57 protein-coding genes (2 of these 57 cut by a window edge) are annotated in these 55396 nt (G+C 67.9%); 17 read left to right on the forward strand and 40 right to left on the reverse strand.

Translation table 11 applies throughout. From position 1 onward, the window contains the following. Positions 1 to 59, reverse strand: partial view of a hypothetical protein gene (locus Q0833_RS02900; RefSeq protein ID WP_298434937.1) — the start only. Its footprint begins 574 nt before the window's first position; 59 of the gene's 633 nt are visible here — the first part of the coding sequence; the start codon lies at positions 57 to 59; the stop codon falls past the left edge of the window. Positions 60 to 212: 153 nt separating this feature from the next. Between Q0833_RS02900 and Q0833_RS02905 the strand changes: the two genes are divergently transcribed. Then, positions 213 to 1100 carry a 50S ribosomal protein L11 methyltransferase gene (locus Q0833_RS02905; RefSeq protein WP_298430061.1) on the forward strand — a complete coding sequence of 296 codons (888 nt, stop codon included), beginning with the start codon at positions 213 to 215 and terminating at the stop codon, positions 1098 to 1100. A gap of 14 nt (positions 1101 to 1114) precedes the next feature. Here Q0833_RS02905 and Q0833_RS02910 read toward each other — a convergent pair whose 3' ends face one another. The 3 genes from Q0833_RS02910 to Q0833_RS02920 form a co-directional block, all read right to left on the reverse strand. Beyond that, positions 1115 to 1582 (reverse strand): protein-tyrosine phosphatase family protein, encoded by a 468-nt coding sequence (locus Q0833_RS02910; RefSeq protein WP_298430062.1) that lies wholly within the window; start codon positions 1580 to 1582, stop codon positions 1115 to 1117. A 67-nt stretch (positions 1583 to 1649) separates the two neighbouring features. Then, positions 1650 to 1793, reverse strand: a complete 144-nt coding sequence (locus tag Q0833_RS02915) for a DUF1127 domain-containing protein (protein ID WP_298430064.1) — start codon at positions 1791 to 1793, stop codon at positions 1650 to 1652. A 34-nt stretch (positions 1794 to 1827) separates the two neighbouring features. Beyond that, positions 1828 to 2016, reverse strand: coding sequence for a DUF1127 domain-containing protein (locus Q0833_RS02920; RefSeq protein WP_298430065.1), 189 nt, complete (start codon positions 2014 to 2016; stop codon positions 1828 to 1830). A gap of 204 nt (positions 2017 to 2220) precedes the next feature. On the opposite strand from Q0833_RS02920, the gene ruvC reads away from it, so the two are divergent. The 4 genes from ruvC (at position 2221) to Q0833_RS02940 (ending at position 5910) form a co-directional block, all read left to right on the forward strand. Continuing rightward, positions 2221 to 2715 (forward strand): crossover junction endodeoxyribonuclease RuvC, encoded by a 495-nt coding sequence (gene ruvC / locus Q0833_RS02925; RefSeq protein ID WP_298430067.1) that lies wholly within the window; start codon positions 2221 to 2223, stop codon positions 2713 to 2715. Further along, entirely contained in the window at positions 2712 to 3347 is a 636-nt protein-coding gene (ruvA, locus tag Q0833_RS02930; RefSeq protein ID WP_298430069.1) for a Holliday junction branch migration protein RuvA, read from the forward strand. The genes ruvC and ruvA overlap by 4 nt, the downstream gene beginning before the upstream one ends. Positions 3348 to 3399: 52 nt before the next feature. Further along, positions 3400 to 4419: a Holliday junction branch migration DNA helicase RuvB gene (ruvB, locus tag Q0833_RS02935; protein WP_298430071.1), complete on the forward strand. Its 1020-nt coding sequence runs from the start codon at positions 3400 to 3402 to the stop codon at positions 4417 to 4419. Between the two features lie 81 nt (positions 4420 to 4500). Continuing rightward, positions 4501 to 5910, forward strand: coding sequence for a class I adenylate-forming enzyme family protein (locus Q0833_RS02940; protein ID WP_298430073.1), 1410 nt, complete (start codon positions 4501 to 4503; stop codon positions 5908 to 5910). Positions 5911 to 5914: 4 nt separating this feature from the next. On the opposite strand, the gene Q0833_RS02945 is transcribed toward Q0833_RS02940, so the two are convergent. Next, positions 5915 to 6994, reverse strand: coding sequence for an HWE histidine kinase domain-containing protein (locus Q0833_RS02945; RefSeq protein WP_298430075.1), 1080 nt, complete (start codon positions 6992 to 6994; stop codon positions 5915 to 5917). A gap of 124 nt (positions 6995 to 7118) precedes the next feature. Here Q0833_RS02945 and Q0833_RS02950 point away from each other — a divergent pair, with 124 nt between their 5' ends. Then, positions 7119 to 7787 carry a DsbA family oxidoreductase gene (locus tag Q0833_RS02950; protein WP_298430077.1) on the forward strand — a complete coding sequence of 223 codons (669 nt, stop codon included), beginning with the start codon at positions 7119 to 7121 and terminating at the stop codon, positions 7785 to 7787. Continuing rightward, positions 7784 to 9055: a multidrug effflux MFS transporter gene (locus Q0833_RS02955; RefSeq protein ID WP_367274933.1), complete on the forward strand. Its 1272-nt coding sequence runs from the start codon at positions 7784 to 7786 to the stop codon at positions 9053 to 9055. Before Q0833_RS02950 ends, Q0833_RS02955 begins: the two co-directional genes overlap by 4 nt. 10 nt (positions 9056 to 9065) lie before the next feature. On the opposite strand, the gene Q0833_RS02960 is transcribed toward Q0833_RS02955, so the two are convergent. The 3 genes from Q0833_RS02960 to Q0833_RS02970 all read right to left on the reverse strand — a co-directional run bounded on the left by Q0833_RS02960 (position 9066) and on the right by Q0833_RS02970 (position 14575). Next, positions 9066 to 10376, reverse strand: a complete 1311-nt coding sequence (locus tag Q0833_RS02960) for a cation:proton antiporter (RefSeq protein WP_298430079.1) — start codon at positions 10374 to 10376, stop codon at positions 9066 to 9068. 60 nt (positions 10377 to 10436) lie between these two features. Further along, positions 10437 to 13934 carry a transcription-repair coupling factor gene (mfd, locus tag Q0833_RS02965; protein ID WP_298430081.1) on the reverse strand — a complete coding sequence of 1166 codons (3498 nt, stop codon included), beginning with the start codon at positions 13932 to 13934 and terminating at the stop codon, positions 10437 to 10439. 80 nt (positions 13935 to 14014) lie between these two features. Continuing rightward, positions 14015 to 14575: a component of SufBCD complex gene (locus Q0833_RS02970; protein WP_298430083.1), complete on the reverse strand. Its 561-nt coding sequence runs from the start codon at positions 14573 to 14575 to the stop codon at positions 14015 to 14017. Positions 14576 to 14672: 97 nt separating this feature from the next. Between Q0833_RS02970 and hemB the strand changes: the two genes are divergently transcribed. Together hemB and Q0833_RS02980 are read left to right on the forward strand one after the other, a co-directional pair. Then, complete coding sequence (gene hemB / locus Q0833_RS02975) at positions 14673 to 15680, forward strand: porphobilinogen synthase (protein WP_298430085.1); 1008 nt, start codon at positions 14673 to 14675, stop codon at positions 15678 to 15680. A 189-nt stretch (positions 15681 to 15869) separates the two neighbouring features. Then, on the forward strand, positions 15870 to 16076 hold the full coding sequence (locus tag Q0833_RS02980; RefSeq protein WP_298430087.1) for a cold-shock protein: 207 nt from the start codon (positions 15870 to 15872) through the stop codon (positions 16074 to 16076). A 67-nt stretch (positions 16077 to 16143) separates the two neighbouring features. Here Q0833_RS02980 and Q0833_RS02985 read toward each other — a convergent pair whose 3' ends face one another. The 3 genes from Q0833_RS02985 to Q0833_RS02995 form a co-directional block, all read right to left on the reverse strand. Further along, complete coding sequence (locus Q0833_RS02985) at positions 16144 to 16806, reverse strand: DUF2726 domain-containing protein (protein WP_298430089.1); 663 nt, start codon at positions 16804 to 16806, stop codon at positions 16144 to 16146. An 83-nt stretch (positions 16807 to 16889) separates the two neighbouring features. Continuing rightward, positions 16890 to 17540, reverse strand: coding sequence for a peptide-methionine (S)-S-oxide reductase MsrA (gene msrA, locus Q0833_RS02990; protein WP_298430091.1), 651 nt, complete (start codon positions 17538 to 17540; stop codon positions 16890 to 16892). Between the two features lie 39 nt (positions 17541 to 17579). Then, complete coding sequence (locus Q0833_RS02995) at positions 17580 to 18797, reverse strand: MFS transporter (protein WP_298430126.1); 1218 nt, start codon at positions 18795 to 18797, stop codon at positions 17580 to 17582. A 151-nt stretch (positions 18798 to 18948) separates the two neighbouring features. On the opposite strand from Q0833_RS02995, the gene Q0833_RS03000 reads away from it, so the two are divergent. From Q0833_RS03000 to Q0833_RS03010, 3 genes are all read left to right on the forward strand, one after another. Further along, positions 18949 to 20220 carry a hypothetical protein gene (locus Q0833_RS03000; RefSeq protein WP_298430128.1) on the forward strand — a complete coding sequence of 424 codons (1272 nt, stop codon included), beginning with the start codon at positions 18949 to 18951 and terminating at the stop codon, positions 20218 to 20220. Next, complete coding sequence (locus Q0833_RS03005) at positions 20217 to 20969, forward strand: hypothetical protein (protein WP_298430130.1); 753 nt, start codon at positions 20217 to 20219, stop codon at positions 20967 to 20969. The genes Q0833_RS03000 and Q0833_RS03005 overlap by 4 nt, the downstream gene beginning before the upstream one ends. A 125-nt stretch (positions 20970 to 21094) precedes the next feature. Next, positions 21095 to 21568, forward strand: a complete 474-nt coding sequence (locus tag Q0833_RS03010; protein WP_298430132.1) for a GNAT family N-acetyltransferase — start codon at positions 21095 to 21097, stop codon at positions 21566 to 21568. A gap of 24 nt (positions 21569 to 21592) precedes the next feature. Here Q0833_RS03010 and Q0833_RS03015 read toward each other — a convergent pair whose 3' ends face one another. The 23 genes from Q0833_RS03015 to Q0833_RS03125 form a co-directional block, all read right to left on the reverse strand. Further along, positions 21593 to 23014: a saccharopine dehydrogenase C-terminal domain-containing protein gene (locus tag Q0833_RS03015; protein WP_298430133.1), complete on the reverse strand. Its 1422-nt coding sequence runs from the start codon at positions 23012 to 23014 to the stop codon at positions 21593 to 21595. Between the two features lie 393 nt (positions 23015 to 23407). Continuing rightward, on the reverse strand, positions 23408 to 23794 hold the full coding sequence (locus Q0833_RS03020) for a hypothetical protein (RefSeq protein WP_298430135.1): 387 nt from the start codon (positions 23792 to 23794) through the stop codon (positions 23408 to 23410). 96 nt (positions 23795 to 23890) lie between these two features. Next, positions 23891 to 24631 (reverse strand): helix-turn-helix transcriptional regulator, encoded by a 741-nt coding sequence (locus tag Q0833_RS03025; protein WP_298430137.1) that lies wholly within the window; start codon positions 24629 to 24631, stop codon positions 23891 to 23893. A gap of 133 nt (positions 24632 to 24764) precedes the next feature. Then, a complete protein-coding gene (gene rpsD, locus Q0833_RS03030) occupies positions 24765 to 25385 on the reverse strand; it encodes a 30S ribosomal protein S4 (RefSeq protein WP_298430139.1) in 621 nt (206 codons plus the stop codon). A 139-nt stretch (positions 25386 to 25524) separates the two neighbouring features. Then, a complete protein-coding gene (locus Q0833_RS03035) occupies positions 25525 to 26511 on the reverse strand; it encodes a Hint domain-containing protein (protein WP_298430141.1) in 987 nt (328 codons plus the stop codon). A 189-nt stretch (positions 26512 to 26700) separates the two neighbouring features. Next, on the reverse strand, positions 26701 to 27243 hold the full coding sequence (locus Q0833_RS03040) for a lipocalin family protein (protein WP_298430143.1): 543 nt from the start codon (positions 27241 to 27243) through the stop codon (positions 26701 to 26703). Between the two features lie 9 nt (positions 27244 to 27252). Beyond that, complete coding sequence (pdeM, locus tag Q0833_RS03045; protein WP_298430145.1) at positions 27253 to 27918, reverse strand: ligase-associated DNA damage response endonuclease PdeM; 666 nt, start codon at positions 27916 to 27918, stop codon at positions 27253 to 27255. 52 nt (positions 27919 to 27970) lie between these two features. Further along, complete coding sequence (locus Q0833_RS03050; RefSeq protein WP_298430147.1) at positions 27971 to 30373, reverse strand: ligase-associated DNA damage response DEXH box helicase; 2403 nt, start codon at positions 30371 to 30373, stop codon at positions 27971 to 27973. 78 nt (positions 30374 to 30451) lie between these two features. Beyond that, the gene (locus Q0833_RS03055; RefSeq protein WP_298435117.1) at positions 30452 to 31042 is read right to left on the reverse strand and encodes a hypothetical protein; all 591 of its coding nucleotides are present in this window, start codon (positions 31040 to 31042) and stop codon (positions 30452 to 30454) included. Between the two features lie 206 nt (positions 31043 to 31248). Beyond that, positions 31249 to 31692, reverse strand: a complete 444-nt coding sequence (locus Q0833_RS03060) for a hypothetical protein (RefSeq protein WP_298430149.1) — start codon at positions 31690 to 31692, stop codon at positions 31249 to 31251. A gap of 144 nt (positions 31693 to 31836) precedes the next feature. Next, positions 31837 to 33156: an ATPase gene (locus Q0833_RS03065; protein ID WP_298430152.1), complete on the reverse strand. Its 1320-nt coding sequence runs from the start codon at positions 33154 to 33156 to the stop codon at positions 31837 to 31839. 60 nt (positions 33157 to 33216) lie between these two features. Beyond that, entirely contained in the window at positions 33217 to 33735 is a 519-nt protein-coding gene (locus tag Q0833_RS03070; RefSeq protein ID WP_298430154.1) for a prepilin peptidase, read from the reverse strand. Between the two features lie 4 nt (positions 33736 to 33739). Beyond that, positions 33740 to 34579, reverse strand: a complete 840-nt coding sequence (locus tag Q0833_RS03075) for a tetratricopeptide repeat protein (RefSeq protein WP_298430156.1) — start codon at positions 34577 to 34579, stop codon at positions 33740 to 33742. Positions 34580 to 34616: 37 nt separating this feature from the next. Continuing rightward, positions 34617 to 35186, reverse strand: a complete 570-nt coding sequence (locus Q0833_RS03080) for a tetratricopeptide repeat protein (RefSeq protein ID WP_298430157.1) — start codon at positions 35184 to 35186, stop codon at positions 34617 to 34619. Further along, entirely contained in the window at positions 35186 to 36154 is a 969-nt protein-coding gene (locus tag Q0833_RS03085) for a type II secretion system F family protein (protein WP_367274934.1), read from the reverse strand. Before Q0833_RS03085 ends, Q0833_RS03080 begins: the two co-directional genes overlap by 1 nt. A gap of 16 nt (positions 36155 to 36170) precedes the next feature. Continuing rightward, positions 36171 to 37139 carry a type II secretion system F family protein gene (locus Q0833_RS03090; protein WP_298430161.1) on the reverse strand — a complete coding sequence of 323 codons (969 nt, stop codon included), beginning with the start codon at positions 37137 to 37139 and terminating at the stop codon, positions 36171 to 36173. 1 nt (position 37140) lies between these two features. After that, the gene (locus Q0833_RS03095) at positions 37141 to 38592 is read right to left on the reverse strand and encodes a CpaF family protein (protein WP_298430163.1); all 1452 of its coding nucleotides are present in this window, start codon (positions 38590 to 38592) and stop codon (positions 37141 to 37143) included. Between the two features lie 22 nt (positions 38593 to 38614). Next, positions 38615 to 39973, reverse strand: coding sequence for an AAA family ATPase (locus Q0833_RS03100; RefSeq protein ID WP_298430165.1), 1359 nt, complete (start codon positions 39971 to 39973; stop codon positions 38615 to 38617). Between the two features lie 250 nt (positions 39974 to 40223). After that, positions 40224 to 40841, reverse strand: coding sequence for an OmpA family protein (locus tag Q0833_RS03105; protein ID WP_298430167.1), 618 nt, complete (start codon positions 40839 to 40841; stop codon positions 40224 to 40226). Position 40842: 1 nt separating this feature from the next. Beyond that, positions 40843 to 42231, reverse strand: coding sequence for a type II and III secretion system protein family protein (locus Q0833_RS03110; protein ID WP_298430169.1), 1389 nt, complete (start codon positions 42229 to 42231; stop codon positions 40843 to 40845). Between the two features lie 223 nt (positions 42232 to 42454). Next, entirely contained in the window at positions 42455 to 43273 is an 819-nt protein-coding gene (gene cpaB / locus Q0833_RS03115) for a Flp pilus assembly protein CpaB (protein WP_298430171.1), read from the reverse strand. 199 nt (positions 43274 to 43472) lie between these two features. After that, positions 43473 to 43694: a pilus assembly protein gene (locus tag Q0833_RS03120; protein WP_298430173.1), complete on the reverse strand. Its 222-nt coding sequence runs from the start codon at positions 43692 to 43694 to the stop codon at positions 43473 to 43475. Between the two features lie 260 nt (positions 43695 to 43954). Then, the gene (locus tag Q0833_RS03125) at positions 43955 to 44176 is read right to left on the reverse strand and encodes a pilus assembly protein (RefSeq protein WP_298430175.1); all 222 of its coding nucleotides are present in this window, start codon (positions 44174 to 44176) and stop codon (positions 43955 to 43957) included. Positions 44177 to 44814: 638 nt separating this feature from the next. Between Q0833_RS03125 and Q0833_RS03130 the strand changes: the two genes are divergently transcribed. Continuing rightward, positions 44815 to 45648, forward strand: coding sequence for a lytic transglycosylase domain-containing protein (locus Q0833_RS03130; RefSeq protein ID WP_298430177.1), 834 nt, complete (start codon positions 44815 to 44817; stop codon positions 45646 to 45648). A 19-nt stretch (positions 45649 to 45667) separates the two neighbouring features. Here Q0833_RS03130 and Q0833_RS03135 read toward each other — a convergent pair whose 3' ends face one another. The 6 genes from Q0833_RS03135 to glyA form a co-directional block, all read right to left on the reverse strand. Continuing rightward, positions 45668 to 45955: a GNAT family N-acetyltransferase gene (locus Q0833_RS03135; RefSeq protein WP_298430179.1), complete on the reverse strand. Its 288-nt coding sequence runs from the start codon at positions 45953 to 45955 to the stop codon at positions 45668 to 45670. 4 nt (positions 45956 to 45959) lie between these two features. Continuing rightward, positions 45960 to 46589, reverse strand: coding sequence for a CoA transferase subunit B (locus Q0833_RS03140; protein ID WP_298430181.1), 630 nt, complete (start codon positions 46587 to 46589; stop codon positions 45960 to 45962). A gap of 9 nt (positions 46590 to 46598) precedes the next feature. Continuing rightward, on the reverse strand, positions 46599 to 47693 hold the full coding sequence (locus Q0833_RS03145; protein ID WP_298430183.1) for a PAS domain-containing protein: 1095 nt from the start codon (positions 47691 to 47693) through the stop codon (positions 46599 to 46601). Continuing rightward, positions 47683 to 48396: a CoA transferase subunit A gene (locus Q0833_RS03150; RefSeq protein WP_298430185.1), complete on the reverse strand. Its 714-nt coding sequence runs from the start codon at positions 48394 to 48396 to the stop codon at positions 47683 to 47685. Before Q0833_RS03150 ends, Q0833_RS03145 begins: the two co-directional genes overlap by 11 nt. A gap of 90 nt (positions 48397 to 48486) precedes the next feature. After that, entirely contained in the window at positions 48487 to 49590 is a 1104-nt protein-coding gene (locus Q0833_RS03155; protein ID WP_298430187.1) for a class II histone deacetylase, read from the reverse strand. Between the two features lie 85 nt (positions 49591 to 49675). Next, entirely contained in the window at positions 49676 to 50971 is a 1296-nt protein-coding gene (gene glyA, locus Q0833_RS03160) for a serine hydroxymethyltransferase (protein WP_298430189.1), read from the reverse strand. Between the two features lie 144 nt (positions 50972 to 51115). Here glyA and Q0833_RS03165 point away from each other — a divergent pair, with 144 nt between their 5' ends. The 4 genes from Q0833_RS03165 to Q0833_RS03180 form a co-directional block, all read left to right on the forward strand. Then, positions 51116 to 51886: an NAD kinase gene (locus tag Q0833_RS03165; RefSeq protein WP_298430192.1), complete on the forward strand. Its 771-nt coding sequence runs from the start codon at positions 51116 to 51118 to the stop codon at positions 51884 to 51886. A 130-nt stretch (positions 51887 to 52016) separates the two neighbouring features. Further along, complete coding sequence (gene metG, locus Q0833_RS03170) at positions 52017 to 53732, forward strand: methionine--tRNA ligase (RefSeq protein ID WP_298430194.1); 1716 nt, start codon at positions 52017 to 52019, stop codon at positions 53730 to 53732. Further along, the gene (locus tag Q0833_RS03175) at positions 53729 to 54100 is read left to right on the forward strand and encodes a VOC family protein (RefSeq protein ID WP_298434943.1); all 372 of its coding nucleotides are present in this window, start codon (positions 53729 to 53731) and stop codon (positions 54098 to 54100) included. Before metG ends, Q0833_RS03175 begins: the two co-directional genes overlap by 4 nt. Before the next feature lie 143 nt (positions 54101 to 54243). Continuing rightward, a protein-coding gene (locus Q0833_RS03180) for a calcium-binding protein (RefSeq protein WP_298430196.1) crosses the window boundary here: on the forward strand, positions 54244 to 55396 show its 5' portion. Its footprint extends 407 nt past the window's final position; 1153 of the gene's 1560 nt are visible here — the first part of the coding sequence; the start codon lies at positions 54244 to 54246; the stop codon falls past the right edge of the window.

Raw genomic sequence — 55396 nt, forward strand, 5'->3', positions numbered from 1 at the left:
AATTGGCCGTCGGCGCGGGTGAAAAGCGCGGCGACGGCGTCGGGCGTGAGCGTCGTCATGGCGCCGAAATGCCACGGGTCGGCGGGTTTCGAAAGGGCGAAGCGGTCGCGTTCGGGGCGGGGCGGCAGCAGCCGGCACGACGCGACGGGCTTGACCGGCGCGGGCGCGGGCATCATGGCCCTCGCGACCCCCGATGGACCGGAGTGCCCGCCATGACCGACCCCCATATCACGCCCGCGTCCTGGACCGCGCTGACCACGCTGTCCGACAAGACCTCCGCCGAGGCGCTGGGCGCGGCGATGGATGAGATGGATCCCGCGCCCGACGGGATCGGCGTCTTCGAGATGGAGGACGGCTCGGGCCTCTGGGAGGTGGGCGGCTATTTCTCGGCCGCGCCCGACACGGTGGCACTGGCGCTGCTCGCGGCGGCCTTTGGTGCTCAGCCCTTCGCCGTCTCGGAGCTGCCGCCGACCGACTGGGTGGCCCATGTCCGGCGCGAATTGCAGCCCGTCGAGGCGGGCCGGTTCTTCGTCTATGGCAGCCACGATGCGGACCGCGTGCCCGAGGATCGCGTGGCCCTTCTGATCGAGGCGGCGATGGCCTTCGGGACCGGGCATCACGGCACCACGAAAGGCTGCCTTCTGGCCTTCGAGGCATTGCTCGAGGATGGCCTGACCCCCGGCCCGGTGGCCGATATCGGCGCGGGCACGGCGGTTCTGGCGATGGCGGCGGCGAAGGTCTGGCCGGACGCCCCGGTCGTGGCCTCGGATATCGACGCGGTCGCCGTCGAGGTGGCCGAGGCCAATCTCGAGGTGAACGACATGGCGGGCCGGGTCGCCTGCGTCGAGGCAGCCGGGTTCGATCATCCCGCGCTGGCCGGGCCATTCGATCTGATTTTCGCGAACATTCTCAAGGGCCCGCTGATCGAGCTTGGGCCCGATATGGCACGGGCCTCGGCGCCCGGCGGTGCCGCGATCCTGTCTGGCATTCTGAACCAGCAGGCCGAGGACGTCGTGGCGGCCTATGGCGATGCGGGGTTCGATCTTGTCCGGCGCGAGGTGCTGGGCGACTGGACGACGCTGACCCTGCGCCGCAGCTGAGGACGGATCGCGGCTCAGCCGACGGCCCAGCGGTACTGCGCGTCGGTTTCGACCGCGCCGGGTCGGATGGCGCGCAGCCGGGCGAGGGCGGCCTCGGGCAGCTCGCCCGCCCGGATCATCAGCCGCAGGGCGATCATGCCCGAGCGGCCCCGCCCGGCCTGGCAGTGGATCAGGAGGCCACCACCCCGGCCGAGCAGCTCCGTCAGCCCCGGCTCGAGCGTGGCCCAGTGCCCGGAGGCGGCGCGGTCCGGGGTGCAGAAGTCGACGATCGGGACGTGATTCCAGCCGATGCCGCGCGCGTCACAGCCGTCGCGGATCGCGCCCAAATCCGCCTCGGGCCCGGCGGTGAGCGTCAGCACGCGCTCCGCGCCCCATTCCGCGATCCGGTCGAGATCGTCGCGGACGGGCCCCGCACGGCCGGGACGCGGCGCGAGGCCGATGCGGCCGGGTCCGATCTCGAGGGACGCGATGGCGAAGGTCATGGCCTGCGGTAGCGCGCGGCGCGGCAAAGAAAAAGGCCCGCCGGGTCGGGCGGGCCTTTGGTGCGGGTCAGTGGAAGCGGATGTCCACGTCGGCGCGGTTCATTCCGATATCCTCGAGCGCGCGTTCGTCGAGGCGGTAGAGGTCGCGGCGGATGGCCCGGCGGGTGCGCCAATCGGCCAGGGTCTGGGAGAACTGGGTGATCGTCGTCATGTCATGGCTCCTTGGTCTTTGGTGTGGCGGGAGGTCAGCGGCGGGCGATGGCGTCGATGTCGCCGCGATCGAGGCCGATGTCGTTCAGCTCGCGGTCGGTCAGGTGCGACAGCGCCTTGGTCGTGACGCGGCGGTCGTTCCAGGCGACGATGCGGCCGAGGACGTTGGCGAACAGGCCCGATGCGGGGGCGGCGGCGGGGCGGAAGGTGTCGAAGGTGGCCATGAACGGCTCCTGTGGTCAAAGATGGTCATTGGGGTGGGCGACCCTCTTTGGCCGTCCTCGGATGAGGGGCAGATAGGACCGGTTTTCACTCCGCACAAATATCATGCGAACATGCCCGTCATGCGCGCATTGCATGGCGGCGCTGGTCTTGCGGTGGACCCCGTGCTAGGCCGAAACGAAGGAAGAACATCCGGGGCAGGGCAGATGCGCGTGATGGGGATCGATCCGGGGCTGAGGGCCTGCGGCTGGGGCGTGATCGACGTCGACGGCCCGCGCCTGCGCCACGTGGCCAACGGGACGGTGCGCCCGAGCGGTCAGGGGATGGGCGAGCGGCTGCTGTCGCTGCACCTGATGCTGAGTGCCGTGCTGGCCGAACACGCCCCCGACGCCGCCGCGGTCGAGGAGACGTTCGTGAACGCGGGCGGGCAATCGACACTGAAGCTGGGCCAGGCGCGCGGGATCGCGGTGCTGGTGCCCGCGCAGGCCGGAATCGCGGTCGGCGAATACGCCGCAAACGCGGTCAAGAAGGCCGTGGTCGGCGTCGGCCACGCGCAGAAGGACCAGGTCCTCCACATGGTGAAGATGCAGCTTCCGGGCTGCGCGCCGGATTCGGCCGACGCCGCCGACGCGCTGGCGATCGCGCTCTGCCACGCGGCGCATCTCCAGACACGGGGTCGGCTGGCGGAGGCGCTGCGGTGATCGGACGGCTCCGGGGCGAGGTGGCGTGGCGGGCGGCCGATCACGTCATGTTGGATGTGGGCGGCGTGGGATATGTCGTCTTCTGCTCGGATCGGACCTTGGCCGCGATGCCGCAGGTCGGCGCGATGGCCTCGCTCTGGACCGAGATGGTCGTTCGCGAGGATCTGATGCAGCTCTTCGGGTTCCTCACCGTGCAGGAAAGGGAATGGCACCGCCTCCTCACCAGCGTGCAGGGCGTCGGCGCGAAGGTGTCGCTCGCCATCCTCGGTGTGCTGGGCCCCGACGGGGTCGGACGCGCGATCGCACTTTCGGATGCGGCGGCTGTCAAGGCCGCGCCGGGCGTCGGGCCGAAGCTCGCGACGCGCGTGGTGAACGAACTGCAGGGAAAGGCGCCCGCGCTGATGGCAATGGGCGGCGGAGGGGACGACCCGCTGATCGAGGGCGCGGCGGCCCCCACGCTACAGGTTGCGACCCCGACGGGCGGCGCGCAGGCCGACGCGCTCTCGGCGCTGACGAATCTCGGCTACGCGCCCGTCGACGCGGCGCGCGCCGTGGCTGAAGTCGCCGACGACGCCGAGGATGCGGGCGAGCTGATCCGGCGGGCCCTCAAGCGCCTCGCGCCGGGGGGCTGATGATCGTGACCATCCGAACGCCATCGCGTGACGGGCCGGGGGGCGCAGGCCCATGACCGAGCGCGATCCCCTGCTCGACCCCGCCCAGCGCGACGAGGGCGACCGGGCGCTGCGGCCGCAGGTGCTCGACGAATTCATCGGCCAGGCCGAGGCACGGTCGAACCTGCGGATCTTCATCGAAAGCGCAAAGCGGCGCGGCGAGGCGATGGACCACGTGCTGTTCCACGGGCCGCCGGGCCTGGGCAAGACGACGCTGGCGCAGATCATGGCGCGCGAGCTGGGCGTCGGATTTCGGATGACCTCGGGGCCGGTGCTGGCCAAGGCGGGCGACCTCGCCGCGATCCTGACCAATCTGGAGCCGCGCGACGTGCTCTTCATCGACGAGATCCACCGCCTGAACCCGGCGGTCGAGGAGGTGCTCTACCCCGCGCTCGAGGATTTCGCGCTGGACCTCGTGATCGGCGAGGGGCCGGCGGCGCGGACCGTGCGGATCGACCTTCAGCCCTTCACGCTGGTCGGCGCGACGACCCGGCTGGGCCTGCTGACCACGCCGCTGCGCGACCGCTTCGGCATCCCCACGCGGCTGGTCTTCTACACCGAGGACGAACTCCATGAGATCGTCACCCGCGGCGCCCGCCTGATGGGCGCGCCCGCCACCGATGACGGCGCCCGCGAGATCGCCAAGCGCGCGCGCGGCACGCCCCGGATCGCGGGCCGGCTGCTGCGCCGCGTGGTCGACTTCGCGGTGGTCGAAGGCGACGGGCGGGTGACGCAGGACGTGGCCGACGGGGCGCTGACGCGGCTCGGGGTGGACCATCTCGGGCTCGACGGCGCGGACCGGCGCTACCTGTCGCTCATCGCCGAGAATTACGGCGGCGGGCCGGTGGGGATCGAGACGATCGCCGCGGCCCTTTCGGAGAGCCGCGACGCGCTCGAGGAGGTGATCGAGCCGTTCCTTCTGCAACAGGGACTGATCGCGCGCACGCCGCGCGGACGGATGCTGGCCCACAAGGGCTGGAGCCATCTGGGCCTGCCCGCGCCCGGCGGGCCGAATGGCGATCTCTTCGGCTGAGGGCGGGGCGAGGGGTTCCACCCCTCGCGCACCCCGGCATATTTGACGAACATCGAAGGGATTGGCATCGGGGGCCGGGTGATGGGCGAGGAAACGGATCGGGCGGTGTTCAACCTCGCCGCCTACGTCCTGGCGGCAGGACGGACGCGGGCGGATCGGCCCGCGCTGATCGTGCCGGGCGTGCAGCGATGGACCCACGGCGCGCTGGCCGATGCGGTCGAGCGGCGGGCGGGGGGTCTGGCGGCGCGGGGCCTGAAGTCGGGCGACCGGGTGCTGCTTCGGCTGGGAAATTCGGGCGACTTCCCGGTGACCTTCCTCGCCTGCGCGCTGGCGGGGCTGGTACCGGTGCCGACGGCGGCGGGCCTGACGGAACGGGAGATCACCAGGATGGCCGCGTTGGTCGATCCCGCGCTGGTGGTCGCCGAAGCGGGCATCTCGCGACCCGCCGGGGCCGGCGCGGTCGCGCCCGAGGCGCTGGACGCCGTCCCCCTGCCGCCCGCGGACTGGTCGCGCGGGTCCGCCGACCGCCTCGGCTATATCGTGTTCACCAGCGGATCGGGCGGCACGCCCAAGGCAGTGGCTCACGCGCATCGCGCGGTGCTGGCGCGGCGGGCGATGTGGGACGGCTGGTATGGCCTGCGTGCCGATGACCGGATGATGCATGCGGGGGCCTTCAACTGGACCTACACGCTGGGCACCGGGCTGCTCGACCCCTGGGCGATCGGCGCGACGGCGATCGTGCCACCTCCCGGTGCGGCGGACCTCGCGGGGCTGATCCGCGCCGAGGCAGCGACGATTTTCGCGGCGGCGCCGGGGATCTACCGGCGGCTCCTGCGCGGTGACCTGTCGGGGCTGGGTGCGCTGCGGCACGGGCTCTCGGCGGGCGAGCGTCTGCCCGAGGCGACCCGGACGGCCTGGTACGCGGCGACGGGTACCGATCTGCACGAGGCGCTGGGGATGTCGGAATGCTCGACCTTCGTATCGGGCTGCCCCGACCGCCCGGCGCCGTCTGGGACATCGGGCTACGCGCAGCCGGGCCGACGGGTCCGCGTGGTCGATGGCCGCCTGCAGGTCGCGACCGACGATCCGGGGCTGATGCTCGGCTACTGGGTGGATGGCGCGCCGGTGCCGGTGGAGGGCGACTGGTTCGACACCGGCGACCGGGTGACGACGCGCGCGGACGGCGCGATCCGGCACGAGGGCCGCGCGGACGACCTGCTCAACCCCGGCGGCTTCCGCGTCTCGCCGCAGGAGGTCGAGGCCGCGCTGGCCGATCTGCCAGTGCATGAGATCGCGGTCGGCTGCACGCGGGTGGCCGGCGGCGCGGAAGTGCTGGCGGCCTATTATGTCGGCCCGTTGCTGGACGAAGGCATGGCGGACGCACACGCGACGGCCCGGTTGGCGGCCTACAAGCGCCCGCGGCTTTGGCTCCGGCGGGAGGCGCTGCCGCGAAACGCGAACGGCAAGCTGCGGCGGCGCGACCTGGCCTGAGAGCTCAGCTGCCGCGGCTCTGCGCGGCGCGTACGGCCTGTTCGACGACCTGGTCGGCGTAGCGGTTGCCCTCGGAATAGGACATCTCGGCCGCCTTCCAGGTGCAGCGGAAGGTCAGGCCCGTCGGCGCCCAGTCGAATTCCGGGACGCCGTCGAAGGTGGCGACCGTCATCGACCGCAGCACCCGCATGCCGAACCCGGTGAGCTTCGCGGGCGGCGCGATCTCGTGCGGGGCGGTCTCGCGCCAGGTCAGCACGAAATCGCCGTCGGAGACGAGGATCGACAGCGCCACGCGCCCCTTGGGATCCGATAGCGCGCCGTGCTTGATCGCGTTGGTCAGAAGCTCGTTCAACGACAGCACGACGGTCTGCGCCGCCGTGCCGTTGAGCGCGAAATCATCCGTCAAATCGACGTCGATCTGGCCTGCCTCGACCAGCGCGCCCAGCGTCGTGTCCACCAGCGCCCGCAGTCGCACGAGGAGCCGGTTGCCGGAAAACGTCAGGCTGTTGACGTCCGAGAGGGCGCGCAGGCGGCCCTGGAAGCTCTCGATCAAGGCTTCGCGCGTGTCCGAGCTGCGCGCGGCCATGTTGAACATGCCCCCGACCAGCGCGAAGATGTTCTTGATGCGGTGCGCCATCTCGCCCGCCATCAGCTCGGCCCGCTCCTGCGCCTGGCGGAACTCGGTGACGTCGTGATTGATCCCGATCAGCAGCTTGCGCCCGTCGGCGGTGGTCATCGGGCGGCCGGCCCCGTCGATCCACATGATCTTGCCGCTGGGATGCGCGACCCGGTACTCGACCGAGAAGGCGGCACCGGACGCGCGGCTCTCCTCGACGGCGGTCGCGACATGCGACCGATCCTCGGGCATGATGAATTCGAAGAAATCGACCATCGGGAACGCGGCCTCGATGTCGGGCAGGTCCATCATCCGTCGCCACGTCAGGTCGACGACGCAGAGCCCGCTGTCGAGATCGGCGACCCAGCGCCCGATCCCGCCCGCCGCGGGCGCGAGCGATTGCCAGTCGGTATCGATCTGCAACTGCGCCGACAGCATGGCCGTCTCGGTAGGGTTGCCGTCGCGCATCTGGTCTGTCCGGGGTGGAAATCGAATGGCGGAGGCATTGTCATGAGACGTAGGTGATTGCAAGACGGGGGTTTCTTCGCCGCCGCGTCGCGCCTAGGGTCCGCTGGTTTCGTAGAGGTTCGGCATGACGGTCAAACTCGATATTCTCTCCGACCCGATCTGTCCGTGGTGCCATATCGGCCGCGCCAACCTGTTCCGCGCGCTCGAGCGCCATCCCGATCATCCGTTCACGCTCGAATGGCATCCGTTCCAGCTCAACCCCGATATGCCCGCCGAGGGCATGGACCGCCGCGCCTATCTCGAAGCCAAGTTCGGCGGGCGCGACGGCGCCGTCCGGGCCTATGCGCCGGTGGTCGAGGCGGCCGAGGCGGCAGGCCTGTCGATCGATTTCGAGGCCATCGCGCGGACGCCCAACACGCTCGACGCGCATCGCCTGATCCATTGGGCCGGGCTTGAGGGGCGGCAGACGCCGGTCGCGACGGCGCTCTTCCAGGCGTATTTCGAGAAGGGACAGGATATCGGCGACGTGCCGACCCTGGTCGCCCTCGGCGCCGAGGCAGGGATGGATGCGGGCATGCTGGAGCGGCTCTTTGCCGGCGATGCCGATGCCGACGATATCCGCGCCCGCGACGCCCATGCACGCGAGCGTGGGGTGACCGGCGTGCCCACCTTCGTGCTCGCCAACCAGCATGTGCTGCGTGGCGCGCAGCCGCCCGAGCTTTGGGCGCAGGTCATCGAGGAGGTCGCGGGGCAACTTCGGGCCGAGCCCGCCGCGACCGATACGCGCGCGTGACCGACGCGGCGTCGTCCGAGGCCGCTCCGATCACGAAGCCTGCGCTGTCCATGGTGGAGTTCGTGGCGCTGATGGCGATGCTGTCGGCGACCATCGCGTTCTCGATCGACGCGATGCTGCCGGCGCTTCCTGATATCGGCGCGGCCCTGTCGCCGCTGAACCCCAACGCGGCCCAGCTTGTGATCGTGGCCTTCGTCTTCGGGATGGGCGCGGGGACGATCTTCGCAGGGCCGATGTCGGACGCCTTCGGCCGCAAGCGCGTGATGCTGTCGGGCGCGGTGCTCTATTGCGCCGGCGCCGTCGGGGCCGCTTTTGCGCCCACGCTCGAGACGATCATCGTGGCGCGTGTGATCCAGGGCCTCGGCGCCGCGGGACCACGGGTCGCGGCACAGGCGATGATCCGCGACCTCTACATGGGGCGCGGCATGGCCAAGGTCGCCAGCTTCGTGATGATGACCTTCACATTGGTCCCCGCGATGGCGCCGCTGATCGGTTCGCTCATCATCGCGGGCTTCGGCTGGCGCGCGGTCTTCTGGGCCTTCGTCGTGTTCTCGGTGATCTCGGGGGGCTGGCTCGCGCTGCGGCAGCCCGAAACGCTGCCGCTCGCCCGTCGCCGCCCGCTGCGGCTCCGACCGCTGGCCGCTGCCTTCCGCGAGGTGCTCGGCCATCGCAACGTGCGACTGGCGATCTTCATTCAAACCATGGTGTTCGGCCTTCTCTTCTCGACGATCACTAGCGTGCAGCCGATCTACCAGGACGTGTTCGACCGGGCCGAAAGCTTTCCGCTCTGGTTCGGCCTCGTCGCCCTCCTATCGGGCGGCGCGAGCTTCCTGAACGCGCGGGTCGTCGGACGGGTCGGGATGCTCTGGATGCTGCGCCGGGCGCTGGCGGGGCATCTGGTGCTGTCGCTGATGCTGGCGTTGGTCTGGGTGGCGGGACTCCTGTCGGGCGAGTCGGCGTTCTGGGCCTTCTTCGGCTTTCAGGTGTCGAGCTTCGCGCTCGCGGGTCTCACCATCGGTAACCTGCAGGCCATCGCCATGCAGCCGATGGGCCATATCGCGGGCATGGCGTCCTCGGTGATCTCGTCGATGTCGACGATCCTGGCCGTGGCGGTGGCCGTGCCGATCGGCCTCGCCTTCGACGGCACGCCCGTGCCGCTGATCGTGGGGTCGGGGCTCTGCGCAGGCGTCGCTTTCCTGATGGCGCTGGCGCTGCGGGACGGCTCCGGCGCGCTGGAGGAGCCCTTCGCGGGCCAGAAGCTCCGCTAGGCGCGCGCTGTCACTCGGCGGGCTTGCGCGTCGCCTCCTCCGAGTCCTCGGCATAGGGATGCACGTCGCCGATCTCGGGGTCTTGGGACAGGAAGAAATTGGCGGCGTAGCCGTGCACCACGATCGATACGACGATGGTGACCACGGCCACCCGCCAGACGCCTTCGATGTCGGCGAACTCGGCGTGGTTCTGGGCATAGGCGATGTAGAAGACCGACCCCATGCCGCGAATGCCGAAGAAGGCCACGTTGCGACGGGACATCTGATCGCAGGGATGGCCGATCATCGCCAGCAGGCCCGCGATCGGGCGGATCAGGAAGACGAGGGCGAGCGCGAAAGCCACCTCCTGCCAACGAAGCCCGGACAGGGCCCCGCCGACAAGGAAGGTGCCCAGCCAGAGCAGCAGGATCGCGAGCAGGATCGCCTCGAGCTGTTCGGCACCGTGATGGACGTATTTCTCGTAACCCTCGTTCTCGGTGCCGCGCGTGTTCGACCGGCCCGCGCGGACCGCGACGAAGACCGCGAGGAAGCCGTAGCCATCCACTGCTTCGGTCACGCCGTAGGAGATCATCGTCGCCGAGAGGATCACAAGCACCGCATTCCACGCGCCCTGCGCGCCGTCGCCCCAGGGCGAGAAGACGACGCGGCTGATCGCCCAGCCGGTCGCGTAGCCGACGACGATGCCCATCGCGACCCGGTAGGCGAAATCGAAGGTCAGCCAGTCCCAGAGCCAGGCCTCGCCCGAGGTGGCTTCTGCCACGCCGAGCGTGGCGGCATGGATCGCGAGATAGACGAAGGGAAAGGCGAGCCCGTCATTGAGGCCCGCCTCGGCCGTCAGCGCGACCTCCATCGGTTCCTCGTCCTGACCGGGCGGCGAGACCTGCACCGACCGCGCCAGCACCGGATCCGTGGGCGCGAGCGAGGCGGCCAGCAGGAGGGCCGCGGGCAGCGACAGTCCAAGCCAGCCATGACCGAGGAGCGCGACCGCCCCGATGGTCAGCGGCATCGCCACGATCAACAGCCGCCAGGTCGGGTTCCAGCTGCGCCAGGACATCGGCGTGTCGATGGCAAGCCCGGCGCCCGCCAGCGAGATGATGACGATCAGCTCGGAGGCGTGTTCGATCACCATCGACTGCCACCCGCCCTCGAGCGGGTCGATCAGCGCCATGCCGACCCCGGCGAAGAGCGCCCCGAAGACGAGATAGAAGGCCGGAAGGTTGAAGAGCTTGTAGCGCGCGAGCGCCGGTTGCAGCGTTAGCCCGAACAGCGCGAGCCCGAGCACCGTGTAGATCAGGTCGCGTGGATCGATCGTGCCCCACATCCGCGACGCCCCTCCGTTTCAGCCCCAACACGGGGCGCGGTCGCCCGGTTCCCCGAAGGCTCAGCCGCCCCTGACCTTCACGGCCCCTGCATGGACCGCGAGGTCGCGCGCGACCGAGAAGGCGCCCTTGATGCGATCGGCCTCGGCGGGGAACTCCTGCGCGAGGACGAGCTTGTCGCCCTTGATCTTCGCGGCACCGTTCTTCGACTTGATATAGTCCACCAGCCCCTCGGGGCGAGCGAAGCGGTTGCCGTGGAATTCGACCGTCGCGCCCCTGGCGCCGACGTTCAGTTTCTCGATCCCGGCCGACTTGCAGAGCGACTTGATGCGGACGACGCGCAGAAGGACGTTCACCTCGCGGGGGAGGGGGCCGAACCGGTCGATCAACTCGGCCGCGAACCCCTCCAGCTCCACCTTGCGGTCGAGCCCCGAGAGGCGACGATAAAGGCCCAGCCGGGTGTCGAGGTCGGGCACGTAGTCCTCGGGGATGAGAACCGGCACACCCAGCGCAATCTGAGGCGACCAGTCATCGGAGAGCGCGTCGGGCAAGTCCGCCTTGCCCGATTTCAGCGACTCGATCGTCTCCTGCAGCATCGACTGGTACAATTCGAACCCCACCTCCTTCATGTGGCCCGATTGTTCCTCGCCGATGATGTTGCCTCCGCCCCTGAGATCAAGGTCTTGGCTGGCGATGTTGAAGCCCGCGCCCAGCGCGTCGATGCTGCCAAGCGCCTTCAGGCGTCGCGTGGCCGCCGTGGTCAGCTTCGATTTGGGCTTGGTTGTCAGATAAGCATAAGCACGGGTCTTGGATCGGCCAACGCGGCCCCTGATCTGGTAGAGCTGAGACAAGCCGAACATGTCCGCGCGCCAGATGACCATCGTGTTCGCGGTCGGGATGTCGATGCCGGATTCGATGATGGTTGTTGAGAGAAGGACATCGTACTTGCCGTCGTAGAACGCGTTCATGCGCTCGTCGAGGTCACCGGCCGCGAGTTGTCCATGTGCGATCACATAGGTCAATTCCGGCAGCTGTTCGCGCAGGAACTGCTCCATTTCCGACAAATCGCTGATCCGGGGCACAACCATGAAGGACTGTCCGCCACGGTAATGCTCGCGCAGAAGCGCCTCGCGGACGGTCACGGCATCGAACTCCGAGACGTAGGTCCGGATCGCGAGGCGGTCGACCGGCGGCGTGCCGATGATCGACAGGTCCCGCACCCCCGTCAGCGACATCTGGAGTGTCCGCGGGATAGGCGTCGCGGAGAGCGTCAGCACATGAACGTCGGTCCGCATCTCCTTGAGACGCTCCTTATGTGTGACGCCGAAATGCTGTTCCTCGTCGATGACGAGAAGCCCGAGATCGCGGAACTTCACCTGCTTGGCCAGCAGCGCATGGGTGCCGATGGCGATGTCGACGGTGCCGTCGGCGATGCCCGCGCGGGTTTCGGCCGCGACCTTGGGCGTCACGAAGCGCGACAGTTGCCGGACCTTGACGGGAAATCCGCGGAACCGGTCCATGAAAGACTTGGCGTGCTGGCGCGCCAAAAGGGTCGTGGGCGCGATGACCGCGACCTGTTTGCCCGAGGTTGCGGCGATGAAGGCGGCGCGCATCGCGACCTCAGTCTTGCCGAAGCCGACGTCACCGACCACGAGCCGGTCCATCGGATTGCCCGACGCGAGGTCGGCCGCGACGTCCTCGATGGCCTGCATCTGGTCGTCCGTTTCCTCGTAGGGGAACCGGGCGGCGAAGGCTTCGGCCATGTCGCCAGGCGGCGTCAGGATCGGGGCCTGGCGCAGCGCGCGTTCGGCCGCGATCCGCATCAGGCGTTCGGCGATCTGGCGGATGCGCTCCTTCAGACGGGCCTTGCGGGTCTGCCACGCGCCGCCCCCAAGCTTGTCGAGGAGGCCTTCTTCCGAACCATAGCGGCTGAGGAGCTCGATATTCTCGACGGGCAGGAACAGCCGGTCGCCGCCCGCATATTCCAGCGCCAGGCATTCGTGGGGCGCACCCGCGGCGGTGACGGTCTCCATCCCGATGAAACGCCCGACGCCGTGATCCACATGCACCACCAGATCCCCGACCGAAAGCGCCTGCGCCTCGGTCAGGAAGTTCTCGGCGCGGCGCTTCTTCTTCTTGCCCCGGATCAGCCGTTCGCCGAGCACGTCCTGCTCGGAGATGACGGTCAGTCGATGCTGACCGAAGGGCCCATCGAAGCCGCGATCAAGGGCCCAGATCGCCAGGCCGACGTCGCCGCGCGCGACCTCCTCGAGGCGCTTCACGGATTTCAACCGCTCCACACCATGATCCTCGAGCAGGCCCTCCAGACGCTCGCGCGCGCCGCCGGAATAGGAGGCGATGACCACTCCACCTTCGGTCCGCTTCTCGGCAATGTACGCGGCCAGCGTCTCAAAGAGATTGACGTCCTCGAGCTGCCGCTCCGGCGCGAAGCTGCGCCCGATGCGCCCGCCCGCGTCGATCACGTTCGGCCCGGGTGCCGCAGGGAAGGGTGACAGGTGCAACGTGCGGCGGCCCGCCATGACGGTCTCGAACGCGTCCGGCGCGAGATAGAGCCCGTCGGGCTGCGCGGGCTTGTAGACGCTGTCGACGCGGCCCTTGGCGGTCATCGCCTCGCGCCGATTGTCATACATGTCGGTGATCTGGGTCCAGCGCTCCGCGTGCTGCGCGGGTAGTCCGTCATCGAGAACGAAGCTCGCCTCGGGCAGGTAGTCTGGCAGCGTCTCCAGCGTCTCGTGGAAAAACGGGAGCCAGTGTTCGGCGCCCTGCGCCTTCTTGCCCGCCGTGACGGCCTCGTAAAGCGGGTCATCGGTGCCCGCTGCGCCGAACTCGATTCGGTAGGTTTGGCGAAAGCGGGTGATCGCCGGGCCGTCGAGGATGACCTCCGAGACGGGCGCAAGCTCGATCAGCTCCAATGTATCGGTCGTGCGCTGGGAAACGGGATCGAACCGGCGCAGCCCGTCCAGCGTGTCGCCGAAGAGGTCGAGGCGGATCGGCGCGGGCTGACCGGGCGGCCAGATGTCGATGATGCCGCCGCGGGGCGACCAGTCGCCCGGCTCCATCACGGTGGGCGTCTGGGTGAAGCCCATGCGGACGAGGAAGTTGCGCATCGCCTTCTCGTCGATGCGCTGGTCGACGCGGGCCGCGAAACCCGCACCCTTGAGCGTGTCGCGGGCCGGGATGCGCTGGGTGATGGCCGCGAGCGTCGTCAGGAGGACGAACCTGCCCGTGAAGCCGTGCGCCAGCGCGGTCAGCGTCGCCATGCGCGTGGCCGAGATCTCGGCGGCGGGCGAGATGCGGTCGTAGGGCAGCACGTCCCAGGCCGGGAACCGCAGCACCGTGACGCCCGCGCGGTGGGCGCGAAGCGCGGCGGCCATCGCCTCCATCCGCTTGTCGTCGCGGGCAACATGGACGACGGGATGGCCTTGCTCCAGCTCGCGCAGCAGGACCGCGGCGTCGAACCCCTCGGGCGCGCCGCCGACGCGGATATGCCCGTCGGGCAGGGGGCGGGTCTGGTGGTCGGAGGTGGCGCTGTCGGGCATCGGGGTCAGGTAACCGGTGGCGGGTCGGTGTCAACCGGCGGCTGGCATGGGCCGATGCCTGTCCGCCCTGCGATGCGCCGTCAGCCGCCGAGGACGGATTGGTTCAGGTTCGTCCACATGCCCCACATCGACGTCACGAAGATCGAGATGATGCCCACGAACTGCACCTTGCGACGATGCGCCGCGAGGAGGTTCCCGAGGTCGATCGCGTCGAGCCCCGCGACCTTTCGCGCGGTCATCAGCGACAGCCAGCCGACGATCATCATCGGCAGGAACAGGAGCAGGAGCGCCTGCGCGAACTCGATCCGGTAGAGAAAGCCCAGCAGAGCCAGCGAAGAGATCGCGAAGAAGGTGAAGCCCGTCGAGATGAGGCCGGTGGCATCGGCGATGAACAGCAGGCGGCGTGACTGGATATTGGCGAGCGCGTGCATGTCGCGCAGCGACGCCTCGTGGCCTCGCGCGGCCCGTCGCACCATGTCGAAGGGCACGCCGACGACCCAGTGGGACGCGGTCGACCAGAGCACGGCCAGCGCGATCCAGAACCAGAGGTTCGAGAACGAGCGGAAGTCGATGACCTCCAACGCCGTCTGAAGGAAGTAGAAATTCACCTGCGTCGCCGTCCCGGTCCGTTCGGCGCCCATGTCGCCCGCGCGCCCCCCCGATTGCAAGCGCGCCCGCAGCGGCTTGATGGCGGTGGTGCGGTCGTGCCACCCATGCGGCGGTGAGGGAGATGCGACGATGACAAGACGGTTTGCCGATTACCCCGCGACGCGGACCCGCCGGACCCGGCGGACGCCGGCGCTGCGCGCGCTGACCCGCGAAGAGCGACTGTCCTGCGACGACCTGATCTGGCCGGTCTTCGTGTGCGACGGGACGGGTGTCACGCAGGAGGTGGCGTCGATGCCCGGCGTGATCCGGCGCTCGGTCGATCTGACGGTGGAGGCGGCGGCCGAGGCCTGGGACGCGGGCATCCCGGCGATCTGCCTCTTTCCCTATACCGATCCGGCGTTGAAGACCGACCTCTGCGAAGAGGCGTGGAACCCCGAGAACCTGTCGAACCGTGCGATCCGCGCGATCAAGGCCGAGGTGCCGGATATCGCCGTGATGACGGATGTGGCGCTCGATCCCTATAACGCGCAGGGCCATGACGGGATCGTCAGGGGCGGCGTGATCGTCAACGACGAGAGCGTCGCGGCGCTCGTGCGCATGGCGCTGGCGCAGGCCGAGGCGGGGGCGGACATCCTCGGGCCGTCGGACATGATGGACGGCCGGATCGGCGCGATGCGGTCGGCGCTCGAGGAGGCGGGCCATGTCGACGTGTCGATCATGTCCTACGCCGCGAAATACGCGAGCGCGTTCTACGGCCCGTTTCGCGACGCGGTGGGCGCGTCGGGGGCGCTGAAGGGCGACAAGAAGACCTATCAGCTGGATCCGGCCAATGCGCGCGAGGGCTTGCTCGGGGTCGAGATGGACCTCGCCGAGGGCGCGGACATGGTGATGGTGAAGCCGGGCATGCCGTATCTCGACATGGTGCGGCGCGTGAAGGACCGCTTCGATGTGCCGACCTATGCCTACCAGGTATCGGGCGAATACGCGATGATCCGGGCGGCGGCGGGCAATGGCTGGATCGACGGCGAACGGGTGATGATGGAGAGCCTGATGGCCTTCCGCCGGGCGGGCTGTGACGGCGTCCTGACCTATTTTGCGCCGGAGGCCGCACGGCTGATCCGCGCCGGATGGTCCTGACGCGGGGGAATCCCGCCGATCCGGCCCGCTTCGAACACAGCCCTTGCATTATGCGCGGCGGAGGCCCACATGGGGATCGCGACGTTGTGACTGTCGATGGCTCTCCCTTTGTGGCTCAGTGTCTCGATCCTGCACTGTACTAGCCGACCTGCCGCATCCCGCGGGCAGACGAACTAAAGGAGACCGACGATGGCAACTGGCACCGTCAAATGGTTCAATTCCACCAAAGGCTTCGGCTTTATCGCGCCCGATGGCGGCAGCAAGGACGTGTTCGTGCACATCTCTGCCGTCGAGCGCGCGGGTCTGACCGACCTCGCCGACAACCAGAAGGTGACGTTCGACATCGAGCCCGGCCGTGACGGCCGCGAAAGCGCGACGAACATCCAGCTCGCCTGAGGCGACGCTGACCCGCGACACGGAAGGGCGCCCCTCGGGGCGCCCTTTTGCGTTGGGTTGGGTGCTACTACTCGGCCGCGACCCCTACGCTGTCCGGATATCCTGTCGCTGACCTCCGACGGGAGGCGGGACGGCCATGTCTTGTCCCCACGGCGATATCGATCTGGCGACCAAGGTCATTGGCGTCGAAGCCTTTAGACACCACGATCAGCGGCAGGCCAGCTTGCGAAAACGCCTCCGCTTTCGCTGCATCGCGACGCGCAGCGTTGCCGGAGTTGTGGCCCGAGCCGTGATACTCCACACCGCAAATGGGCCGGTGGTCCGCGTCGGTGATGAGGAAATCCACGTACTTCTGACGGATCGACGCGAAAGCGCGGTATGCGTCTTTCGGATTTCCAGGGTTCGTCACGCGGAAGACCGCGGACAGGCTGACTTCGGGGTTCACATGCAGTCCTCGCCCCGACAGGTGGCACCGGATCACGCGGTCGACTCCGAGCTGCTCGCGGCTCATTATCTGTACTGCCTTGACCTCGCTGTCGCGAAGTGCCTGCCGTGCGCCGTCTTGCGATGCGGATCGCTCAGACGTTCGCGCGGCGCGCGTCCGCTTGCCCGTCGTCAGACCGACCAGTAGGATGACCAACGCAAGAAACGCCACTGCAAGCGTGAGACTCGTCGCCGCCATCGCAGGGAGGCCGCTAAGGAGCGCGGCGGTGGCAAGAAGCGTCGTCATTCCAATCTCCGCACATCTGACAAGACCTCAATCGGGGGTCCTTGCGGCGAATGAATGACCGAAGCGCGGCGACCGCGGTCCCCCTACACCCCCGTGCCGATCGGGCAGGTCACGCCCGTACCGCCGATGCCGCAATAGCCGTTCGGGTTTTTCGAGAGGTATTGCTGATGGTACTCCTCGGCGGCGTAGAAGAGGGGGGCGTCGACGATCTCGGTGGTGATCGCGCCGTAGCCCGCGTCGCGCAGGCGGGGCGCCATGGCCTCGGCCGAGGCGGTCGCGGCAGCGCGCTGGGCGTCCGAATAGGTGTAGATGCCCGAGCGGTACTGCGTGCCGCGGTCATTGCCCTGCCGCATGCCCTGGGTCGGGTCGTGACCCTCCCAGAAGACGCGGAGGAGGTCGTCATACGTGACCTTGGCGGGGTCGTAGATGACGCGCACGACCTCGTTGTGGCCGGTGCGGCCCGAGCACACCTCCTCGTAGGTGGCGTTGGGCGTGAAGCCGCCCGCATAGCCGACGAGCGTCATGTGAACGCCCGGCAGTTGCCAGAACATTCGCTCGACCCCCCAGAAGCAGCCCATCCCGAACATCGCCTCCGCCATACCGTCCGGCACCTCGTTCGAAAGCGGGGTGCCGAAGACGTGATGCGTGCCTGTCAGCGGGATGGGCGTGCCGCGACCGGGCAGGGCGGCATCTTCGGAGATCATTTCGGCCTTGGGGCGCAGCAGGTTGAACATCAAAGGGCTCCTTCGTCGGTTGGCCCTTATGTAGGTGCGCTACTCGGCCGCGGCGAGGGGGCGGGCGAAGCGGGTCTCGTGGCCGGGCACCGGATGGCGGGGCACGAGCGTCGAGAGCGCGAAGGACAGCCCCGCCATCCCGGCCGCCAGGAGGTAGACCGAGACCGGCGAGGTCAGCCAGAGATAGCCCAGCGCCGCAGGCAGGAAGACCGCCGCGATATGGTTGATCGTGAAGGCCACGGCCGCCGTGGGGGCGATGTCGCCGGGGGCCGCGATCTTCTGGAAGTAGGTCTTGATGGCCAGCGCCAGCGAGAAGAACACGTTGTTGACCATGAAGAGCGCGGCGGCCATCCAAACGCCCCAGTCGAACACGTAGAGCCCGGCATAGAGCAGGAAGACGAGGAAGAGACCCGCGTATTCGATCATCAGCGCGACCCGCTCGCCGAAATGGCCGACGGCCCGGCCGACAAGCGGGGCCGAGACCATGTTGACGACCAGCGTCGACATGAAGAGCGCCGTGATCTGATGGACGTCGAGGCCGAAGCGCTCGACCATCATGAAGCCCGCGAAGACGATGAAGATCTGGCGACGGGCGCCCGACATGAACTGCAGCAGGTAGTAGAGCCAGTAGCGGCGGCGCAGGATCATGCGCTTGGTCTGCGGGTGCGGGGCCTCGAATTGCGGAAAGAGGAGGAAGCACGCGGCGGCGACAGTCGCGGTCAGGCCGCCCGCGAGCCAGTAGACGAGGTCGTAGCTGAGGTCGAAGGCGCGCCAGGTCAGGACGATGCAGGCATAGGCGAGAAAGGTCGCGCCGGACCCGACGGCCAGCAGGGTGCCGAGCATGCGGGGCGCTTCGGCCTTCGACAGCCATTGGAGCTGAAGACTCTGGTTGACCGTTTCGTAGTAATGATAGCCGATCGAGCTGAGCATCGTGATCGTGAGGATGCCCGCGAGGCTGGGGAATTGCGCGGTGAGCGCGGTGGCGACGCCCAGCAGGATGAGCGAGACGAGCGCGAGAGTCTGTTCGCGCACGAAGATGATGATCGCGATGACGCCGACGGCGAAGAAGCCCGGGATCTCGCGCACCGTGTGCAGCCAGCCGATATCGGCGCCATCGAAGCCCGCAACCTCGATCGTGAAGTTGTTCAGGAGCGCCGACCACGTCGCGAAGGCCACCGGCATGATCGCCGCCATCAGCATCAACAGCGCCTTGGGGCGGCGCCAGACGGGCAGGCTGGTTGTGTCGGCGAGGCGCATGGGTTCGGGCTACGCCTCGGGGGCAGGTGTGTCCAGCGGGGGCGGGGTGCGCGCTGGCGGACCGGGGCTGTGCGCGGACGGTAACACAGGCGGTGCGCTTGTCATCCCGGCCCGCCGCGCCCATCCTTTGAGGCTGACAGGGGGACCGCGAATGACACGGGATACCAAGGGCCTGCGCCACGCGCGGGAGGTCGAGGGCCATCTCGACTGGCTGGGCAGCTTCACCTCCGCGGCGCTGGGCGTGCTCGCCGTGGCCTCGGGGATCTACACCTATCTCGGGGTGCGGGGTCTCCTCGACGATGGCGGCGCGCTCTCGCTCTTTGCCGCGATGGCCTATTCGGCGGCGGTCTCGACGGGGATCTTCGTCTTCTGGTCCTACATGCTGCGGCTGCTGCCCGCGATGCGGACGGCGGCGACGCGGCTCTGGCTGGTGGCCGCGATGGTCCTCGGCTCGGCGGCGATCGTCGCGATGTCATCCTGGCTGAACGCGGCGGCGCTGGCGGGCTCCGCGGCGGTCGAGCAGCATCTGGCGCGGACCGTTCAGGACTACCAGGCCGCGCTGGAGCGGACCCACGAGGTGACGTTGCAGGCGCAGGCGCTGGGCCTCGATGTCGGGCGCACACGGCAAGGCTTCGAGGACCTCTCCGAGCAGGAGGCCGATGGCGATCTCTCGGGGCTGGCCGGGCGCGGCGCGGTGTTCCGGGTGCTGGTCCAGAAGTCCGACGAGCTCGCCGTGCTCGACGCCCAGATCGCCGCGCAGGACCCGCTGGTCGAAGCCGCCTTCATCGAGGGCAACGCGATCCTGTCGCGGATGCGCGCGCTGACCGTGGCTCCCGGCGCGGTCGAGGACCGGTCGGTCGAGTTCTCGGAGGAGGCCGTGCGGCTGGCTGGCGTCATCACCACGCTGCGGCAGCTCTCGGTGGCCCCGCTGGTGGACCGCGCGGCGCGGGACTTGGCGCAATCGGTTGTCCTGCCGCGCCTCGATGCGGGCGACGCGGGCGGGCAGGCGGCGCAGGCCGCGACGATCACGTCCCTGCTCGAGGTGCTGGGCCGCCGGGCCGAGACGTTGCAGGCGGCGGCCGCCGAGGTGCTGGCGCTCGAACCCGCGCCCGAGGTGGTCTACACGCCGATCTCGACCGCGGACGCGGTGATCCTCTACGCGCGCAACTTCGCGCCGTCTTGGGCGGGTGCCATCGCGATCGACCTCTTGCCGGCGGTGCTCGTCCTGATCGTCGCCGTCGCGCAGGCCGCGATCCGCGCGGGTCGCGAACCCGCAAGCGCCGAAGACGCGATGACCGTGGCCGAACTGCGCGCCGCCGTCCTCGCCTTGCGCGAGGTCGAGGCCGCCGAAGGGCTGGGCGGACCCGCGGCGCGCGTGCTGTCGGACGGGCCCGCGCCCGTGCCCCGAGAGGCCGCCGAATGACCGAGGAGGCTGCCCCCGCCGCCAAGACCCATCCCGAGCGCCGGACGCTGCGCTGGCTGCTGGGGGGGCAGATCGCCATCGCGGCGGTGCTGGTCCTGATCGACCTCGCGCCCGCGGTGCCGGGGCTGATGTCGCCCTCGGACGCGCCCGCGCTCGACCGGCCGACCCGGCCCGGCGATCAGACCCGGCGCTATCGCCCGCGCGATCCCGCGCATCCGGGGCCGGGGGTCGATCCCGACATGCCCCGTCGCCTGATCCTGAGCACGGTCGAGGGCGATCGCCCGACGGTCCTGCTGCGCGGCGCGGTCGAGCCGGGCGACGGCGAGCGCATCGTCCGCGCGCTCGAGGCCGAAGCGGCCGAACTGGTCCAGCTGGACAGCCCCGGCGGCAGCGTGTCCGACGCGCTGGATATCGGGCGCACCATCCGCGCGCTGGGCCTCGACACTGCGCTGGCTCCGGGCGCGGTGTGCTTCTCGGCCTGCCCCTACATGTTCACCGGCGGCGTCGCACGCACCGTCTCGGAGGATGCGCGGCTGGGCGTCCATCAGCATTCCTTCGGGGAATCGACGTTGCTGCCGGCCTTCCTTGCCGTCGAGGACGTCCAGCGCGGCCAGGCCGAGGTGCTGGCGCATCTGGATGCCATGGGCATCGACCTCGGCATCATGGGCCCTGCCATGGCGACTCCGGCGGACGAAATCTACATCCTGACCGGCGAGGAGCTGGTAGATTGGGACGTGGTGACGGAGTGAGAGGGCCGACCTCGGTTGGGGGTTACAAGATCGCGTGAGCTCGCCTCTGCGTGGCTGGCATTACGTTGTTTGCCCGAAGCTACACCTCTATGCCGGCCTAAGAACCAATGTGGGCGGACGCAGAAATGCGAGGCGAGATAACATTCACGCGGCTGCCCGCGATTGATCCCGGCGACATCAGGGATCACATGTCCGACCCCCGCGTCGCGGAACACATGCCCCTCCTGACATCAGAATGGGATGACGCCGCCGTCACCAAATTCGTCGCCATGAAGGAGGCATCCTGGCGCCGCGATGGGCTCGGGCATTGGGCCTTCCTGATCGACCAAGCGTATGTCGGCTGGGGTGGCTTCCAGAAGGAAGGAGATGAATGGGATTACGGTCTCGTTCTCAAGCCCGAATTCTTCGGCCTGGGCGTGCGCATCTCGAAGAAGGCGATCGCTTTCGCCAATTCGGATCCGCGCATTCCGTTCGTCACCTTCATGCTGCCGCCGACGCGCAGGCACCTTGGTGCGCTCGGCAGGCTCGGGGCCCTTTTCGTCGGCGAGGTCGATTATGACGGATCGACCTTTCTCAAGTACCGGCTGAATACCGAATGATGACAGGCGTCTGCGTGGCCGCCCTCAACTCGCCAGCACGTTCCTGAACTGCCACGGGTCGCTTTCGTCGATATCCTCGGGGAAGTGCTGCCAGCGGTCCTGAAGGGGCGTCCAGTCGGTGTAGTGCGCCTCGACGGGACCGAGATACGGGGTCTGGATCTCGAGGCAGCGGGCGTGGTCCATCTCGTCGGTCTCGACGATGCCGGCATTCGGGTTCTCGAGCGCCCAGACCATCCCGGCGAGGACGGCGGAGGTGACCTGAAGGCCGGTGGCGTTCTGGTCCGGGGCGAGGCGCTTGGTTTCCTCGTTCGACAGCCGTGATCCGTACCAGAGCGCGTTCTTTTCGTGCCCGAAGAGGAGGACGCCCAGCTCGTCGATGCCGGTCACGATCTCGTCCTCGGAGAGGATGTGATGCGCCTCCTGTTGGCGGCCGGAGCCGAACATCTCGTGAAGGCTGAGCACCGCATCGTCGCAGGGATGGTAGGCGTAGTGGCAGGTCGGGCGGTAGTCGGGCGAGGCCCCCGCGCCGACGGTGTAGTAGTCGGAGATGCTGATCGCCTCGTTATGGGTGACCAGGAAGCCGAATTGCGGGCCCGGCGTCGGGCACCAGGTATGGACCCGCGTGATCGCGCCGGGCCGGTTCAGCCAGATCGCCGCCTGCGAGCCGGTGCCGTGGCGACGGGCGTTCTCGGGGAACCAGGTCTCGTGCGTGCCCCAGCCCAGCTCGGCGGGCTGGAAGCCTTCGGCGATGAAGCCCTCGACGGACCAGGTGTTGACGAAGACGTCGCGTGGGCGGGGCGTGTCGCGGGCCTGGGTGTCGCGCTCGGCGATATGGATGCCCTTCACGCCGAGCGTCTGCATCAGCCGCGCCCAGCCGTCGCGGTCGGCGGGGGCCGAGGCCTCCGCGCCGGTTTCCTCGGCCAGCCGCAGGAGCGCCGCCTTGACGAACCAGGACACCATGCCGGGATTGGCGCCGCAGCACGACACGGCGGTCGTCCCGCCCGGGTTCGCCGCCTTCTCGTCGCGGACCTTCTGGCGGAGCGCGTAATTCGTCCGCTCGGCATTCTCGAGATCGTCGAAATAAAAGCCCGCCCATGGCTCCACGACCGTGTCGATATAGGGCACGCCGATCTCGCGGCAGAAGCGCATCAGATGGAGCGACGAGGTGTCGACCGAGAGGTTCACGCAGAACCCTGCGCCGGGCGTCAGCACCTCGCCCAGCACCTCGCGGTAGTTGTCGGGCGTCAACGCGACCTGCCGATGCGCGATGCCGCGGGCGGCCAGATCGGCACATCCGGCCTCGGCGGGCTCGATGACGAGCAGGCGGGAGCGGTCGAACTCGAAATGACGCTCGATCAGGGGCAGCGTCCCGCGACCGATGGAGCCGAAGCCGATCATGACGATCGCGCCGTCGATCCGCGCGTGAATGGGATGGTCGCTTGGCATCTCGATAGCTCCTCTGATCGCAGGCCGAGACATAGGACCCGCGCCCGAAGATGAAAACCGATACCGGGTCGGCTTGGGCCGTGGGATGGGACAGGGACGGGGATGCTCGGGATCCTCGCCCTTATGACGAAACGCTCCTTCTGCTCGGGTTGCTCTGCGATGTCCTTCTGACGACGATCGGCGCGATCGCCCCGATCCTGTCCGGTCTCAGGATGCGCGCGGTTCACGATGGAGCCGCCGCCGCGCGAAGCACCCAACGCGACAGCAAAATGGGACCGCCTCCCCCGGTGGGAGACGGTCCCGCACTCGTTACGCACGTCGCCGCGTGGGTCTCGCGGGCGCTTGGAGGACCTGCAGTCCGGCTTAGGCGCCGGGCGATCGAAGGCTCAACGGCTAGCGGATGTCGAAGACGCCGCGGTTGCCCTCGCCCCGGTTGCGCGTCAGCGCGACCTGGCCGACCGCCAGTTCCGCAAGCTGACAGTCGCTGCCGAGCGATTCCGGCTTCAGGCCCGCCGTCCAGGTCCGGCACCAGTAACCGTCCTCGAAGCTCCAGGACCCTTGAAGGGCGCCGCGGCCATAGTTGCCCGAGACCGACCCGTCCGCGTTCAGCCGGAAGAAGTTGCCGTTGCCGCCATTCGCGTTGACGAGATCGCGCCCGACGACGGCGGCCCGGAAGGCGGCTTCGTCTGTGACGCGGACGAAGCCGTCGGAGCCCGCGTCGGTCTCGACGCAGCCGGCCAGGAGGAGTGCGGCTCCCGCGAGCGTGGATATCAGTTTCATCGTATTCCCTTCGTAATCTGCCGACCTCGGACGGGTCGTTCTGCGGCGATCATCGAGGGGGAGGGCCGGGGTGAAAACCTATCGAATCCGATAGCTTCAGAGCCGAAGCTGACCCGAGCGGATGGCCAGCGCGATGGCCTGTTCTCGGGTAGCGGCGCCGAGCTTGCGGCGGGCTTGGGCGGCGTGGGCGCGGACGGTAACCTCGGCGATCTTCATGCGGAACGCGATCGCGTCGTTGCGATGCCCGGCGGCGAGATAGCGCAGCACGTCGCGCTCGCGGGTGCTGAGCGCGGGGTCCATCAGCGGCGTGGCGCCGGGGCTGTCGCGCGTCTCGGGCGGGCCGATCGCGGCGGCGATGACGGCGGCGCGGAGCTGTGCCCGACGGTCCGGCGCGGGGGCATCCGCGGCCCTCGCGATGGCAATGGCCTTGAAGCTGCCCGGTTCGGGGGCCGTGTAGGTGCAGAAGTCGATGACACGGTAGTCCCAGCTTACGATCTGATCGCACAAGGCCCGCTCGGGTGCCGTGTCGCCGACGATGCCGTCAATACGGCCATCGGTCATCCGCAGGACCCGTTCGCCGCGGCAGCCCGCCAGCAGGAGCGGGTCGATATGGTGAAATGTCTGGTCGAAATAGTCATTGAGCCAAGCCTCCGACATCGAGCTGCGGAACCAGACCGGGGTCCCGTCGGCCATGCATTCGGCGATGTTCAGGGCATTTGCATCTTCGTCTTCGACCAACGCCACGGCGCGCCGCCACGCGTCGTCGCCATCGGTCGCGGCGGCGAAGGTATCGACCGCGTCGATCAACCCGTTCAACGTGCCGCCGCTGTCCTCCATCCATACCTCCCGTACCGCGCCAGGGCGTGACCACGATGCACCGAGTCCGAGGCGCCGCGCAAAAAGAAAACGCGCCCCTGGGGGCGCGTCCTTTGCTTGCCGATATGCGCGACGGGGCGGGCCCCCCGGCGGATCAGTTCTGAGCGTAGTATTCGATGACGAGGTTCGGCTCCATCATCACCGGGTAGGGCACGTCGCCGAGGCCCGGCGTGCGCACGAAGGTCGCGGTGAGCTTGCCGTGGTCGGCATCGAGGTAGTCGGGCACGTCACGCTCGGCCAACTGGGTGGCCTCGAGGACGAGCGCCAGCTGCTTGGACTTGTCGCGGACCGAGACGACATCGCCTTCCTTGACGCGGTAGGACGGGATATTGACGCGCTTGCCATTCACGAGGACGTGGCCGTGGTTCACGAACTGGCGGGCGGCGAAGACGGTCGGCACGAACTTGGCGCGGTAGACGACGGCGTCGAGACGACGCTCGAGCAGGCCGATCAGGTTCTCGCCGGTGTCGCCCTTGACGCGGGCGGCTTCGGCGAAGATGCGCTTGAATTGCTTCTCGGTCAGGTCGCCGTAATAGCCCTTCAGCTTCTGCTTGGCGCGAAGCTGCAGGCCGAAATCGGACAGCTTGCCCTTGCGGCGCTGACCGTGCTGGCCCGGGCCGTATTCGCGGCGATTGACCGGGGACTTCGAGCGACCCCAGATGTTCTCGCCCATGCGGCGGTCGAGCTTGTACTTGGCAGACGTGCGTTTGGTCACGGCTGATCTCCTTCGATAGAGCGCGCCCGGCGGGGCGCTATGAAGGGCGTTGTCCTCTGGCCGAAGCCTGACAGGCATCCCCTCGCGGGGGCCACCAACACCAATGGAAGCCGCGCTTTATGACGCGCCGCTCAGGGTGTCAAGAAAGGTGCCGCGGCGCCCCGTCATGTCGCAGGATCGCGGCCTCGGCCGGGGTCAGGATGCGGCGCGCGGCGGGGCCATAGGCCTCGGGCGCACAGATCTCGGCCAGTTCCTCGCGTTCGACCGGGTTCAGATGCTCCAGATCCGCCTCGGCGGGATGGAAGCTCTCGGTCGGGGCGCCGTTGGCATAGATCACCTGGTGGCGCGCAAAGAGGAGATGAACGTAGATCACCTCGCGCCGGCCGCGTTCCGGAAGGATGGCGACATGGTCCACGAGGTCGCGCGCCCGCACGAGCACCTCCGCCTCGCCCCAGAGCGCGCGGGGCTTCGGGCCGTCCACGAGCAACTGGTGCCCCGGCGAGACGAGCAGGTCCGCGCCATGATCCGCCCCGAGCATGCCCGCGCGGATGCGGATCGGGCGCAGCGACGGCATGGCATAGAGCCGCGCGCCGGAAATCCGGCGAAGACCCATCCAGAGGATCTCCTGCGGGCCGTCGTCGCGGGTCAGGACGCGGTCGCCGGGATAGAGGGCCTCGATCGCGCGGGGGCCATCCTCGGTGTCGATCACTGTGCCTTCGGTGAAGCAGATCGGATCGCGGGCGGGGGCGGGGACGCGCAGAACCGGTGTCTGCGCCACGCGGAGTTCGGTGTTCGGCGGCGGCAGGTCGTCCGCGAAATGCAGAAGGGTGTCGCCCGACGCGGTCTCGATCAGGTGGGCGGACCAATGCTGCTCGCCATCCGAAAGGATCAGCGTTTCAGGATCATCCCAGGGGTCGAGTTGGATCGCCGGCGCCGTCGCATCACCGCGAGAACGCGAGAGCTTGGCGATGGCGGCCGGAAGGTGGGTGCGGAGTTCGGCGAGGCCGGTCGCCTGTGGCAAAAGGAGCGCGGATCGGTCGCCGTCGAGCCGCAAGGGCGGGCCGAACCAGCGAAAGGACGCGCCCTTCGGAAACGGGTTGCGGGCGGACGGAAAACCTCCGTCCACCCGCGCCTGTACGGTGGATATGACCTGTGCCCCAGCACATGTCCCCGACATGATTGCCTGCCCCAACGTCTTAATATTGTTATGTTTCCCGCCACTTCCGGGCTGGTAGGGATGTTCTACCCCACCGGTGATTCGCACGTCAAATACCGATTCGCGAATCGGGCGAAGAAAATCACAAACGATTCAAAATTAACGCAAACGATTCGGGGGTGCGTAGCGGAGTTGCGTCGTGTCGTAGCCATTGAAGTCGAGCACCGTCAGCGCGGAGCGCAAACGGTCCTCGGGAATGGCCGGATCGCGGTTCAGGATCCAGCCCGCACGCCCGTTGGGCTGACCCAGCACGGCCGTGCGGTAATCCGCGTCCGCCCAGAGAACCCAGAGCGGTGCGGCGAAGGGCACGCCCGACAGCTCGACCCGCAGACGGCCCGGTCCGATCACGGTGGCATCGCCGGTGATGGCGCGGATGGCCGTGCCGTCCGCCGTCCGGCAGGTGTTGCGCAGACGCAACCGGTCGCCCGTGGGCGCGGCGTATTCTGCTGTCGCGCGGGGACAGTCGGATTGGAAAGCGACGGGAAAGCGCGCGACCTCGTGCCATAGGCCGGCGAAGCGGGACGGATCGAAATCGGCCTTGGACGCGATGGCGACCGTGGTGTCGCGATAGGACGGCAGGAGTGGTGCCACCGCGGCGGCGCATCCCGTGAGGGTCAGGGCGAGGGCGAGGGCGCGGATCATCGGGCGAGCCTAGCGCGGCATCGGGATCTCGACCATGGGCGACCCCGCGAGGATCGCGCGGGCCTGCGCACCCATCAGGTCGGTCAACGCCCGGTCGCGGGAGCGCAGCCCGCCGGTATAGGTCCCGTAGGCCGGCATGATGAGGCGGTTGCCGTCATGGAGAAAGCAGGGCCGCGAGATGTTGCGCCCCTTCACGCAAAGCGCGGCCTTCGGGTGGTAATGGCCTGACACCTCGTGGCGTCCGTGCTCGGTGGCGATGTGGCGGAAGGTCAGGGGGCCGCAAGTCACGCCCTCGGCCGCGTGACCGCCGAGGCCGGTGGGCGCGGGGTCGTGGTTGCCCGTGATCCAGGTCCAGTCGCGCCCGGCCATCAACCCTTCGATCCACGCGATGTCGGACGGGTCGAGCGCATCCGCCGCCGCCATGTCGTCGAAGCTGTCGCCGAGCGAGATGACGACCGCCGGGTCGGTTGCCGCGATGTCGTCCTGCAGCCGCGTCAGCGTGTCGATCGTCTCGTAGGGCGGGACGAGCATGCCGGAGCGGCGGGCGATGCGTTCGGACTTGCCCAGATGCAGGTCGCTGACCACCAGAAGGCGCGCCGCCGGCCAGTGCAGGGCCCCGGACGGGCGCGCGACGAGGTGTTCGCCGGCGAAGCTGAAGGCATGGGCGTTCCGCATTTGTCCGGTGAATCACGGCGCGGCGGCGAGGGCAAGGGGACGGGGCGTCGCGTCACTCGAGCGAGAGGCCGGCTTCGGCCATCAGCTTCTCTGCCTCCTCGAGCATCAGCTTGCCTTCGCCGCGGCCCTTGATCGGCACGATGCCGCGTTCGAGGAACATCGGCGCGGCCAGGGGCGTCACGCGATCGAGCTTCACCTGGTCGATGCGGTCGCCCACCGTGTTCAGGAGGAGTTCGACCCGGCCGAAGTCGATATGGCCGCGCATCGCCTCCTCCTCGGTGATCTTGAGCATCAGGTGGTCGGGGTCGTAGCGGTGGAGCGTGTCGTAGAGAATGTCCGACGAGAAGGCGGCCTGTCGCCCGGTGCTGCGCTTGCCGGGATAGTTGCGGTCGATCAGGCCCGCGATGATCGCCGCATTGCGGAAGGTCCGCTTCATCACCGCGTTGCCGTTCAGCCAGCTTTCGAGTGCCGCGTGGACGCCGTCATGTTGCAGATAGGGGCGGATGTCGCCGACGGGCTTCAGCCCCCAGATCAGCGTCGCGTAGTCGTTCGAGACGAAGCCCAGCGGGTCGAGGCCGTTCTCCTCCATCCCCTTGGTCACGAGGAGGGCGAGGGTCTGGTGCGCGTTGATGCCCGCGAAGCCGTAGATGCAGACATGGTGGCGGCCGTCGCGCGGGAACTGCTCGACCAGCAGGCGACCGGGTTCGGGCATGGTCGAGACCTCGGCCTGAAGCTCGAGCCAGGTGCGGGTGTGATCGGGCAGCGCGTCGAAGCGCTGCTCGTGGAGCATGTCCTGGATGCGGGCGGCCAGTTGGACCGATGTGGTCCATTTGTAGCCGATATAGGTCGCGATCCGGGGCTCCTTGTTGGGGCGGGGCGAAACCTCGACGGTCAGCTCGCGCATGTTCTCGTAGCGGACGATCTGGCCGCCCATCAGGAAGGTATCGCCGGGCGACAGGGTCGACGCGAAGCCTTCCTCGATCTCGCCCAGGGGCATGCCGCCACGACCCTTGAAGCGGACCTTGAGCTTGTCCGTGTCGATGATCGTGCCGAGGTTCATGCGGATCTGACGCGCCGCGCGGGGATCGCGCAGGCCCCATACGCCGGGGCTTCGTTCCTTGAGGCGTTGGTAGCGGTCATAGGCGCGAAGCGCGTAGCCGCCGGTCGCCACGAATTCGAGGCATTCGTCGAAGGCGGCGCGGCTGAGGGTGGAATACGGACCGACGGAGCGGATCTCGGCGAAGAGCGTGTCCTCATGGAAGTCGGCCGCGCAGGCGACGCAGGCGATGTGCTGGCAGAGGACATCGCGCGGCCCGTCGAGCCGCAGGTCGCCGTCCAGCTCGCCCGCGCGGACGGCTTCGAGGGCGGCGTGGCACTCGATCACCTCGAAGCGGTTCGCGGGGACGAGTCGGGCCTTCGAGGGCGCGTTGTAGCGGTGGTTGGCGCGGCCGATGCGCTGGACAAGTGACTTGACCTTCTTCGGGGCACCGATCTGGATCACCAGGTCGACATCGCCCCAGTCGATCCCGAGGTCGAGCGACCCGGTGGCGACGATCGCCTTCAGCTCGCCCGCGACCATCGCCTGCTCGACTCGCAGGCGCGCTTCCTTGGCCAGCGCGCCGTGGTGGATGCCGATGGGCAGGTCGTCCTCGTTGGCGAGCCAGAGATTGTGAAAGAAGATCTCGGCCTGCGCACGGGTGTTGTGGAAGATCAGCGTGGTGGCGTGCTGGCGGACCTGCTCCAGCACGGCCGGAATGGCATAGCGCCCGCCCGCGCCGGCCCAGGGCGGTGCCTCCTCGGTGTCGAGGATCGCGATGTCGGGGGGCGGGCCGGGATCGGCATGAACGATGGGGCAGGGGTCGGGATGGCGCGCGAGGTAATGCGCGATCACGCCGGGATCGTCGACGGTGGCCGAGAGGCCGACGCGGCGCAGGCCCGGCGCGAGGGTCTGAAGGCGCGAGAGGGCGAGCATCAACTGATCGCCGCGCTTGTTGTCGGCCAGCGCGTGGATCTCGTCGACGATGACGCGTTGTAGGCCCGCGAAGGTGCGGGCGGCATCGGGGTAGGAGATCATCAGCGCGAGGGATTCGGGCGTCGTCAGGAGGACATGGGGCGGGTCGGCGCGCTGGCGCTGCCGCTTGGTATAGGAGGTGTCGCCGGTGCGGTCCTCGACGCGGATGGGCAGGCCCGCCTCCTCGATCGGGGTCGCGAGGTTGCGGCGGATGTCATTGGCCAGCGCCTTCAGGGGCGAGACGTAGAGCGTGTGGAGACCGTCATGGCCCTCCGCGCATTCCACGAGGGTCGGCAGGAAGCCTGCAAGCGTCTTGCCGCCGCCGGTGGGCGCGATGAGCAGGAGGCTGGGCGCATCCTTTCGCTCGAGCATGTCGCGCTGATGCGGATGCAGGCGCCAGTGGCGGCGTTCGAAGAAGGCGGAGAGGGCGGGGGGCAGGTCCATGGGTCGGAGATAACCTTGGCGACCCAAAGAGAAAGGGCGCCCCGCGGGACGCCCTTTCGATCGATGACGGAGCGGGGATTAGATGCCGCGCTCGGTCGCCTCGTTCTGGTAGGCCGTGGCGCGGCCCGCGTCGTAGGTGGCCTGCGCGCCGAGGGTGTCGGCCGTGGTCTGGACGCCCGAGACGTCGCTGTAGGTCTGGCCGCCATAGGAGAAGGTGTTGGCGGTTGTCGTCGTGACGTCCTGATCGAGGATCGGGTCATACGTCGTCGTCGTCGTCTGCCAGCCGGTGCCGGATTCGAAGGCGGCGTAGGCGGCGCCGAAATCGTCGAGGGCGGCCTGGCTCATCGCGGCGGCACTGGCGGTGGATGCGACGGCCGTGCCGATCTGCTCGTTGGTCAGGTTCGTCATGCCCGCGATCTCGGCCGACGGGTCGAGGCCCAGAGCGGCGGCGGCGGCTTCGAAGCTCGCGGCGCCGTCCGTGAAGGCGACCTGGATGATGTCGTCGGACTTCAGCTGGCCGTCGATGTCGCCGGAGATGTCCTGCACGCCGGTGGACACGACGCCCATGACGGCGAGGCCGAGACCGACGAGGGCGGCGGTAAGAACGACCCAGTCGACGGTCACGGCGCCGGAATCGTCAGAGAGGAAGGTCTGGGGCTTGAAGGTCATGTTCATTGTCCTGTGTTCGCGGTGTTTTCGGAGTGGGGGACCTGCGTCCTTGGCGGTTAACCTGACGGGGGATTCGGGCACCTATGTGGCCCGATACCGTTCGGATTGGTGCGATTTCGGGAAATGTAGGTGGCTTTGGAGCCTAAAACGCAGACGGCCCCGCCCTTTGTGGGCAGGGCCGTCATCGGCACGGTGCGGTGCGGGGATCAGCGGCGGCGCAGCTCGGCGCGGTAGAGCGACGCAATCAGGAGTTCGGCCTCGGTTTCGGCACGGATCGTGGCGCGCGCGGCCTCGGTCATCCCTGCGGCGTCGAGCTTGCGCCCGTTCTCGGCCAGGGTCATGGCCTGCAGCCGGAGCGCTTCGCGAAGGTCGCCTTCGGACATCGCGGCCGCACCGGCGGAGATCACGGCGGACAGATCCTCGGGAAGGCATCCGGTGGCGTTGCAGGCCGTCGCGATGGCATCCTCGGCCTGGGACATGAACTCGACCGAGTGGATCGTTTCGGCGTCGAGCGTGTGCATGTCGTTGCCGCGCATGTCCATCATAACGGTCGATCCCGCGGCGATCACACCGGCCACCAACGCGCCGGGGACGGCGATACCCGTCAGGTTCACGATACGGGTGAAGCGGGTCTTGGCTGTGGTGGTCATCTGAAGGTCTCTCCCGGTGCTGTCGTCTTGTTCGTTGGAATCGTGATTAACGAGGCAGTCGGGCAGGATTCGGGCGGGGTGCAGCGTCGATTGTGGCAATCGGTGGGTTTTGTGGAGTCGTGCAGGACAGGCAGGCGGCGCGCGTCAGTGGACGATATCGCCCTCCTCGACGAAGAGATTGGCCCATGCGCGGTCCACGAGCTCAGGGGTCATGCGGTATTCCATGCCCTCGAAGTTGCAGGTCGCGATCATCTGGTCGATCAGGAACGGCGCGTGGTAATTCGCGTAGATGTTATCGATCTCGGGGTATTTCGACTTCAGGAGGTGGACGAGCGCCTGCTCGTCGAGGGCGAACTTCTTCTTCTTGGCGACCATGGCGAGGATCTTGAGGAACTCGCCCTGGGTCGGGCCGTCGATCAGAACCTTGAAGAAGATCCGGCGCAACGCCGCGACGTCGAAGATCTTGTTGGGATGGAAGTTGGTCGAGAAGACCACGAGCGTGTCGAACGGCACCTCGAATTTCTCGCCCGATTGCAGCGCGAGGATGTCGTAGCCCATCTCCATCGGAACGATCCAGCGGTTGACGAGCTTCTGCGGCGGCTCCTCCTGGCGGCCGAGGTCGTCGACGATGAACACCCCGCCGGACGATTTGAGCTGCAGCGACGCCTGGTAGGTGCGCGCGACCGAGTTGTAGTTCAGATCGAGCATGTTCAGCATGAGCTCGCCGCCGGTCATCACCGTCGGCCGGTTGCAGAGCACGTAGCGCGGATCGACCCGCACGTTCGACTTCCTGAGCGCGTTCTCGTCATTCACCTGCTCGACCGCGGTGTGGACGATTGGGTCGAAGACCGTGATGACCTGGCCCGCGTACTCGATGGCGGACGGCACCCAGATGTTGTCGCCCAGGGCTGCGCGTATGCCCTCGGCGATGGACGATTTCCCGTTGCCGGGGGGACCGTACATCAGAACCGACTTGCCCGATCCGACGGCCGGTCCGAGCTGGTCGATCAGCCCGTCGGGCAGGATCAGATGGCCCATCGCGGCGATCAGCCGCTCGCGGTTGATGTGGATGTTCTTGATCGACTGCGCCTTGACCTGCGTCTTGTAGGCCTCGAGCGGGACGGGCAGCGCGCCGTAGTATTCCGACTGCGTCAGGGCATCGAGCGCACGGGCCTTGCCCGCCTCGGTCAGCGTGAACCCCATCTCGGAGGAGGCGCCGGCATGCATCGTGCCGGTGGCCTGCATCAGCCCGGCCTCGCGCGCGTTGTCGACGAGTTGCTGCGTCAGCGCCGGCGGCAGCGCGATGGCGGCCGCGATCTCGCGCGTTGTGTCGACGGATTTGCGAAAGCACGTCTTCAGCATGATGTCGCGCAGCATGACCGGCGTCAGGCCGGTATCGGCCAGCGTCTTGGGCTGGGCCGGGGCGGGAACGCCCGTGATGCTCGGATCGGGCTGCATGTTCATGGCATCGTCCTCTCGTGCGTCGCGGCCCGGAAGTGTCGCACCCGGCCCGTTGAGACTGTCTTAACCGGGGCCAGCGGCGGCAAGGCCGAGATAGGTCAGGTGCGTCGCGGCCAGCGTGATCCCCATCGGGAAGTCCTTCTTCTCGGACCAGCTCCGCCAGTCCGGCGCGAGGTTGCGGATCGCGGGAATCGACCGGATGATGCGGTGCCCGACCCAAGTGACGACCAGCAGGATCGCGAACAGGATCAGCACCTCGGGAAGGTCGGGCAGGGCCACGAAGGGCGCCATGGCGGCCGCAAACTTCGCGTCGCCCGCCCCGACGGCGCGGATCATCGTCAGGACGAACCCCGCCGCGAGCACCACCGCGAGATGGACGAAGCGCCACAGGTATTCGACGAGCGGCGTGATAACGAAGAGACCGGCCACCACGAAAACCACGAAGAGCGCCAGCACCGCGGTGTTGCGGATCTTCATCTGCGACAGGTCGGTATAAGCGACGTAGACGCAGATCGGGAGCGAGAGGAGCCCGAGGACGAGCCCCTCGAGCGGCGTGGCGGCAAGCATCGTCAGTCCGTCCATGCCGTCAGGCGTCCAGCGCCTGCAGCGCGCGGACCGCAGGCTCGAAGTGACGCGGATGCGTGTCGATCGCGTCCTGCAGCAGGTTGCGGCCGATATCTACATCGCCCTGCTTGATCGCGGCGAGCCCGGCGGTGTGCAGAAGCTGTGCGCGCTGTTCCTGGTTCATGCGGATGCCGGGCAGGGCGTAGCTGCGCCGCGCCGCGCGCGCGAGAACGAGGTTGTTCTTCGCGGTGAAAAGATCGTCGTCATAGGTGATCGCTTCGGTGAAGAGCCGTTCGGCCGCCTCGCTGTCGCCGCGCGTCAGTTTCGAGAAGCCCCAGTTGTTGAGCACGCCCGCGGGCGTCGTCGTCAGGCCGACGGCGGTCTCGTAGAAGCTGTCGGATTTCGACCATTGCTGCTGGCTGTCGGCGACCATGGCCTCGAGGCGGTAGCGCTTGAAGGTCTCGTGGGTCGGCGGGATCGTGTCGAGCACGGCCTTCGCCTCGGTCCAGTCCGACGTCCGGATCAGCGCGTCGGCCAGATCGACCCGGTCGTCATGGGTCGCGCCCTCCATCTCGAGGACGTCGCGCCAGACGAGGATAGCCTCGGTCGGGCGACCGGCGCGGATCAGGCTCTGGGCGAGGCCGCGATGCGCTTCGACGTCGTCGGGTCCGGCCGCCGTCTCGCGCTTGAAGAAGGCCACCGCCTCGGTCGGCTGGGCGACGGTCAGCATGACGTCGCGCATGCCGCCCTGCTCGTTGCGCACGCTGTCGATCGCGCGGGTGACGTCGCCATCGGTGGAATTGCAGGCCGACAGGGCCAGGCTGCCCCCGAGAGCGAGGGTCAGGAAGATCGGGTGGCGCATTTTTGCGTCCTTTTCTGCTCGATACCTTCGGTTTTTGTTATCCGCCGCGCGGTGGGCTGAGACCCCAGGTCCCGTTCGTCCGCCGCGTCAGCGTGAAGGTGTCATCTTGGCCGTCATCGTAGACGGGGATCACCATACGGGAAGAGGAAACGCGCAGATTCTCCCGGATTTCCGGCGAGGGTTGCAACGCGAACGCAGTCTTGAAGACGCGATGGGCCTCGCCGGTCTCACCCTGTTCGAGAAGGACGACGCCCAGATTGTTGAGCGCTCGGGCATTGCGCGGCTCGGCGGCGACGAGGGTGCGCAGTTGTGCTTCGGCCTGTCCGAGGCGGCCCAGTTCAATATTGGCGGTCGCCATCGCGAGCTGCACCTCGGGGGTGAGGCCGTCGCCTTCGATCCCGGCGCGGATGTAGCTTTCGAGGGCGAGCTCGGGCTCGCCGGCGGCAAGAAGGCGGTCGCCGACAATGAGCGGATCGACCCCCGGACCCTTGGCGGTGCCCGGCGGCAGGAGCCCGTCCTCGGGCACCGCGCCGCGTCCGCTGACACCCTGCACGCAGCCAGAGGCCAGTGCGGCCACGAGAAGGAGGGGGAGCGCCGCGCGGCGCATCAGAACCCGACCCCGCCGCCGCCGAGGGTATCGGCGATGCCGTGGAGCGACGGCCCGATCAGGATGATAAGGAGAGGGGGAACACAGAACATCATCGTGCCCACGGTCAGCTTGGTCGGCAGCACGTTGGCCTTTTCCTCGGCGCGCATGACCCGCTTGTCGCGCATCTCGTTGGCGTAGACGCGCAAGGCGTCGGCGATCGAGGTGCCGAAGGTGGCGGACTGGATCAGAACGGTCACGAAGCTGGTGATATCGTTGATGTCGCAGCGCTCGGCCATGGCGCGCAGCACGTCGGGCTTGTCCTTGCCGGCCTTCATCTCCTGCGCGACCATCAGGAATTCGCCGGCCAGCGCGGGGTAGGACGGCTCGATCTCGGTGGCCATGCGGATGATGGACTGATCGAGCGACTGGCCCGCCTCAACGCAGACCAGAAGGAGGTCGAGCGCGTCGGGGAAGCCCTGCTGGATCTCTTCCTGACGCTTGGCGACGCGCTTCTGCACCCAGTATTTCGGGGCGTAGTAGCCGACCGCGCCGGGGATGAGCGTGTAGCTGATCTGTTTCACGAGGGTCAGGTCGCCCGCCAGAAGGAAGCTGTAGAGCACGCCGAGCACCAGCAGGCCGAGGCCCAGCAGAAGCTGTGCGGCGGTCAGCGTCCGCACGGCGTCGCGATGGGTATAGCCCGCCTGGATCAGGAGCTTGCGCGCCTTCGTCATCTCCTCGGCGTCCTGCGGATCGAGGAGCTGCGCGTATTTCGCGAGATGCTCGTTCCGGGTGCCGTGACGGTTCAGCATCTCGGGCGCGCCTTCGAGCGCCTGTTCCTTGCGTTCGCGCGCGATGCGGTCGAGCGGATCGGTCTTCTTGGTCAGCAGCATCGGCAGCGCGAGCAGCACGAGGAGAACCCCGGCGGCGCCCGCAACGTACATCATGCCGTCCGGTCCAAGCATGCCCTCGATGACGGATGTGATCATGTCCATGGCGGGCCCCTCAGACCTTGATGTTGACCATCATCCGCATGAACACGACGTTCACGAGGAGGAAGACGCAGACGACCGCGGCGGCCGGGATGAAATAGGCGGTGTCCTTCACGTCCGTGTAGTAGTCGGGCTTCATGACGTTGATGCCCACGAGCGCGAGGATCGGGAAGGCCGAAAGGAACACGCCCGACCAGCGCGCCTCGGCGGTGATCGCCTTGACCTTGCGAAAGAGCTTGAACCGCGCCCGGACGACGTTCGACAGGCCCTCGAGGATCTCGGCCAGGTTGCCGCCGGATTTCTGCTGGATGGCGACGGCCACCGCGAGGAAGCGCAGATCCTGCAGCTCGACCCGCTCGGCCAGCGCGCGCAGCGCTTCGGGGATGTCGCGGCCATAGGCGGCCTCGTCGGCGATGAACCCCATCTCGGAGCCCAGCGGGTCGGCGATTTCCTTGGCGACGATTCCGATGGCGGAGTTCAGCGGGTGGCCGACGCGCAAGCTGCGGACGATCAGTTCGACCGCGTCGGGAAGCTGTTCCTCCATCAGGGCGAGGCGCTTCTTGGCCTTGCCGTTGACCCAGACATAGACCGCGCCGATGCCGAACACGATCGACATCAGGATCCGGATCGGAAGCGAGGCGCCGGTGAATAGCGTCATCATCAGGAAGGACAGCACGACCAGCAGGGCCATGATCCCCATCAGCATGCCGGGCGTGAAGGCGAGGTTGGCCTTCTGCGCCTTCTCGGCAATCAGCGAATAGAGCGGGATCTGCTTGGCGCCGTCGTGCTGCGACATCTCCTTGCGGAGCTGGGCCATGACCTCGTCGCGGGTGGCGCCCTTCTCCATCAGAGCCAGGCGCCGGTTGACGCGATTGTTGAGCTTGATGCTCTCGCCGAAGATCAGAAGATAGATGCCGCCGATGACCAGCAGCATGGACCCGAAGATCGCGATATAGATAAGTGGTTCGATCGACAGTTGCATGTCAGCGGCCCTCGGCAGGTTCGTAGATGTTGGAGGGCAGGTCGTAGCCCCAGGCCTTGAATCGGTCGGCGTAGTGGCTGCGGATCCCGGTCGCGGTGAAGCGGCCGATGATGGTGCCGTCAGGCTCCAGCCCGAGGCGCTCGTAGCGGAAGATTTCCTGCAGCGTGATGACTTCGCCTTCCATGCCGGTCACCTCGGTGATCGACACCATGCGGCGCGAGCCGTCCTGCAGGCGCGAGGCCTGCACGATCAGGTTCACGGCCGAGGCGATCTGGGCGCGGACGGCCTTGAGCGGCATCTCGATCCCGGCCATCGCGATCATGTTCTCGAGCCGGCTGATGGCGTCGCGGGCGTTGTTGGCGTGGATCGTCGTCATCGAGCCGTCATGGCCGGTGTTCATGGCCTGAAGCATGTCGATGACTTCCTCGCCGCGCGTCTCGCCGACGATGATGCGGTCGGGGCGCATCCGGAGCGCGTTGCGCAGGCAATCGCGCTGGGTGACGGCGCCCTTGCCCTCGACGTTCGGGGGGCGGCTTTCCATCCGGCCGACATGGTCCTGCTGGAGCTGGAGTTCCGCGGTATCCTCGATCGTCAGCACGCGCTCGGCCTGTCCGATGAAGGACGACAGCGCATTCAGCGTGGTCGTCTTGCCCGAGCCGGTTCCGCCCGAGACGATGACATTCAGGCGGCAGGCGCAGGCGGCCTGGAGGTACATCGCCATCTCTTCGGTGAAGGCGCCGAACTCGACCAGCTTGTCGATGCCCAGCTTCTCCTTCTTGAACTTCCGGATGGAGACGAGCGAGCCATCGACCGCCACCGGCGGCACCATCGCGTTGAAGCGCGAGCCGTCCTTGAGGCGGGCGTCGACGTAGGGGTTCGATTCATCGACGCGGCGGCCCACGGCGGACACGATCTTGTCGATGATACGCAGAAGATGCCGCTCGTCCTTGAAGCGTATTTCGGACTTCGAAAGCTTGCCCGCGCGCTCGACATAGATGTTGTGGGGACCGTTCACGAGGATGTCGTTGACGTCCGGGTCCTTCAAGAGCGGCTCGAGCGGGCCGAGGCCCGTGACTTCGTCGAAGAGTTCGCCGTTGAGGATGTCGCGATCTTCGCGCCCTAGGACGACGCCCATCTCGGCGAGCTCCTCGGTGGTGATCGCGACGATCTCGGCGCGCAGCGCGTTCGGATCGGCCTTGTCGAGCGCGGCGAGGTTCAGGTTGTCGAGCAACCGGTGATGCATCTCGGTCTTGAGGCCCTCGATCCGCTCGCGCCGCTTGAGATCCTTGTTCTCGGGCGCGGGGGCGGCGTCCTTCGGCGGGGCGGTCTTGGCGGATGCGGCAGCGGGGGCGGCATCGGCGGCCGCGGAATCGGGGGACGCATCGGGCTTGGCCGCGGCGGCGCCGATGGGCTTGGCGCCCTCGATCTGCGGCTTCTTGTAGCGTGAAAACATGGTCTGCCCTTACGTTCTGTATTCAGCCGAAGGAGAGGCCGAAGATGGCCCGCTTCTTGGACCGCGCCTTTGCCGACACGACGTCGTCGCCGGCTTCGATGCGCTCGCGCGCTTCGTGCAGGCCCTGGGCGAGCTTCTGGATTTCCTTGGTGAGCGCGTTGCGCGGCGCAAGTTCGCTCAGCGGCGCGGCCTGGTCATTGACCTCGGTGACCTGCTTGCCGCCATCGGGCAGCACGGCGTGGAACTTGACGCCGAGGCTTTCGGCCATCTTCTCGATCCGGCTGCGGCCGCCCATGTCCATCTTGCCGGGTGCCCGGTTCAATAGGTGGCTGAGCCGCTCGGTCGAGACGCCTTCGGCTTGCAGAAGATTCTGGAACCGCAGGGCGTTCTGGGCCGATCGCACCTCCATTTCGGAGACGACGAAGAACAGCTCGGCCTGCGAAATCACCGTGTCGGTCCAACCGGTTACGGTGCAGGGCATGTCAACGATGACGATGTCGAAACAGTCCCGCGCGAGGGTCAGAAGGCCGGTCACGTCCTCGGGGCCGATCAGGTCGAGCGGGAGCACGTCGGCGGGGGCCGTGAAGACCGACAACACGTCCTTGTAGGTGCCCAGCGCCTGGCGGAACGCCTGTTCGTCCATGCTGGAGACGTCGCTCAGCACCTCGTAGATCATCGGCTTCCGGGGCAGGTCGAGATAGGTCGCGACCGATCCGAACTGCAGGTTCAGGTCCACGACGCAGACGCGCGGCGCGCCGGTCTTGGAGATATTGGCCAGCTCCCATCCGAGATTGACGGCGATGGTCGTGGCCCCGTTGCCGCCCGCGGCCGACTGGATCGCGAAGACCGCGCCTTCGGTCGCCCCCGTGCGGCCGCCGGTTGTGGCCGGCAGCGCCGGGGCGGTCGTGCCGTCCACGGTCTGGGGAAGGTCGGCGCCCGCGCGGCGCATCATGTCGTCGCCACCGGCGCGGCCGGGCGTGCGGATGCGGGCGACGGCTTCGGAGAGCGCGTTCTCGGGAAGAGGGTAGGGGGCGAAATCGTCGGCGCCCGCGCGCAACAGCTCGTGCAGGGCCATCGGACCCAGCCCTTCGGCGACGAGGATGACGCGGAGCGTGGCGCGCTTGGCCAGCGAGATCAGCTCGATCACCTGCGACAGGCGCGGCTCGTCCTCCTGGTCCATGGCGAGCACGAGGAATTCCAGCTTCTGCGCCTCATCCTGACGCAGGAAGGCCGCGGCCTCGGCGAAGTCGAGATCGCCCCAGGCCTCGCCCAGTTCGGCTTCCATATCCTCGATCAGCAGGTCGAATTCCTGCACATCGCGCGATACCGTAACCGCGCGGAGCGGTTCGGGTTCGGGTAGGATCGCGAGACTGCTCGACATATTCGATCACCGCTTTCGACATCCCCGGACAGTCCGGGGTGAAACATCACTGTCGACCCCTGCGGGCCGAAGCGGGGAGAGATTGCGCCCCGCACCTCGGTCTTGCTCCGCAATTCGGGCAACAATTGGACGCAAGAAGTGAAATTATAGGAAACACCGGGGACAAAGCGTGTCGCATTTGCCGGACCCCCGAAAACGCGAGACGCCCCGTGCGGGGCACGGGGCGTCTGGCCTCAAGAATGTGGTCCGTTCAGCCGGTAGGGCCGGCGCTTGCGACATAGCGGCGATACACGATCTGCGCGTATTTCCCGTCCAGAACCAAGGGGTTGCCATCGACGAAGCCCGCAACCTCGGTGACCGTGCGGCGGTTCGCGCGCTCGCGCGTCTGGGTCGGCACGAGGGGCCGCGTCTCGCCGAAGGAGACGAGCGCCTCGAGCCGCGAGAGCGACACGCCGCGCTGCGCGAGGTAGTTGACGGCGGCCTGCGCACGACGTCGGCCGAGACGCTCGTTATAGGCGTTCGATCCGACCTTGTCCGTGTGGCCATAGACGCTGAAGCGGACCTCGGGGAACTGGCGCATGAAATGCGCCTGCTGGTCGAGAACCGAGCGGGCCGTCGCGTCGAGCGCCGCCGAGTTGAAGGCGAAGTTGATCGTCGTCGGCACCGAGCTTGCGAAGCGCTGGCCCAGATGGCTGACCGCGGGGGCCTCGCCGTTCATGACCAGCATGTTCTGCATCGTCGGGTTGCCGAAGGCGCCTTCGTCGACCTCGCCGCCCGCGAGGCGATTGCCGCCGGTGCAGGCCCCGAGGGTGGCGAGGCCGAGGCCAGACAGGAGCGTGCGTCGGGTGAATTGGAGCGTTTTCATCATCTCACTCCATCACGTAGCCGTAATTTCCGGAAAAGTCCTGCGCCGCGGCCTCGCCGCCGCGCGTCGAGGCGCGGGTGCCGTTGGGCGCCCCACCGGACACGCGGCCGTAGAGGAACAGCTCGTTCTCGGTCGGTGGGCGGATCCGGTCGGTCGGCAGCGCCAGCGCGTCGCCGGAGACCGGCGAGACGAGATTTGCCGTGACGATGATCACGAGTTCGGTCTGCGCGCGACGATAGTTCGAGGAGCGGAACAGCGCCCCGAGGATCGGAACATCGCCCAGCCACGGCACCTGGCTGGTGCCGTCCCGGAACTCATCCTGCAGGATCCCGGCGATCGCGAAGGACTGGCCGTCGCGCAACTCGACCGTGGTCGAGGACTGGCGCTGGCTGAAGGCCGGCACGACCGCGCCGCCGATCGTCGCGTTGTTGGCGGTGTCGATGGCCGAGACCGAGGCGTCCATCACGAGGTTGATGATGTCGTCATCGACGACGGTCGGCGTGAACTGCAACTCGACGCCGAAGGGGCGGTACTGGACCGAGACCTGGCCTTCCGCGCCTTGGACGGGGAGGGGGAACTCGCCGCCCGCGAGGAACCGCGCCGGCTGGCCCGAGAGCGCCGTCAGGTTCGGCTCGGCCAGCGTGCGGACGAGACCGTTATTCTCCAGCGCCTGAAGCGTCAGGGCCACGTTGTAGTTGCCGCCGCCGAACGCGAAGGTCGCGGTGCCGACGGCCGTGCCGGTCAGGCCGGGCGTGGAGTTCGTCGTCAGGTTCGGGTTCGGCGCGGGGCCGTCATTGGCGTTGAACGTGAGGTTCGCGCCGAGCTCCTTGCTGATGGAGCGCGACATCTCGGCGAACCGGACCTTGAGCTGCACCTGCTGCACGCCGCCGACGACCATCAGGTTCAGCACGGCGTCGGGCGCGTAGCGGTTGGCGATCTCGAGGGCCTGGTCGAGCTTCTGCGACGAGGACACCGTGCCCGACAGGACGATCCCGTCATTGGCGGTGCGCACCTCGATATGCTCCGACGGCAGCAGCTGGCGCAGCCGCTCCTTGAATTCGGCGATGTCGGGGATGACCTGCACCTCGACATTGGTGATGAGGCGTCCGTCCGGCCCCAGAAGCGTCAGGGTGGTCCGGCCGGGCGCCTTGCCCAGCACGTAGACGGTGCGCTCCGACAGGGTCGCGATATCCGCGATCAGCGGGTTCGCGACCGACAGTTCCGCGAAGGGAACGTCGGATTCCAGCACGAGGGCGCGGTTCAGCGGCACCTGCAATGCCGTCTGCGCGCGACCCTGCGCGATCCGGAGGGTTTCGGCATAGGCATCGGCCACGGGGGTACCGGAAATCAGCACCCCGAGCATCGACGCCCGAAGGATGGTACGAAACTTCATTGTGACCTGCCTCTCTGATCACGCTGCTCTGTTGCGGATCTGACGTCCGCATCGCGTTCACCATGGCGAAAGCCCTTCAAAAAGCAATCCAGCATGTGATTCGCAGAAGGTCGGGCATGCGCGAGGGCCACACTTCGCCACCTTTCGGACATATTGACGAAACGGAAACGGGGGCCGCGATCCCGATCGGATCGCGGCCCCCGTGCCCCGTCATGCGGGTCGATCATTCGTCCGGGCAGGGGACGCGGATCATCACCACTTCGGCGCCCTTGCGGGTGCGGACGGTACAGATCTTGCCGGCCTCCTGGGTCTGCTGCGCCCCGAGGATGGCCTCGAGCGTCGCTTCGACGGGTGCGCTCTCGGTCTCGTCGCGGACACCGACCAGCGCGAGCGAGAGACGGCCCGTGGCCTGCGCCTGCGCCAGCTTGGCGACGACATCGGGCGCCACCTCGACGGTGATGTTGCGCGCGATCGTGGGGGCGTTGCGCTCCTCGTCGGTCTGCTGGTCGATCGCGATCAGCGGCAGGTTCGCGTGGATCAGCCGGGTGACGCCACCGCCCGCGCCTGAACCCGTCCAGTAGACATCGACACGGTCGCCGGGGCGCAGGAAGCCCGAGACACCGGAATTGACGTCCGTCTGGAGCGTGAAGGCGCGCATGCCGGGGGTCAGGCTGGCGGCGACGCCGCCCTCTTCGCCAGGCTTGGTCACCTTGACCGAGAGCAGCGGCTCGTCGCGCTCCATCACGCGCAGGACGGTGCGGAACTCCTCCTCGCCTTCGGGGAAGACCTCCTCGATCTTGGTGAAGGCGCCGATCGGCACGGCGTCGGCGGGCCAGGCTACCGGCCGCACATCGTTGCGGCGCAGCTGGTCGCCGTAGCGAAGCTGACGGCGCACCACCAGGACCTCGGTCGTGGTGATGATCTGCTGCTGGGTCGAGGCCAGCGCGTTCTGGTACTGGGCGAAGCGGCCCTGGGCGGTGTGAATGGCAAATCCTGCGAGGCCGAGACCGGCGAGCAGGACGAGACCGAAAATGAGACGCATGGGACGGGGTCCTCGTTGGAAAATCGAGCTGCTTTGCAGCGGTTCGTTTCCGGTTTGGCGTCGGATTGCGGCGAATCCGTGGAGGGGACGGGGAGTCTCGCGGACGGTTCGGTGGCCGGTTCCGAACAATTGAAAAGGCGCCCCGGACCGATCTGGTCCGGAGCGCCCTGTCTCGCCTGGGGAAAGGCGATTGAGACGATTACTTCGTCAGGTCGAGGCCGGTACCGGCGGCGCCGAAGCCCGCGCCGATCATGTCGGTCTTGAGCTGGGTCTCGATGTCGCCCGAGATGTCCTGGACGCCCTGCGAGACGACGCCCATGACGGCGAGGCCGAGGCCGACGAGGGCGGCGGTCAGGACGACCCAGTCGACGGTCACGGCGCCGGATTCGTCATTCTTGAAGGTGTTGATCGCGTTCAGCATTGGAGTGTTCCTTGAGGTTCGGTGGCTGGTCTTCACGGTTCGGATCGTCGGGCGGCATGCCCTTTCGATGCCACCGGTATCGCGGCGAATCCGGGCGGGAATGGGACGGGCGCGGGGTTTGTTTCGGATGATCGCATGGCAAGGCATGTATTTCGCGCAACAGATCAGCCCGATCCGGGGCATTGGCACGAAAAAGGCGCCCCGGACCGATCTGTGGTCCGGAGCGCCCTGTCTCGCCTGGGGAAAGGCGATTGAGACGATTACTTCGTCAGGTCGAGGCCGGTACCGGCGGCGCCGAAGCCCGCACCGATCATGTCGGTCTCGAGCTGGCCCTTGATGTCGCCCGAGATGTCCTGGACGCCCTGCGAGACGACGCCCATGACGGCGAGGCCGAGGCCGACGAGGGCGGCGGTCAGGACGACCCAGTCGACGGTCACGGCGCCGGATTCATCATTCTTGAAGGTGTTGATCGCGTTCAGCATTGGAGTGTTCCTTGAGCTTCGGTGGCAAGTCTTACGGTTCAGATCGTCGGGCGGCTTGCCCTTTCGATGCCACCGGTATCGCGGCGAATCCGGGCATGAATGGGACGGGCGCGGGGAAAAGACATGAAAGTTCTGCGTGGTTAATGCGCCGATTCCGCCCGTGACGGCCGTCTGTTGAACGAGTGAGGGCCGCGCCTGCCAGCACGGCCCTCTGTCCCTCGGTCCGTACCGATGGAGATGTGACACGACCCTCTTGATCCCCTTCCGCCTGCCAACGAAAGGGCGGGGACTGCTCGATTGTCACGTCTTGCCCGAGTGTCTCGGTGCCTTTTGTTGATCGGGCTGCGGAAGCGGTCTGCCGTCGCCGCCACAACCCGATGAAGCCGGTATGGGAGGGAAATGGGGCGGAAACGTGTCTTATTCGGATCGAATTGGGGACAATAGCGGCTTTACGGGGAATTGACCGTGCTCCGGCAACGATAGCGTGGCCGCAAAGCGTCTGGCCGGGGGTGCGATCCGACGAAAGACGGCCCCGGCACGACGAATGTCACACAGGGGCCACGCCCGCCTGCCCGACCCATGACAGATGGGGCGCCCGCGTGGCAAGATACCTCAAAACAAGAACCGAGCAGTTCATCATGATGAGATCCGTACCCCTCGCCCTTGCGGCGGCGCTGGCCTGTGCCGTGCCCGAAGCTCCGGCCTTGGCCGACTTCACGTTCAAGCGCGTGCGCCCGCCCGCGGCCGGCACGACGAAGTTCATCAACATCCAGATCGAGCCGCCTGCGCCGGAAGCCGCGCCGCGCCCGTCCCAGCCCGAGTTGCCCGAGGACATGGTCGCCCGCACCGCGCCGTCCGAGCCCGCGTCGCGCAATCGCGAGCAGGCGTGGTTCTGGTCCGCCGTCTCACCCGAGATTGGCGACGTGCCGGGCCGGTTCCGGACGGCGGCCCGGGTCGCCGCGCGTCCTCCGCAGGGCAGCGGCGTCGCGGCCCCGGCGCTGGCCCATCTGCGCGACATCGCCAAGCATCACGGCTCGGACATCCTGCGACATTCGGTCGGGACGCGGGTCTCGCCCGCGCTGGTCCTGGCGCTGATTTCGGTCGAGTCGGCAGGACGGACGGACGCGATGTCCCACAAGGGCGCGAGCGGTCTGATGCAGCTCATCCCGGCGACGGCGGAGCGGTTCGGCGTCTCCGACACCCGCGATCCCGAACAGAACATCCGCGGCGGCGTCGCCTATCTCGACTGGCTGATGAGGGAGTTCGGCGGCGATCCCGTTCTGGCGCTCGCGGGATACAATGCAGGCGAGGGCGCGGTGCGCCGCCACGAGGGCGTGCCGCCCTATGGCGAGACGCGCGCCTATGTGCCGAAGGTCATGGCGGCGTGGAACGTGGCGCGGACGATGTGCACGACCCCGCCCGAGCTGCCCGGCGACGGCTGCGTCTTCGATGCGACGCTGATGGGCGGCTAGAAACGCCGCCTGAAGGACCTCACTCGATCACGTCGGCCCATTCGGGATGCTTGCGCGCCTGCGCCTTCACGAAAGGGCAGAGCGCGATCACGCCCTTCCCTTCGGCCCGCATGTCCGCGACCATCCGTTCGGCCAAGGCGAGCCCCGCACCCGAGCCGCGCAGGCCGTCGGGCACGCCGGTGTGGTCGACGATGATCTTGCTGTCACCCAGCCGCGAATAGGTCATCTCGGCCTCGTGGCCATCTGACGTCAGGAGCCAGCGGCCGCCGCTCTCGCCATCCTCGCGGGTAATCTCGAATGCGGCCAAGGCGTCAGGCGACCAGCGTGGCTTCGGTCAGATCGCGCAGCTCGTCCTCGGTGACGCCGTCGGCCAGCTCCACCAGTTTCAATCCGCCCTCCACGACGTCGAGCACGCCGAGATTGGTGATGATCCGGTCCACGACCGCCTTGCCGGTCAGCGGAAGGGTGCAATCCTTAAGAAGCTTCGACTCGCCGTGTTTGTTGGCGTGATCCATCACGACGACCACGCGCCCGACGCCCGCCACGAGGTCCATGGCCCCGCCCATGCCCTTCACGAGCTTGCCGGGGATCATCCAGTTGGCGAGGTCGCCGTTCTCGGCCACTTCCATCGCGCCGAGGATCGCCATCGCGATCTTGCCGCCCCGGATCATGCCGAAGCTCTGCGCGCTGTCGAAATAGGCCGAGTGCGGCAGCTCGGTGATCGTCTGCTTGCCCGCGTTGATGAGGTCGGGATCTTCCTCGCCCTCGTAGGGGAAGGGGCCCATTCCGAGCATCCCGTTCTCGGATTGCAGCGTCACCTCGATCCCCTCGGGGATGTAGTTGGACACCAGCGTCGGAATCCCGATCCCGAGATTGACGTACCAGCCGTCCTGAAGTTCCTGCGCGGCGCGCGCGGCCATCTGGTTGCGGTCCCAGGGCATGGCTCTCTCCTAGAGTTCGACGATGTCGACGGGCACGTCGATCATCACCACGGTGCCGGCGGCGCCGCGGACGGGGGTCAGGGTCGCCTCCAGCCCGTCGAGCAGCGTCGCCATCAGGCGGCCCCCGACGGTCTCGGGGTTCGGGAACGGCTCGTTGGCGGGCAGGCCGACGCCGTCATCGCCGATCGTCAGCCGCAGGCCACCCGCCGCAAGCTTGGTCATCCGCAGCTCGACCACGCCCTCGTCGACCCGCTCGAAGGCGTGGCGGAACGCGTTAGAGAGCACTTCGGACATCAGGAGCGAGATCCGGACCGCCGCGTCGAGATTGACGTCGATCGGGTCGATATCCTGGACGTAGCGGATGCCCGGACGCCCCTCGTGATGGGCGATGGCCGCGGCGGCACGGCTGAGGAGCGAGCCGAGGTCGATGCCTGGATGGATGTCCTGCTGGCGGTCGGCCAACTGCATGCTCTCGTAGGCCAGTTGGAGGCATTCGAGCCGGCGGTTCATGTCCTCGGCGGCGCGGGTGTCGTAGCCCGAGACCTCCTGGCCCAGTTGCTTGAGGACCATGGCGAGATCGCCCTGCACCCGCTCGTGCAGCATCCGCAGTAGGCCGTGGGCTTGCTCCTCCTCGGCCTCGGAGGCGTAGATTTCCTTCTGGATGCCAAGAAAGAAGATCGGCTTTCCGTTGCTGTCGCTGATCGGCGCGATGATCAGCCGGTTCATGAAGGGCGAGCCGTCGGCGCGGTAGTTCAGCAGATCGACCGTGACGTCGCGCCCGTCCGCGACCGCGTGCCGGATGCGGTCGACGGCGTCCTTGTCGGTGTCCTCGCCCTGCAGGAACCGGCAGTTGCGTCCGATGGCCGCCGAGCGCGAATAGCCCGTCGTCCGCTCGAAGGCCGAGTTGACGTAGACGATCGGGTGATCCTCGGCGCGGGCATCGGCCAGCACGACGGCGACACGGACGCGGCTGAAGCCTTCGAGCGCGGCGCTGTCCTCCATCACGGCGGCCAATTTGCGACTGCCGGAGGCGCCGGATGCGCGTGCGCGATTGGCCTCGGGTTGGGCCGTGCCGTGTGCAGGAAACTCGCGATCAGGTGCCATCAGCCCCTCCTCTCGGTCGTGTCGTGCGTTGTTCGATGCGTTTCTCGTGCGTGCCCTGGACGATGCGATGCACGTAGATGCCGGGCAGGTGGATGTGATCGGGATCGAGCGCGCCGGCCTCGACGATCTCCTCGACCTCGACGACACAGACCTTGCCGCACATCGCAGCCGGCGGATTGAAGTTGCGGGCGGTCTTGCGGAACACGAGGTTGCCCGTGGTGTCGGCCTTCCACGCCTTCACGATCGACAGGTCCGCCACGATCCCCCGCTCGAGGATGTAGGTCTCGCCGTCGAACTCCTTGTGCTCCTTGCCCTCGGCGATGACCGTGCCGACGCCGGTCTTGGTGTAGAAGCCGGGGATGCCGCAGCCGCCCGCGCGCATCCGTTCGGCCAGCGTGCCCTGCGGGTTGAACTCCAGCTCCAGCTCGCCCCCGAGATACTGGCGCATGAACTCCTTGTTCTCGCCCACGTAGCTCGAGATCATCTTCTTGACCTGCCGGGTCTGCAGCAGGATGCCGATGCCGAAATCGTCCACGCCCGCATTGTTGGATGCGAAGGTCATGTCCTTGGTGCCCGCATCCTTGATCGCCTGCAGCAGGAGTTCGGGGATGCCCGACAGGCCGAACCCGCCCGCGGCGATCAGCATGCCGTCGAACAACACGCCGTCCAGCGCCTCCGCGGCGGACCCGTAGACCTTCTTCATTGGCAGCGCCCCCCCGGCGGAATTCCATCGTATGCGAAGTGATAGACGACACACGGTTTCGTTACAATCACGGCTCCGACGGCTGCGACATCATTGGTGGCGCGCCGCTCGCGCCTCGACCATTTCGGCGATCCGACCGGCGGCGAAGGCGTCGAATGAAGAGTCGGGCTGACGCCGCGCGAAGGTCTCGGCGAAGGGGTCGGGGGCGACAGTCGCGCTTCCGGCCATCGTGGACAGGACGGCGTGGCCACAAAACGGCACGTAGACCTCGGAGTAGCCGCCCTCGTGGGCCATCACGAGCCGTCCGTCGCAAATGTCGCCTGCGAGTTCCATGACCTGCGCGGTCATCGCGGCGAAGGTCTCGGCGGTGGCCATCATCCGGCCCAGCGGGTCGAGCACGCAGGCATCCAGCCCACAGGCCACGATGACGACGTCCGGCGCGTGGGCCCGGATCGCGGGCAGGACGAGCCGCTCCATTGCCTGGAGATAGGTGGCGTGGCCCGCGCCGGGCGGCAGGGGCACGTTGAGATTGGAGACGGCATCGGTGTCGAACTGCCCGGTGTCGAGCGGGTAGTTGTTCTCCTGGTGGATCGAGACGGTCAGGATATCGGCGTCATTGGCGAAGATCGCCTCGGTGCCGTTGCCGTGATGCACGTCCCAGTCGAGCACCGCGACCCGGAGGCCGGGGCGGGTGGCACGGGCCCGTTCGATCGCCAGCGCAATATTGGCCAGCAGACAGAACCCGTTCGGCCGGTCCGGCAGGCAGTGATGCCCCGGCGGACGGCTGAGCGCGTAGGCGTTGGCAAGCTCGCCCGCGAGCACCGCGTCGAGCGCATCGCCCACCAGCCCCGCCGAAAGCCGCGCGATGTCGTAGCCGCCGGGACCGAATGGCGCGCGCATCCCGAGCTCGCCCCCGCCGGCCTTCGACGCCTCCTCGAAGGCATCGAGATACGCGGCCGGATGGACGCGCAGGAGGTCGGAGCGATCCATCGGAGGCGCGGTGCGCTCGGACATCTCGGCCATCAGCCCGGTGACACGCAGCAGATTGACGAGCCGACGCTTCGTTTCGGGGTCCTCGGGCAGGCCGCCGCCGCCGGCGATCGGCTGGACCAGCCCGCCCACCGGCGCCATCTGCGCGTAGTTGCCGCCGCCATGCCAGAGGCACCGCTCGTCGTGGAAGAATCCGGTCGTCATGGTGCCCAGCCTGCGCGCGGGGCAGCGAGATATTCAACGAATATCTCGCCCGAAAACTCTTCGCCGAAGAGTTTTGCGCCCCGCGTCAGAGGTCCGGGTAGATCGGGAAGCGGTCGCAGAGCGCCTGGACGCGGGCCTTCACCGCATCCTCGACCGCGCCGTTCCCGTCCGCACCGTTCGCGGCCAGTCCGTCGACCACCTCGACGATGAAATCGGCGATTTCGCGGAACTCGGGCTCGGCGAAGCCGCGCGTCGTACCCGCGGGCGTGCCCAGGCGGATGCCGCTCGTGACGGTGGGCTTCTCGTCGTCGAAGGGGATGCCGTTCTTGTTGCAGGTGATATGCGCGCGGCCCAGCGCGGCCTCGGTCGCGTTGCCCTTCACGCCCTTCGGCCTGAGATCGACCAGCATCAGATGCGTGTCCGTACCACCGGTGACGATGTCGAGCCCGCCCTTCTGCAACTGGTCTGCCAGCGCCTTGGCATTGGCGATGACCTGCGCCTGGTAGTCCTTGAAGCCCGGACGCAGCGCTTCGCCGAAGGCGACGGCCTTGCCCGCGATGACATGCATCAGCGGCCCGCCCTGAATGCCGGGGAAGATCGCCGAATTGACCTTCTTCGCGATCGCCTCGTCATCGGTCAGGATCATGCCGCCACGCGGCCCCCGCAGGGTCTTGTGCGTCGTGGTGGTGGCGACGTGGGCGTGGGGGAAGGGCGACGGGTAATGGCCCGAGGCGACCAGCCCAGCGAAATGCGCCATGTCGACAAGGAGGATCGCGCCGACGCTGTCGGCGATCTCGCGCATGCGGGCGAAGTCGATGATCCGCGGGATGGCCGAGCCGCCGGCGATGATCATCTTCGGGTTATGCTCGGTCGCGAGGTCCTGCACCTGGTCGTAGTCGAGCAGCAGGTCCTGACGGCGCACACCGTATTGCACCGCGTTGAACCACTTGCCCGACTGGTTCGGGCGCGCGCCGTGGGTCAGGTGACCGCCCGCGTCGAGCGACATGCCGAGGATGGTGTCGCCGGGGGTCAGGAGCGCGGTGAAGACGCCCTGGTTGGCCTGGCTGCCGGAATTCGGCTGCACGTTGGCGAAGGCGCAGCCGAAAAGCTGCTTCGCGCGGTCGATGGCGAGGTCTTCGGCGATGTCCACGAACTGGCACCCGCCATAATACCGGCGGCCCGGATAGCCCTCGGCATACTTGTTGGTCATCACGCCGCCCTGCGCTTCCATCACGGCGCGGCTGACGATGTTCTCGGAGGCGATCAGCTCGATCTCGTCGCGCTGGCGGCCGAGTTCGGAGACGGTGGCGGCGGCGATCTCGGGGTCGGTCTCGGACAGGCTCCGGGTGAAGAAGCCATCGTCGCGGAAGGGGGCGGTCATCGGGACTCTCCTCGGACTGGATGGCGCCTCATACGCAAGACGGGCGCGGACGAAAAGCGGCCAAAGCGGCGCATCGGCCCCGCCGCGCGACGCTTGCGTTTCCGATCGGCACCCCGCAACCCTTGCCGGAAACCGGGGGACCCCATGCCGAACCGCGCCCGCGCCATCGCCTTCGTGGCCTCGGACACGCCCGAGGCGCAGGACGCGCTCGACCGTCTGACGGACCGCTACGGCCAGTGCGTGCCGGATGCTGCAGACGTGATCGTGGCCCTGGGCGGCGACGGCTTCATGCTGCAGACGCTGCACGCGACGATGCATCTGGACGCGCCGACCTACGGCATGAACCGCGGCACCGTCGGGTTCCTGATGAACGAACACGCCGAGACCGGGCTGACGGCGCGGCTGCGCGATGCCGAGGAGGCGGTGACCAACCCGCTGAAGATGATCGCCACGCGGGCGGGGGGCGAGGTGGTCGAGGCGCTGGCGATCAACGAGGTCTCGATGCTGCGCGCGGGGCCGCAGGCCGCCCGGCTGCGGATCAGCGTTGACGGCCGGGTGCGGATGGAGGAGCTGGTCTGCGACGGTGCGCTGGTCGCGACGCCGGCCGGGTCCACGGCCTACAACTACTCGGCGCATGGGCCGATCCTGCCGATCGGGTCGGACGTGCTGGCGCTGACGGCGATGTCCGCTTTCCGGCCCCGGCGCTGGCGCGGCGCGCTGCTGCCCCGGACGGCGGCCGTGACCTTCGACGTGCTCGACCCCGACAAGCGCCCGATGATGGCCGAGGCCGACAGCCGGTCGGTCCGCGACGTGGTGCGGGTCGAAGTGGCGAGCGAGCCGTCGGTCTGCCACCGCCTGCTCTTCGATCCGGGTCACGGGCTGGAGGAGCGGCTGCTGCGCGAACAGTTCACCTGAGCGCCCGCGGCGGGCGCCGGGGCTCTGCCCCGGACCCCGAGGTATTTCGGGCCAGAGGATCCGGGCGGGAGACGGCGCTTGCGAGGGGCAGGGCGGTTTCCTAGAAGCCAACGACCCTCCGGAGACGTATATGCCCCGCACCCTGATCACCTCCGCCATTCCGTATATCAACGGGATCAAGCATCTCGGGAACCTGATCGGCTCGCAGCTTCCGGCCGATCTCTACGCGCGCTACGCGCGGGCGCGCGGGCATGAGGTGATGTTCATCTGCGCGACCGACGAGCACGGGACCCCCGCCGAGCTGGCCGCGGCCAAGGCCGGCAAGCCGGTCGCCGAATACTGCGCCGAGATGTGGCAGGTTCAGAAGGACCTGGCAGACGGGTTCCGCCTGTCCTTCGATCATTTCGGGCGGTCCTCCAGTCCCCAGAACCACCGCTTGACGCAGCATTTCGCAGGTCGCCTCGATGATGCCGGGCTGATCGAGGAGCGGTCGTCGCGCCAGGTCTATTCCAACGCCGACGGGCGGTTCCTGCCCGACCGCTATGTCGAGGGGACCTGCCCGAACTGCGGCTACGACCGCGCGCGGGGGGACCAGTGCGAGAACTGCACCAAGCAGCTCGACCCCACCGACCTGATCGAGCCGCGCTCGGCCATCTCGGGCTCGACCGATCTCGAGGTGCGGGAGACCAAGCACCTGTTCCTGCTGCAATCGAAGCTGCGCGACCGGCTGGACGCCTGGATCGACGGACAGGTGGGCTGGCCCGTGCTGACCACGTCCATCGCGAAGAAATGGCTGCATGACGGCGACGGCCTGCAGGATCGGGGGATCACCCGCGATCTCGACTGGGGTGTGCCGGTGGCCAGGGGCGACGCGCCTTGGCCGGGCATGGAGGGCAAGGTCTTCTACGTCTGGTTCGACGCGCCCATCGAGTACATCGCGGCGACGAACGAATGGGCCGATGCGGAGGGGCGCGACGATGCGGACTGGCGCCGCTGGTGGCGCACCGACGAGGGCGCGGACGACGTGCGCTACGTCCAGTTCATGGGCAAGGACAACGTGCCCTTCCACACGCTGAGCTTCCCGGCCACGCTGCTGGGATCGGGCGAGCCGTGGAAGACGGTCGATTACCTGAAGTCCTTCAATTACCTCAATTACGACGGCGGGCAGTTCTCGACGAGCCAGGGCCGGGGCGTCTTCATGGACCAGGCGCTGGCCATCCTGCCGCCGGATTACTGGCGCTGGTGGCTGCTGTCCCACGTCCCGGAGAACAACGACACTGAGTTCACGTGGGAGGCGTTCCAGACCGACGTGAACAAGGATCTCGCGGATGTGCTCGGTAATTTCGTCAGCCGGATCACCAAGTTCTGCCGTTCGAAGTTCGGCGAGGCGGTCCCGGAGGGCGGGACCCCAGGCGAGGCGGAGCAGGCGCTGGTCGCGCGGCTGGCCGAGGGGCTCGCGCGCTACGAGGGCCACATGGACGGGATCGAGATCCGCAAGGCCGCGACCGAGCTGCGGGCGCTCTGGGTCGCGGGCAACGAGTATTTGCAGGAGGCCGCGCCCTGGGCCACGTTCAAGACCGACCCCGAGCGGGCCGCGATGCAGGTCCGGACGGCGCTGAACCTGATCCCGCTCTACGCCAACCTGTCGGCGCCCTTCATCCCCGACGCGGCGGGCGCGATGCTCGACGCGATGGGCGCGGCGCCAGGCTGGCCGGAGGATGTCGCGACGGCCATGGGCGCGCTGCCGCCGGGCCACGGGTTCACCGTGCCGGACGTGCTTTTCGCGAAGATCACCGACGAGCAGCGCGAAGACTGGGCCGAGCGCTTCGCCGGAACCCGAACCTGATGCGGCTGGGCGCGGTCGCGCTGATCGTGCCGGATTACGATCCCGCGATCGCGTTCTTCACGGCCATCGGTTTCGCGCTGACCGCCGACGAGGATCAGGGCCGCAAGCGCTGGGTCACCATGCGGGCCGGCGACGTCGAGATCGTCCTAGCCCGCGCGGACGGCGCGCGTCAGGTCGCGGCCATCGGCGATCAGTTCGCGGGCCGGGTGGGACTGTTCCTCCGGACCGCCGACTTCGCCCTCGACGCCGCCCGGATCGAGGCGGCCGGCGGCAGTTTCGAAGAGGCGCCGCGTCGCGAATCATACGGCACTGTCGCGGTCTGGCGCGATCCATGGGGGAACCGCTGGGACCTGATCCAGCCGAAATAGGCGGCCCTTAACCATTTCTTAAGAAACGATCAGAGCGGCCCGTTCGCATTGTCCCTGCAAACCTCAATTATATCCCGAAAGACTTGCAATCATGGCAAAATTTGGATGGAGGTAAGGCGAATCTGTGTTTGGGGGAATCGGTCATGGGTATCTTCGCGGCTCTCGCGATCCTGCTGTTTGGCGGGCTGGTCATCGGGCTCGATGACGACGACGACAACACGGCCGCGCCGCCTGCCGGCCCCGGCGAAGGTGGCGAGGGCGGTGGCGAGGGGCCGCCGCCGGTCATCGATCCCGGTGCGCTCGACGCGATCCTCGGGGACGCGGAGGCCAACACGCTCGACGGCACGCCGAATGGCGACTTCATCCGCGGCTTCGCAGGCAACGATGTCCTGAACGGCGTCGGCGGGAACGATTTCCTCAAGGGCGATCTCGGAGCCGACAGCCTCAATGGCGGGCTCGGCGACGACACGCTCGACGGCGGCTTCGGCGCGGATCGGCTGGCCGGTGGGAACGGCGACGACGATCTCGACGGGGGCGTCCAGAACGATTTCCTCAACGGCCAGCGCGGCGCGGACGAGCTTGTCGGCGGCGAGGGTGCGGACACCTTGCTCGGCGGGATCGGCAACGACAGCCTCAACGGGATCGAAGTGCCCGACGGCAATGGCGCCTATGCCAACCGCGAGGGCGGCGGCGACAGCCTCGACGGTGGATCGGGCGACGACGACATCCTGTTCGGCGATTTCGACACCGTCACCGGGGGCACTGGCGCGGACGCGTTCCGCACGGGCGATTATGTCGAGGCCGACCGCACCGGGACGATCACCGATTTCGATCCCGCGGCCGATACGCTGGAGCTGAGCTATGCGCCGCTCGGCGCGGGCGAGACGATCCCGACCGTGACGACGACCGAGGTCGACGGCAATACCATCGTGGCGCTGGGCGGCGAGGCGATCGTGACGCTCCAGGGTGTGACCGGCTTCGACGGCTCGACCGTTTCCGTGGTCGAAGGTCCCGCCGTGGCGCCCGAGACCGGAGGGCCGCTGCCGCCGCCCGTCGTCAACCCGCAGACACTCGGCACCGCCGGGGACGACGCGATCAAGGGCGATACCGGCGACAACGACATCTTCGGGCTGGAGGGCAACGACCGCCTGACCGGCCGGGCCGGGGACGACACCCTGACCGGTGGAACCGGGGCGGACACGCTGGTCGGGGGCGTCGGCGACGACGTGATGATCGGCTTCGAGAATGTGGGCCCCGACGACGACGCCGAGAATGCCAACCTCTACGACCTGGATC

Origin of the sequence: uncultured Jannaschia sp. (genome assembly GCF_947503795.1) — a bacterium.
Taxonomy (GTDB): domain Bacteria; phylum Pseudomonadota; class Alphaproteobacteria; order Rhodobacterales; family Rhodobacteraceae; genus Jannaschia.

Coding starts and splice junctions, on each gene's coding strand:
- Q0833_RS02905 (WP_298430061.1), top strand. CDS start 213: ATGACCGACCCCCATATCACGCCCGCGTCCTGGACCGCGCTGACCACG.
- Q0833_RS02910 (WP_298430062.1), bottom strand. CDS start 1,582: ATGACCTTCGCCATCGCGTCCCTCGAGATCGGACCCGGCCGCATCGGC.
- Q0833_RS02915 (WP_298430064.1), bottom strand. CDS start 1,793: ATGACGACGATCACCCAGTTCTCCCAGACCCTGGCCGATTGGCGCACC.
- Q0833_RS02920 (WP_298430065.1), bottom strand. CDS start 2,016: ATGGCCACCTTCGACACCTTCCGCCCCGCCGCCGCCCCCGCATCGGGC.
- ruvC (WP_298430067.1), top strand. CDS start 2,221: ATGCGCGTGATGGGGATCGATCCGGGGCTGAGGGCCTGCGGCTGGGGC.
- ruvB (WP_298430071.1), top strand. CDS start 3,400: ATGACCGAGCGCGATCCCCTGCTCGACCCCGCCCAGCGCGACGAGGGC.
- Q0833_RS02940 (WP_298430073.1), top strand. CDS start 4,501: ATGGGCGAGGAAACGGATCGGGCGGTGTTCAACCTCGCCGCCTACGTC.
- Q0833_RS02945 (WP_298430075.1), bottom strand. CDS start 6,994: ATGCGCGACGGCAACCCTACCGAGACGGCCATGCTGTCGGCGCAGTTG.
- Q0833_RS02950 (WP_298430077.1), top strand. CDS start 7,119: ATGACGGTCAAACTCGATATTCTCTCCGACCCGATCTGTCCGTGGTGC.
- Q0833_RS02960 (WP_298430079.1), bottom strand. CDS start 10,376: ATGTGGGGCACGATCGATCCACGCGACCTGATCTACACGGTGCTCGGG.
- mfd (WP_298430081.1), bottom strand. CDS start 13,934: ATGCCCGACAGCGCCACCTCCGACCACCAGACCCGCCCCCTGCCCGAC.
- Q0833_RS02970 (WP_298430083.1), bottom strand. CDS start 14,575: ATGGGCGCCGAACGGACCGGGACGGCGACGCAGGTGAATTTCTACTTC.
- hemB (WP_298430085.1), top strand. CDS start 14,673: ATGACAAGACGGTTTGCCGATTACCCCGCGACGCGGACCCGCCGGACC.
- Q0833_RS02980 (WP_298430087.1), top strand. CDS start 15,870: ATGGCAACTGGCACCGTCAAATGGTTCAATTCCACCAAAGGCTTCGGC.
- Q0833_RS02985 (WP_298430089.1), bottom strand. CDS start 16,806: ATGACGACGCTTCTTGCCACCGCCGCGCTCCTTAGCGGCCTCCCTGCG.
- msrA (WP_298430091.1), bottom strand. CDS start 17,540: ATGTTCAACCTGCTGCGCCCCAAGGCCGAAATGATCTCCGAAGATGCC.
- Q0833_RS02995 (WP_298430126.1), bottom strand. CDS start 18,797: ATGCGCCTCGCCGACACAACCAGCCTGCCCGTCTGGCGCCGCCCCAAG.
- Q0833_RS03000 (WP_298430128.1), top strand. CDS start 18,949: ATGACACGGGATACCAAGGGCCTGCGCCACGCGCGGGAGGTCGAGGGC.
- Q0833_RS03005 (WP_298430130.1), top strand. CDS start 20,217: ATGACCGAGGAGGCTGCCCCCGCCGCCAAGACCCATCCCGAGCGCCGG.
- Q0833_RS03010 (WP_298430132.1), top strand. CDS start 21,095: ATGCGAGGCGAGATAACATTCACGCGGCTGCCCGCGATTGATCCCGGC.
- Q0833_RS03015 (WP_298430133.1), bottom strand. CDS start 23,014: ATGCCAAGCGACCATCCCATTCACGCGCGGATCGACGGCGCGATCGTC.
- Q0833_RS03020 (WP_298430135.1), bottom strand. CDS start 23,794: ATGAAACTGATATCCACGCTCGCGGGAGCCGCACTCCTCCTGGCCGGC.
- Q0833_RS03025 (WP_298430137.1), bottom strand. CDS start 24,631: ATGGAGGACAGCGGCGGCACGTTGAACGGGTTGATCGACGCGGTCGAT.
- Q0833_RS03040 (WP_298430143.1), bottom strand. CDS start 27,243: ATGATCCGCGCCCTCGCCCTCGCCCTGACCCTCACGGGATGCGCCGCC.
- pdeM (WP_298430145.1), bottom strand. CDS start 27,918: ATGCGGAACGCCCATGCCTTCAGCTTCGCCGGCGAACACCTCGTCGCG.
- Q0833_RS03050 (WP_298430147.1), bottom strand. CDS start 30,373: ATGGACCTGCCCCCCGCCCTCTCCGCCTTCTTCGAACGCCGCCACTGG.
- Q0833_RS03055 (WP_298435117.1), bottom strand. CDS start 31,042: ATGACCTTCAAGCCCCAGACCTTCCTCTCTGACGATTCCGGCGCCGTG.
- Q0833_RS03060 (WP_298430149.1), bottom strand. CDS start 31,692: ATGACCACCACAGCCAAGACCCGCTTCACCCGTATCGTGAACCTGACG.
- Q0833_RS03065 (WP_298430152.1), bottom strand. CDS start 33,156: ATGAACATGCAGCCCGATCCGAGCATCACGGGCGTTCCCGCCCCGGCC.
- Q0833_RS03070 (WP_298430154.1), bottom strand. CDS start 33,735: ATGGACGGACTGACGATGCTTGCCGCCACGCCGCTCGAGGGGCTCGTC.
- Q0833_RS03075 (WP_298430156.1), bottom strand. CDS start 34,579: ATGCGCCACCCGATCTTCCTGACCCTCGCTCTCGGGGGCAGCCTGGCC.
- Q0833_RS03080 (WP_298430157.1), bottom strand. CDS start 35,186: ATGCGCCGCGCGGCGCTCCCCCTCCTTCTCGTGGCCGCACTGGCCTCT.
- Q0833_RS03085 (WP_367274934.1), bottom strand. CDS start 36,154: ATGATCACATCCGTCATCGAGGGCATGCTTGGACCGGACGGCATGATG.
- Q0833_RS03090 (WP_298430161.1), bottom strand. CDS start 37,139: ATGCAACTGTCGATCGAACCACTTATCTATATCGCGATCTTCGGGTCC.
- Q0833_RS03095 (WP_298430163.1), bottom strand. CDS start 38,592: ATGTTTTCACGCTACAAGAAGCCGCAGATCGAGGGCGCCAAGCCCATC.
- Q0833_RS03100 (WP_298430165.1), bottom strand. CDS start 39,973: ATGTCGAGCAGTCTCGCGATCCTACCCGAACCCGAACCGCTCCGCGCG.
- Q0833_RS03105 (WP_298430167.1), bottom strand. CDS start 40,841: ATGATGAAAACGCTCCAATTCACCCGACGCACGCTCCTGTCTGGCCTC.
- Q0833_RS03110 (WP_298430169.1), bottom strand. CDS start 42,231: ATGAAGTTTCGTACCATCCTTCGGGCGTCGATGCTCGGGGTGCTGATT.
- cpaB (WP_298430171.1), bottom strand. CDS start 43,273: ATGCGTCTCATTTTCGGTCTCGTCCTGCTCGCCGGTCTCGGCCTCGCA.
- Q0833_RS03120 (WP_298430173.1), bottom strand. CDS start 43,694: ATGCTGAACGCGATCAACACCTTCAAGAATGACGAATCCGGCGCCGTG.
- Q0833_RS03125 (WP_298430175.1), bottom strand. CDS start 44,176: ATGCTGAACGCGATCAACACCTTCAAGAATGATGAATCCGGCGCCGTG.
- Q0833_RS03130 (WP_298430177.1), top strand. CDS start 44,815: ATGATGAGATCCGTACCCCTCGCCCTTGCGGCGGCGCTGGCCTGTGCC.
- Q0833_RS03140 (WP_298430181.1), bottom strand. CDS start 46,589: ATGCCCTGGGACCGCAACCAGATGGCCGCGCGCGCCGCGCAGGAACTT.
- Q0833_RS03145 (WP_298430183.1), bottom strand. CDS start 47,693: ATGGCACCTGATCGCGAGTTTCCTGCACACGGCACGGCCCAACCCGAG.
- Q0833_RS03150 (WP_298430185.1), bottom strand. CDS start 48,396: ATGAAGAAGGTCTACGGGTCCGCCGCGGAGGCGCTGGACGGCGTGTTG.
- Q0833_RS03155 (WP_298430187.1), bottom strand. CDS start 49,590: ATGACGACCGGATTCTTCCACGACGAGCGGTGCCTCTGGCATGGCGGC.
- glyA (WP_298430189.1), bottom strand. CDS start 50,971: ATGACCGCCCCCTTCCGCGACGATGGCTTCTTCACCCGGAGCCTGTCC.
- Q0833_RS03165 (WP_298430192.1), top strand. CDS start 51,116: ATGCCGAACCGCGCCCGCGCCATCGCCTTCGTGGCCTCGGACACGCCC.
- metG (WP_298430194.1), top strand. CDS start 52,017: ATGCCCCGCACCCTGATCACCTCCGCCATTCCGTATATCAACGGGATC.